At 70.9% G+C, this 57,088-nt stretch carries 46 protein-coding genes, 1 tRNA gene and 1 riboswitch (1 of these 48 cut by a window edge); of the genes, 30 read left to right on the top strand and 17 right to left on the bottom strand.

Annotation, left to right across the window (positions count from 1 at the left end):
• From glpX to ACJ8AN_RS26740, 3 genes are all read left to right on the top strand, one after another.
• Positions 1 to 129 carry the final stretch of a class II fructose-bisphosphatase gene (gene glpX / locus ACJ8AN_RS26750; protein WP_407758308.1) on the top strand. 837 nt of this gene lie to the left of the window's left edge, so only the last 129 of its 966 coding nucleotides appear in the window; its start codon lies beyond the left edge, outside the window; the stop codon is at positions 127 to 129.
• Positions 130 to 174: 45 nt separating this feature from the next.
• Positions 175 to 606, top strand: coding sequence for a type II toxin-antitoxin system RatA family toxin (locus tag ACJ8AN_RS26745; protein ID WP_407758307.1), 432 nt, complete (start codon positions 175 to 177; stop codon positions 604 to 606).
• A gap of 400 nt (positions 607 to 1,006) precedes the next feature.
• Positions 1,007 to 1,186, top strand: a complete 180-nt coding sequence (locus tag ACJ8AN_RS26740; protein WP_407758306.1) for a hypothetical protein — start codon at positions 1,007 to 1,009, stop codon at positions 1,184 to 1,186.
• Positions 1,187 to 1,282: 96 nt separating this feature from the next.
• On the opposite strand, the gene ACJ8AN_RS26735 is transcribed toward ACJ8AN_RS26740, so the two are convergent.
• The gene (locus ACJ8AN_RS26735) at positions 1,283 to 2,347 is read right to left on the bottom strand and encodes an ADP-ribosylglycohydrolase family protein (protein WP_407758305.1); all 1,065 of its coding nucleotides are present in this window, start codon (positions 2,345 to 2,347) and stop codon (positions 1,283 to 1,285) included.
• Positions 2,348 to 2,443: 96 nt separating this feature from the next.
• On the opposite strand from ACJ8AN_RS26735, the gene eno reads away from it, so the two are divergent.
• From eno to ACJ8AN_RS26710, 5 genes are all read left to right on the top strand, one after another.
• Positions 2,444 to 3,739, top strand: coding sequence for a phosphopyruvate hydratase (eno, locus tag ACJ8AN_RS26730; protein WP_407758304.1), 1,296 nt, complete (start codon positions 2,444 to 2,446; stop codon positions 3,737 to 3,739).
• A gap of 15 nt (positions 3,740 to 3,754) precedes the next feature.
• Positions 3,755 to 4,549 (top strand): 5'/3'-nucleotidase SurE, encoded by a 795-nt coding sequence (gene surE, locus ACJ8AN_RS26725; protein WP_407758303.1) that lies wholly within the window; start codon positions 3,755 to 3,757, stop codon positions 4,547 to 4,549.
• Between the two features lie 2 nt (positions 4,550 to 4,551).
• A complete protein-coding gene (locus ACJ8AN_RS26720; protein ID WP_407758302.1) occupies positions 4,552 to 5,445 on the top strand; it encodes a peptidoglycan DD-metalloendopeptidase family protein in 894 nt (297 codons plus the stop codon).
• Positions 5,446 to 5,555: 110 nt separating this feature from the next.
• Positions 5,556 to 6,599 carry a hypothetical protein gene (locus ACJ8AN_RS26715; RefSeq protein WP_407758301.1) on the top strand — a complete coding sequence of 348 codons (1,044 nt, stop codon included), beginning with the start codon at positions 5,556 to 5,558 and terminating at the stop codon, positions 6,597 to 6,599.
• Between the two features lie 18 nt (positions 6,600 to 6,617).
• Positions 6,618 to 7,754: a tetratricopeptide repeat protein gene (locus ACJ8AN_RS26710; RefSeq protein ID WP_407758300.1), complete on the top strand. Its 1,137-nt coding sequence runs from the start codon at positions 6,618 to 6,620 to the stop codon at positions 7,752 to 7,754.
• 208 nt (positions 7,755 to 7,962) lie between these two features.
• Here the strand turns inward: ACJ8AN_RS26710 and lexA are convergent, their stop codons facing one another.
• Positions 7,963 to 8,625 (bottom strand): transcriptional repressor LexA, encoded by a 663-nt coding sequence (lexA, locus tag ACJ8AN_RS26705; RefSeq protein ID WP_407758299.1) that lies wholly within the window; start codon positions 8,623 to 8,625, stop codon positions 7,963 to 7,965.
• A gap of 182 nt (positions 8,626 to 8,807) precedes the next feature.
• Here lexA and ACJ8AN_RS26700 point away from each other — a divergent pair, with 182 nt between their 5' ends.
• The 7 genes from ACJ8AN_RS26700 (at position 8,808) to ACJ8AN_RS26670 (ending at position 25,749) form a co-directional block, all read left to right on the top strand.
• Positions 8,808 to 12,146, top strand: coding sequence for a response regulator (locus tag ACJ8AN_RS26700; RefSeq protein ID WP_407758298.1), 3,339 nt, complete (start codon positions 8,808 to 8,810; stop codon positions 12,144 to 12,146).
• Positions 12,143 to 13,981 (top strand): ATP-binding protein, encoded by a 1,839-nt coding sequence (locus tag ACJ8AN_RS26695; protein WP_407758297.1) that lies wholly within the window; start codon positions 12,143 to 12,145, stop codon positions 13,979 to 13,981. The genes ACJ8AN_RS26700 and ACJ8AN_RS26695 overlap by 4 nt, the downstream gene beginning before the upstream one ends.
• 34 nt (positions 13,982 to 14,015) lie before the next feature.
• The gene (locus ACJ8AN_RS26690) at positions 14,016 to 14,978 is read left to right on the top strand and encodes a hypothetical protein (protein WP_407758296.1); all 963 of its coding nucleotides are present in this window, start codon (positions 14,016 to 14,018) and stop codon (positions 14,976 to 14,978) included.
• 80 nt (positions 14,979 to 15,058) lie between these two features.
• Positions 15,059 to 15,139, top strand: a riboswitch (cyclic di-GMP riboswitch).
• A 99-nt stretch (positions 15,140 to 15,238) separates the two neighbouring features.
• Positions 15,239 to 17,011 (top strand): TolB family protein, encoded by a 1,773-nt coding sequence (locus ACJ8AN_RS26685; protein WP_407758295.1) that lies wholly within the window; start codon positions 15,239 to 15,241, stop codon positions 17,009 to 17,011.
• A gap of 80 nt (positions 17,012 to 17,091) precedes the next feature.
• On the top strand, positions 17,092 to 18,978 hold the full coding sequence (locus ACJ8AN_RS26680; protein ID WP_407758294.1) for a hypothetical protein: 1,887 nt from the start codon (positions 17,092 to 17,094) through the stop codon (positions 18,976 to 18,978).
• The gene (locus tag ACJ8AN_RS26675) at positions 18,975 to 22,565 is read left to right on the top strand and encodes a flagellar motor protein (RefSeq protein WP_407758293.1); all 3,591 of its coding nucleotides are present in this window, start codon (positions 18,975 to 18,977) and stop codon (positions 22,563 to 22,565) included. The genes ACJ8AN_RS26680 and ACJ8AN_RS26675 overlap by 4 nt, the downstream gene beginning before the upstream one ends.
• Entirely contained in the window at positions 22,522 to 25,749 is a 3,228-nt protein-coding gene (locus ACJ8AN_RS26670; protein WP_407758292.1) for an MYXO-CTERM sorting domain-containing protein, read from the top strand. The genes ACJ8AN_RS26675 and ACJ8AN_RS26670 overlap by 44 nt, the downstream gene beginning before the upstream one ends.
• A gap of 24 nt (positions 25,750 to 25,773) precedes the next feature.
• On the opposite strand, the gene ACJ8AN_RS26665 is transcribed toward ACJ8AN_RS26670, so the two are convergent.
• The gene (locus ACJ8AN_RS26665; protein ID WP_407758291.1) at positions 25,774 to 27,630 is read right to left on the bottom strand and encodes a DUF4388 domain-containing protein; all 1,857 of its coding nucleotides are present in this window, start codon (positions 27,628 to 27,630) and stop codon (positions 25,774 to 25,776) included.
• A 28-nt stretch (positions 27,631 to 27,658) separates the two neighbouring features.
• Here ACJ8AN_RS26665 and ACJ8AN_RS26660 point away from each other — a divergent pair, with 28 nt between their 5' ends.
• From ACJ8AN_RS26660 to ACJ8AN_RS26630, 7 genes are all read left to right on the top strand, one after another.
• On the top strand, positions 27,659 to 28,045 hold the full coding sequence (locus tag ACJ8AN_RS26660; RefSeq protein WP_407758290.1) for a VOC family protein: 387 nt from the start codon (positions 27,659 to 27,661) through the stop codon (positions 28,043 to 28,045).
• 65 nt (positions 28,046 to 28,110) lie between these two features.
• On the top strand, positions 28,111 to 29,427 hold the full coding sequence (locus ACJ8AN_RS26655) for a hypothetical protein (RefSeq protein ID WP_407758289.1): 1,317 nt from the start codon (positions 28,111 to 28,113) through the stop codon (positions 29,425 to 29,427).
• A 195-nt stretch (positions 29,428 to 29,622) separates the two neighbouring features.
• Entirely contained in the window at positions 29,623 to 30,516 is an 894-nt protein-coding gene (locus ACJ8AN_RS26650) for a hypothetical protein (RefSeq protein WP_407758288.1), read from the top strand.
• Positions 30,517 to 30,603: 87 nt separating this feature from the next.
• Positions 30,604 to 30,819 carry a hypothetical protein gene (locus ACJ8AN_RS26645; protein WP_407758287.1) on the top strand — a complete coding sequence of 72 codons (216 nt, stop codon included), beginning with the start codon at positions 30,604 to 30,606 and terminating at the stop codon, positions 30,817 to 30,819.
• Complete coding sequence (locus ACJ8AN_RS26640; protein WP_407758286.1) at positions 30,819 to 31,043, top strand: YtxH domain-containing protein; 225 nt, start codon at positions 30,819 to 30,821, stop codon at positions 31,041 to 31,043. The genes ACJ8AN_RS26645 and ACJ8AN_RS26640 overlap by 1 nt, the downstream gene beginning before the upstream one ends.
• Positions 31,044 to 31,359: 316 nt before the next feature.
• Positions 31,360 to 33,189: a family 43 glycosylhydrolase gene (locus tag ACJ8AN_RS26635; RefSeq protein WP_407758285.1), complete on the top strand. Its 1,830-nt coding sequence runs from the start codon at positions 31,360 to 31,362 to the stop codon at positions 33,187 to 33,189.
• A 411-nt stretch (positions 33,190 to 33,600) separates the two neighbouring features.
• Positions 33,601 to 35,400, top strand: coding sequence for a protein kinase domain-containing protein (locus ACJ8AN_RS26630; RefSeq protein WP_407758284.1), 1,800 nt, complete (start codon positions 33,601 to 33,603; stop codon positions 35,398 to 35,400).
• 64 nt (positions 35,401 to 35,464) lie between these two features.
• On the opposite strand, the gene ACJ8AN_RS26625 is transcribed toward ACJ8AN_RS26630, so the two are convergent.
• The 4 genes from ACJ8AN_RS26625 to ACJ8AN_RS26610 form a co-directional block, all read right to left on the bottom strand.
• A complete protein-coding gene (locus ACJ8AN_RS26625; RefSeq protein WP_407758283.1) occupies positions 35,465 to 35,941 on the bottom strand; it encodes an SMI1/KNR4 family protein in 477 nt (158 codons plus the stop codon).
• A 110-nt stretch (positions 35,942 to 36,051) separates the two neighbouring features.
• Positions 36,052 to 36,921 carry a hypothetical protein gene (locus ACJ8AN_RS26620; RefSeq protein WP_407758282.1) on the bottom strand — a complete coding sequence of 290 codons (870 nt, stop codon included), beginning with the start codon at positions 36,919 to 36,921 and terminating at the stop codon, positions 36,052 to 36,054.
• Positions 36,922 to 36,977: 56 nt separating this feature from the next.
• A complete protein-coding gene (locus ACJ8AN_RS26615) occupies positions 36,978 to 39,164 on the bottom strand; it encodes a protein kinase domain-containing protein (RefSeq protein ID WP_407758281.1) in 2,187 nt (728 codons plus the stop codon).
• A 50-nt stretch (positions 39,165 to 39,214) separates the two neighbouring features.
• Positions 39,215 to 40,534, bottom strand: coding sequence for a trypsin-like peptidase domain-containing protein (locus ACJ8AN_RS26610; RefSeq protein WP_407758280.1), 1,320 nt, complete (start codon positions 40,532 to 40,534; stop codon positions 39,215 to 39,217).
• Positions 40,535 to 40,658: 124 nt separating this feature from the next.
• On the opposite strand from ACJ8AN_RS26610, the gene ACJ8AN_RS26605 reads away from it, so the two are divergent.
• Positions 40,659 to 41,666, top strand: a complete 1,008-nt coding sequence (locus ACJ8AN_RS26605; protein WP_407758279.1) for an ATP-binding protein — start codon at positions 40,659 to 40,661, stop codon at positions 41,664 to 41,666.
• A gap of 7 nt (positions 41,667 to 41,673) precedes the next feature.
• Here ACJ8AN_RS26605 and ACJ8AN_RS26600 read toward each other — a convergent pair whose 3' ends face one another.
• On the bottom strand, positions 41,674 to 42,714 hold the full coding sequence (locus tag ACJ8AN_RS26600; RefSeq protein ID WP_407758278.1) for an agmatinase family protein: 1,041 nt from the start codon (positions 42,712 to 42,714) through the stop codon (positions 41,674 to 41,676).
• Positions 42,715 to 42,945: 231 nt separating this feature from the next.
• Between ACJ8AN_RS26600 and dusA the strand changes: the two genes are divergently transcribed.
• Positions 42,946 to 44,001, top strand: coding sequence for a tRNA dihydrouridine(20/20a) synthase DusA (gene dusA, locus ACJ8AN_RS26595; protein WP_407758277.1), 1,056 nt, complete (start codon positions 42,946 to 42,948; stop codon positions 43,999 to 44,001).
• 15 nt (positions 44,002 to 44,016) lie between these two features.
• On the opposite strand, the gene ACJ8AN_RS26590 is transcribed toward dusA, so the two are convergent.
• Positions 44,017 to 45,006 (bottom strand): NAD(P)H-quinone oxidoreductase, encoded by a 990-nt coding sequence (locus tag ACJ8AN_RS26590; RefSeq protein WP_407758276.1) that lies wholly within the window; start codon positions 45,004 to 45,006, stop codon positions 44,017 to 44,019.
• Positions 45,007 to 45,095: 89 nt separating this feature from the next.
• On the opposite strand from ACJ8AN_RS26590, the gene ACJ8AN_RS26585 reads away from it, so the two are divergent.
• Positions 45,096 to 45,956, top strand: coding sequence for a hypothetical protein (locus tag ACJ8AN_RS26585; RefSeq protein ID WP_407758275.1), 861 nt, complete (start codon positions 45,096 to 45,098; stop codon positions 45,954 to 45,956).
• A 26-nt stretch (positions 45,957 to 45,982) separates the two neighbouring features.
• On the opposite strand, the gene ACJ8AN_RS26580 is transcribed toward ACJ8AN_RS26585, so the two are convergent.
• Positions 45,983 to 46,147, bottom strand: a complete 165-nt coding sequence (locus ACJ8AN_RS26580; protein ID WP_407758274.1) for a hypothetical protein — start codon at positions 46,145 to 46,147, stop codon at positions 45,983 to 45,985.
• 159 nt (positions 46,148 to 46,306) lie between these two features.
• The gene (locus ACJ8AN_RS26575) at positions 46,307 to 47,266 is read right to left on the bottom strand and encodes a magnesium transporter (protein ID WP_407758273.1); all 960 of its coding nucleotides are present in this window, start codon (positions 47,264 to 47,266) and stop codon (positions 46,307 to 46,309) included.
• Positions 47,267 to 47,347: 81 nt separating this feature from the next.
• Here ACJ8AN_RS26575 and ACJ8AN_RS26570 point away from each other — a divergent pair, with 81 nt between their 5' ends.
• The 3 genes from ACJ8AN_RS26570 to ACJ8AN_RS26560 are packed head-to-tail and all read left to right on the top strand — an operon-like array spanning position 47,348 to position 49,338.
• Complete coding sequence (locus tag ACJ8AN_RS26570) at positions 47,348 to 47,560, top strand: DNA gyrase inhibitor YacG (protein ID WP_407758272.1); 213 nt, start codon at positions 47,348 to 47,350, stop codon at positions 47,558 to 47,560.
• Complete coding sequence (locus tag ACJ8AN_RS26565) at positions 47,557 to 48,291, top strand: tyrosine-protein phosphatase (protein ID WP_407758271.1); 735 nt, start codon at positions 47,557 to 47,559, stop codon at positions 48,289 to 48,291. Before ACJ8AN_RS26570 ends, ACJ8AN_RS26565 begins: the two co-directional genes overlap by 4 nt.
• Positions 48,292 to 48,309: 18 nt before the next feature.
• The gene (locus ACJ8AN_RS26560; RefSeq protein ID WP_407758270.1) at positions 48,310 to 49,338 is read left to right on the top strand and encodes a lysylphosphatidylglycerol synthase transmembrane domain-containing protein; all 1,029 of its coding nucleotides are present in this window, start codon (positions 48,310 to 48,312) and stop codon (positions 49,336 to 49,338) included.
• 15 nt (positions 49,339 to 49,353) lie between these two features.
• Here the strand turns inward: ACJ8AN_RS26560 and ACJ8AN_RS26555 are convergent, their stop codons facing one another.
• The 4 genes from ACJ8AN_RS26555 to ACJ8AN_RS26540 all read right to left on the bottom strand — a co-directional run bounded on the left by ACJ8AN_RS26555 (position 49,354) and on the right by ACJ8AN_RS26540 (position 52,885).
• The gene (locus ACJ8AN_RS26555; protein ID WP_407758269.1) at positions 49,354 to 49,503 is read right to left on the bottom strand and encodes a hypothetical protein; all 150 of its coding nucleotides are present in this window, start codon (positions 49,501 to 49,503) and stop codon (positions 49,354 to 49,356) included.
• Positions 49,504 to 49,511: 8 nt separating this feature from the next.
• Entirely contained in the window at positions 49,512 to 49,751 is a 240-nt protein-coding gene (locus ACJ8AN_RS26550) for a ribbon-helix-helix domain-containing protein (RefSeq protein ID WP_407758268.1), read from the bottom strand.
• 75 nt (positions 49,752 to 49,826) lie between these two features.
• The gene (locus ACJ8AN_RS26545; protein ID WP_407758267.1) at positions 49,827 to 52,616 is read right to left on the bottom strand and encodes a PAS domain-containing protein; all 2,790 of its coding nucleotides are present in this window, start codon (positions 52,614 to 52,616) and stop codon (positions 49,827 to 49,829) included.
• Between the two features lie 195 nt (positions 52,617 to 52,811).
• A tRNA-Ile gene (locus ACJ8AN_RS26540) sits at positions 52,812 to 52,885 on the bottom strand.
• A gap of 474 nt (positions 52,886 to 53,359) precedes the next feature.
• Between ACJ8AN_RS26540 and ACJ8AN_RS26535 the strand changes: the two genes are divergently transcribed.
• Both ACJ8AN_RS26535 and ACJ8AN_RS26530 read left to right on the top strand, forming a co-directional pair.
• The gene (locus ACJ8AN_RS26535) at positions 53,360 to 54,676 is read left to right on the top strand and encodes a hypothetical protein (protein WP_407758266.1); all 1,317 of its coding nucleotides are present in this window, start codon (positions 53,360 to 53,362) and stop codon (positions 54,674 to 54,676) included.
• On the top strand, positions 54,676 to 54,900 hold the full coding sequence (locus ACJ8AN_RS26530) for a DUF2283 domain-containing protein (protein WP_407758265.1): 225 nt from the start codon (positions 54,676 to 54,678) through the stop codon (positions 54,898 to 54,900). Before ACJ8AN_RS26535 ends, ACJ8AN_RS26530 begins: the two co-directional genes overlap by 1 nt.
• Positions 54,901 to 55,087: 187 nt before the next feature.
• On the opposite strand, the gene cysQ is transcribed toward ACJ8AN_RS26530, so the two are convergent.
• On the bottom strand, positions 55,088 to 55,885 hold the full coding sequence (gene cysQ, locus ACJ8AN_RS26525) for a 3'(2'),5'-bisphosphate nucleotidase CysQ (protein ID WP_407758264.1): 798 nt from the start codon (positions 55,883 to 55,885) through the stop codon (positions 55,088 to 55,090).
• Between the two features lie 13 nt (positions 55,886 to 55,898).
• The coding region (locus ACJ8AN_RS26520) for an alpha/beta fold hydrolase (RefSeq protein WP_407758263.1) at positions 55,899 to 57,088 on the bottom strand (1,190 nt) is incomplete at its 5' end.

Here is a 57,088-nt window from a genome sequence, read left to right as displayed (position 1 = left end):
CTGCGCGGCGTGCGCTTCTTCGGCAGCGGCTGCGAGACGCACTCGGTGGTCATGCGCAGCAAGACCGGCACGGTGCGTTTCATCCAGTCTCGCCACCGCTTCGACACGAAGCCGGGTTACAAGTTCTAGCCAACCCCTTCTGGGCAACCCCCCCATCGCGGAGACACGCACACCATGCCTGGCGCCAGTCGCTCCATCGTCGTCAACGCTCCCCCGGAGAAGGTCTTCGACACCATCATCACCTACGACCGCTACCCGGAGTGGCTCCCCGAGGTGAAGAAGATCCGCACCTCGGATCGCAAGGGTAACGAGGTGAAGGTCCACTACGAGGTGGACTTCAAGATCAAGACCATCCGCTACACCATCCTCGTCCGCGAGGAGCGGCCGCAGCGGATGACCTGGTCCTTCGTGGAGGGCGAGGTGATGAAGGACAACAAGGGCAGCTGGGTGCTGGAGCCCGCGGGCGAGGGGCGCACCAAGGTCACCTACAGCGTGGAGGTGGCCGTGGGCCCCCTGGTCCCCAAGTCCATCCTCACCACCCTGGTGGACCAGTCGCTGCCCAACCTCCTGGAGAACTTCAAGCGCCGGGTGGAAACGGCGGCCTGAGGCCCAGGGGCTCCGGCCTCGACGCCGTGCGGCATTCCCCCGGGACGACCGGGGGGCAGGCAGGAGGCCGGGCCAGTCCCGGACAGAACCGTCACTCCGGATGTCCTGGGTCCTCAGACGAGTAGGAGCGCTTGCGGGGATCGCTGGCTCGATTACAATCCAGTCAACGTTCTCGGCGTCCGGTGGTTCGGGTCCGCATCGATTTCTGGACAATTTCCGCCGCGTCCGGTTGTCGGGAGGTAGACGGGCGAGCATGCGAGGTCGCAGGCACGTCCCCAGAAAGGAACCAGGGCCCTTACTTTGCATCTGAAGAACTCAGAAGCCGATAGGGTGGCGGGAAACCAGGAGCGGGACGGCGGGCGTACATCAGGGTACGTAGGCTGAGGGAGAAATCGAACCCATGCTCGACGCCTTCATCATCGAAGAGATCAAGCGCCGGGAGAGGAACCGGGAGGAGCGGGAGCGTCCCGCGCTCGAGATTCCGCTGCCCGTGCCCGAGGAGCGCCCCCGGCGCCGCTCGGAGGCCGAGGACGACGACAAGCCCCAGCGCGGCGTCATCATCATCGACATGCTCGGCTGAACGCCCCTCCGCACCGCTTCCCGAGGCCCGCGGTGGACGTCCCTTCCCGGACGGCTCCACGCGGGCCTCGTGCTTTTGGCGGCCGCCCTCGGCCTTTCAGTCCGGAGCCAGGAGCAGCAGGTGGCGGGGGTGGTAGTGGCTCCAGAGGAGCCCCGCGCTCGGGCCCGGTGACTCCAGCACGCCCTGGCGCCACTCGGACGGAATGGCGTCCTCGCCGTGGAAGGCGCCCAGGAGCGCTCCGGCCACGGCCCCGTTCGCGTCCGCGTCCCCGCCCCGGTTGATGACGTCCACCAGCCCGGCCTCGAGGTCGGGGGCGTGCATCAACTCCCAGAAGGCCAGCCGGAAGGCCACCCGCACATGGTCCTGCTTCCGGTGCATGTGCATGTCCGGCCAGTAGAGCATCGGGTCGCTCTGCCGCGCCGCCGCCAGGTCCTCCTTGAGGAAGGTGGTGGCGATGGAGACCTCCTGGACGTAGTCGCCCGCCGAGCGGCCCAGGAAGGCGCTGGCCAGGGACAGGGCACTCAGGGCGGCGGTGAAGAGGTCCTCCTTCTGCAGCTGCTCGCCGGCGTTGAGGGCGTGCGCGAGGGCGCCGTTCAGGGCGGCGCACGCCAGCTGGCAGCGCGGATCGAAGTGGGTGAGGGCGCAGTCCGCGAGCGAGGCCTGCAGCCGCACCTGGGGGTTGTCGTGGAAGAAGACGCCAATGGGCGCGGTGCGCGCGAGGCTGCCGTTGCCGGCCGCGCGCCGGAGGCTTCGCAGCCAGACGCGCCGCCCGGCTGTCGCCTTGGGCAGGCCGGACTCGAGCACTTCGGTGAGCACCTCCTGGGTGAACTCGCTCACGCCTTCGCCGTGCCCCTGCCAGGCGAGGTAGCGGCGCAGCATGTGGTCCGCGTCGTAGGTGCCCTGCTCGCGCAGCCCCACGCCCAGGCAGCTCGCCATCTGTCCGCTCTCGCCCACCTGGCCCTTGCGCAGCTCGAAGGGGCCGCCGCCCTTGAGCTTGCGGTGGGGGCCGTCCGCGAGCTGGGGGAAGGGGGGCGCGATCAGCGGCCGTGTTTTCAAGGGGACACCCAGCGCGTCGCCCACGGCCAGCCCCAGCAGCGCGCCCCGGCCGCGCAGGCGGGGGTAGAAGTCATCAGCGGGGGCGGAAGGTCGACGCGGCGGCATGGCGGAGGGTGGAGGCTTCGGCGGGTTGACAGTGTAGCAGGAGCACCGTCGAGCAGGCTTGCGAGGGCCAGGAGCGTCCTTTAGAACCGCGCGCCTATGACCGAGATTGCTCAAATCGTGGCGCGTGAAGTGCTCGACTCTCGCGGCAACCCCACCGTGGAGGCCGAGGTGTTCCTGGCAGGCGGGGCCAAGGGCCGTGCGGCGGTGCCGTCCGGGGCCTCCACCGGCGAGCACGAGGCGCTCGAGCTGCGGGACGGCGAGAAGAACCGCTACCTGGGCAAGGGCGTGCGCAAGGCCGTCACGAACATCATGGACACCATCGCCCCCGAGCTGGTGGGCATGGACGCGGCGGACCAGTACGCGGTGGACATGCAGATGCTGGAGATGGACGGCACGCCCACCAAGAGCAAGCTGGGCGCCAACGCCATCCTCGCGGTGTCCATGGCCACGGCGCGCGCGGCGGCGGATGCCTTCGGCCTGCCCTTCTACCGCTACATCGGCGGCGCCCAGGCGCGCACCCTGCCGGTGCCGCAGATGAACATCCTCAACGGCGGCGCCCACGCCGATACCCGCGTGGACGTGCAGGAGTTCATGGTGGTGCCCGCGGGCGCTCCCTCGTTCTCCGAGGGCCTGCGCTGGGGTGCGGAGATCTTCCACGCGCTGAAGAAGATCCTGAAGGGCCGCAAGCTGGCCACCGGCGTGGGCGACGAGGGCGGCTACGCCCCGGACCTGCCGGCCAACGAGGAGGCCCTCAAGCTCATCATGGAGGCCATCTCCGCGGCGGGCTTCAAGGCCGGCGAGCAGATCTTCCTCGCGATGGACGTGGCCGCCAGCGAGTTCTTCGACAAGGGCTCCAAGAAGTACCGCCTCAAGGGCGAGGGCAAGGAGTTCGATGCTGGCGGCATGCTCGACTACTACCAGCAGCTCGTGTCGCGCTACCCCATCGTCTCCATCGAGGACGGCATGGCCGAGGACGATTGGGACGGCTGGAAGCGCCTCACCGACGCGCTGGGGAACAAGCTCCAGCTGGTGGGCGATGATCTCTTCGTCACCAACGTGGAGCGCCTGGGCCGCGGGATTGAAGGCGGCGTGGCCAATTCCATCCTGGTGAAGGTGAATCAGATCGGCAGCCTCACGGAGACGTTCGAGGCGGTGCGCATGGCGCACAAGGCCGGGTACACCTCGGTGATGAGCCACCGCTCGGGCGAGACGGAGGACACCACCATCGCGGACCTGGCCGTGGCGCTCGACTGCGGGCAGATCAAGACGGGCTCGGCGTCGCGCTCGGACCGCATCGCCAAGTACAACCAGCTGCTGCGCATCGAGCAGGAGCTGGGCAGCGGCGCGCGCTACGGTGGCAAGAAGGCAATCAAGGGCCTGCAGGCGAAGTAGGGAAACGAGCGAGACGTGGCCGACAAGAAACCCCGCATCCTGGTCTCCAACGACGACGGCTACTTCTCCGAGGGCCTGCGTGCCCTGGTGGACGCGGTGAGCCCGCTGGGGGAGGTATGGGTGGTGGCGCCGGACCGCGAGCAGAGCGCCACCTCGCACTCCATCTCCCTCAACCGCCCCCTGCGCATCACCGAGGTGCGTGAGCACTGGTACGCCGTGGATGGCACCCCGGCGGACAGCGCTTATCTGGCGATCCACCACCTCATGAAGGATGATCGCCCGCGCATCATGGTGTCCGGGATCAACCACGGGGCCAACCTGGCCGACGACGTCAACTACTCGGGAACGGTGGCGGCCGCCCGCGAGGCGGCGTTCCTGGGCATTCCCTCCATCGCCTTCAGCCTGGTGTCCCGGGCGCCGTTCGACTTCCAGCACGCGGCGCGCTTCGCCCGCTCGCTGGTGGCGGCGGCGCTCGCCCAGCCCCAGCTGCCGGCGCGGATGCTGCTGAGCGTCAACGTTCCCCGGGGCGAGCCCACCGGCTACGCCATCACCCGCCTGGGCCGGCACTCGTACGGCTATGACGTGGTGGAGAAGGAGGATCCGCGCGGTCGCAAGTACTACTGGATCGGCGGCAGCTCCTACGAGCACGAGGACATCCCCGGCAGCGACTGCAACGCCGTGCATCTGGATCGCCGCATCTCGCTGACGCCGCTCCACTTCGAGCTCACCGACGCGCCGGCCATGAAGATGCTGGCGGGTTGGAACCTCGAGGGCTTCCCACGCAGCGACGTGGGCAGCGGGGGAGACTGACGTTGGCGGTGGCGGCACCCAGCCAGGCGCGGCCAGCGTTGCTCGTGCTGCTCGCGCTCCTCGGCACCACCGGCTGCGCGCTGGTGGAGAAGTCCGCCACCCGTCCCATCGCGGCTCCCGTCTCCGGGCCATCCCCCGTGGCGCTCGGAGAGCTGCGCGAGCCCCACCCGGAGCCGGAGCTCGTCTCCGTCCAGCACAAGGTGGCCCCGGGCGAGACGGTGTACCGGATCGCCAAGACCTACGGCATCACCGTGGAGGAACTGTCCGAGGCCAACGGCATCGATGATCCGCGCAGCCTCACCGTGGGGCAGGTGCTCATCATCCCCGGCTTCGAGCAGCCGGTGCCGGTGGCCACCGAGTCGTCTCCTACTCCGGAGCCGGAGGAGGAGCGGCCAGGGCCGGGGACGAAACCTCCCACCCGGACCCCGGCCAAAGCTCCGGCGGTCGTCTCGGCTCCGTCTCGTCCGGCGTCCCGGCCTGGCTCCCCGCCCGCGCGGCCGGTGCCGGAGACGAAGGGGATGCTGGATTGGCCCCTGCGGGGCGTGCTGTACGCGCGCTTCGGAAAGAAGGGGCGCGAGCCCCATGATGGCATCGACCTCGCCGTGCCGGTGGGGACGCCGGTGAAAACAGCCCAGGAAGGGGACGTGCTGTACGCGGGCGAGCAGCGCGGCTACGGGCTCATCGTCATCGTCCAGCACTCGGAGCGGCTCATCACGCTCTACGCCCACAACCGCGACTTGCGCGTGCGCACGGGGCAGAAGGTGCGGCGCGGCCAGGTCATCGCCACCGTGGGCGAGTCCGGCAAGACGAGTGGCCCGCAGCTGCACTTCGAGGTGCGTGTCGACGGCAAGCCCATGGATCCGATCGACTACCTGGGCCCGCTGCCGGCGTCGTGAAGCTCGGACTCCCATGGGGTGCCCGGTGGCAGCCCGAGCGGGCAGGTATGCGTCTCGTGACCGCGCTCTCCGCCCCACGGCCGACCGTCTGGTACTAGAGTGCCGGACCCGTGAGCCGTCGCCTGCCGCTACTCCTCGCCCTTCTGCTCGTCCCGGTTGCCCGGGGGCAGTCGTCCTCCGCGGCCCCGGAGGCCCCAAAGCCCTCGGGCGAGGCGCCTGCCCCGGTTGTCGTCGTCACCCTGCTTCCCCTGGAGGCCAATGAGGAGGCCCGGGAACAGGCCTCGGGCATGACGGCGCTCCTCGTGAGCCGGCTCGCCGAGTCTCCCCGCCTCGCGGTGTCCACCACGTCGGACCAGGACGCCGTGCACGTCGCTGGCGCCTGCGCGGAGGGCCCCTGCAAGGACGCCACGCCGGGCTCCCCCGGCTCCGCCAGGGCCCGCTACGTCATCACCGGCCGGCTCGATGGTTTCGGCTCGCGCTACGTCCTCACCACCAACCTCGTGGACGCGGAGGGCGGACGCGCCTTGAGCCGGCCCCGTCTCGAGGTGTCCGCCCGGGAGGCCCTGCCTCGCGCCGCCGTGGCCATCGCGGATCAGCTCCTCGCCGCTCTCATCCCGGAGCCCTTGGAGCGCGCGCTCCCAGCGGCGCCCGCTGTCGCGACGCGAGCGCCCGGGACGGGTTCGTTCCTCGTGGGCCTGCGGTTCAACAACAGCCTCATCTCCAGCCTCTCCTCGTTCAACCCCGGTGGCGACGTGGAGATCGGCTTCCAGTTCCATCCCGAATGGGTCGTCTTCGGGCAGGTGGGCTTCACCTACGTCACGTCCCAGGAAGAGGGGCGCAAGGGCGGCCTCAGCGTCCTGCCCAGCGTGCTCGGGCTGCGCCACTACCACAACGCCGAGCGCTCCTTCCGTCCCTACTGGGGGCTCGGCCTGGGCGTGCAGCTGTCCTTCGGCGAGTTCGGCATCTTCCAGCAGACCGGCCCGCTTCCCACCGTCATCGGCTTCGTCGGCTGCGAGTACCTCATCGCCGGCCACCTCGGGCTCCAGCTCGAGGCCTCCACCAACCTCGCCCAGGCCACGCTCGGTCTCTCCGACGGCGGCCTCGGCAGTGGTCTCAACCTCGACCTCAACGCCGGCATCGCCTGGCATTTCTGAGCCCGGAGCTCCCCGCACATGCACTCGCGCTGGCGTGTCCTGCCGCTGCTCGTCCTCCTCGCCGCGGGTTGCGAGGAGCGTCCCTCTCCGCCGTCCCCCAAGGAGCAGGCCGAGGGCTACTACCTCAAGGGCAACACCGAGTACCTCCAGGGCAAGTTCGAGGACGCCCTGGCCTCCTTCAACACCATGAAGGAGCTCTCCCCGGAGGATCCCCGCCTGCCCGCGGCCATGGGCGAGGTCTACCTCTCCATGGGCCGTCTCAACGAGGCGTCGGCCCAGTTCGAGCTCGCCCTCAAGCGCGACGCCAAGCGCTCCACCAATTGGAGCCGGCTCGGCTTCATCCATGCCCAGCTCGGCCGGCTCGATGAAGCGCAGAGTGCCTTGAACAAGGCCCTCGCCCTGCATTCCAAGGACTTCAACGCCCTCGAGCAGTTGGGGGAAATCGACGTCAAACGGGGGGAGAAGGACGCCGCGGTGAAGCACTTCGTCCTCGCCGCCGAGGCCAGTCCCGATGCCAGCAAGACACCGCTGCTGCTGCGTGCCGTCGACGTGCTCGCGGGGGACGAGCGCCACGCCGAGGCCCTGCTGCTCCTGAGCGACCAGGCGGGGAAGGGCGTGCGGACGCCCGAGCTGCTCACCGCGCTGGGGGACGAGCAGGTACGGGCCGGCCAGCTCCTCCCCGCCGCAGAGTCCTACCGCGAGGCCGCCAGCCGCTCGCCGAAGGACCCCACGCTGTGGGAGCTCGTCGGGGAGATCTACACCCGGCTGGGGAAACCGGCGGACGCGCTCGCGGCCTACCGCGAGTCGCTGAAGGTGAAGGACCGCGCCGTCGTCCACGTGGCCATGGCGCGGCTCCACCTGGCGAACAACGAGCGTCCGGCCGCCGAGGAGCAGCTGGGGCACGCGCTCGAGACCGTCTCCGGCTCCGACGTACACGAGCTCACCGAGCTGGCCGACCTGCTCTCCACGTTCGGGCGCAAGCCGGATGCCCTGCGCATCCTCTCCAACCTCAGCGCCGAGCCCGACCACGTGAAGGACCTGGACCTACAGTTGCGCACGGCGGCCCTCGCCGCGGAGCTGAAGGACGAGGCGACGGTGACCACGGTGTGCAACCGGATCGCCAGCAGCGGGGTGCAGCTCAAGAAGTGCCCCTGAACCGCGCCCGGTCCAATCCACTGCGCATCGATGCGCAGTGAAAAGGGCAAATCCACTGCGCATCGATGCGCAGTGAAAAGGGCAAATCCACTGCGCATCGATGCGCAGTGAAACGGGGAAAACGCGATGGAGGCAATTCACTCCTCATCGATGAGGAGCGGATCAGACCCAATCCAGTCCTCATCGATGAGGAGTGAAACGGGAAAGACTAGCTCTTCCCGCCCGGCAGCTTGCGGTACACGCCGACCACCTGGCCCAGAATCATCGTCGAGCGGAACTCCGCCTTGCTCACGTAGATGGGCTGCATGGTGGCGTTGGCCGGCTGGAAGCGGATGCGGTCCCCTTCGGGGTAGTACCGCTTCACCGTGGCCTCGTCCTCGATGAGGGCCACGACGATGTCCCCGGTCTGGGCCTGCGGCGTCTTGCGCACGAAGAGGTAGTCCCCGTCGAAGATGCCGTCGTCGATCATCGAGTTGCCCTTCACCCGGAGTGCGAAGACCTCGCGCCCCTGACCGCCCAGCAGGAAGCTGTCGATCCGGACCGAGTCCTCCACGTTCTCCTGGGCGAGCAGGGGAGCGCCCGCCGCCACCTTGCCCAGCAGGGGGATTTCAATCAGCCCCGACTCCTTCTTCACCCCCAGGCCCAGCAGCATCCGGGCCCGCTTGGTGGGAACCAGCGACCGGCTCTGCTGCTCGCCCCGGTTGAGGTACCCCTTGCGCTCCAGTGCCTTGAGGTGATCGTTCACCCCGTTGGTCGAGCGGATATCCATCTCCTCGCCAATCTCGCGGATGGTCGGCGGGAAGCCCCGCGACTCCGTCTCCTTGACGATGAAGGCCAGGATTTCGCGCTGGCGTTCGGTCAGCTCTTCCATGCCTCGCTCCCTCGCCTGGTGGGCTGCCTAACGGCGCAACAGGCTTTCAGTATCCTCATGCTCCCTGAACATACGTATAGAGTCAATTCGTTCTGAGATGAGCACGTACAATCCGTGTGGGTCCTCGAGTTCCGAACGGGTACTGGGGTCGTCCCCCTTCTGCGCGTAGACTTCCGAACACCTTGTCCGAGCCCCGACATACCCTCTTGTTGGTCGACGACGAGCCCGACGTCATCGACCTGCTCGTGCGCATGTTCCACAAGCGCTACCACGTGCTGTCGGCCCACTCGGGGCCCGAGGCACTGGGGCTGCTGCGGCAGCATCGCGTGGACGTGCTCATCACGGATCAGCGCATGCCGGAGATGACGGGCATCGAGCTCGTGGCCGCCGCGCGCTCGGAAGGCATCGACATCACCGCGCTGCTCCTCACCGGCTACACGGATCCCGAGGACATCATCGCGGCCATCAACCAGGGCCAGGTGTACCGCTACATCACCAAGCCCTGGGATTTGAACGATCTGCTCATCACCGTGAAGAACGCGGTGGAGTACACCGTGCTGCGGCGGGACAAGGAGCGGCTGCTGCGCCAGCTCCACCAGCGGGTGGAAGCGCTCGGCGTGCTCTACGAGGTGAGCCGCGCCAGCGCCGGCGAGCCGCTCGGCTACGACGCCATCATCGACCGCGTCCTCACCGCGGTGTCGCGCGTGCTGCCCTATGACTGTGGCGCGGCGCTCATCGCGCTCGGGTGGGACCGCACCGCCACCCTGCGCCTGCGCTGCCAGGGCACCGTCGTGGGCGAGCAGTCGCTGCTGGGCGTCAAGGAGTCCATGCTGACCGCGTGGGGCCAGCGCTCGGGGCTGGTGCTGCCCGAGGACCGCGTCATCACCCACGTCACCGGCACCACGTCCCAGGATGCCGCCGCCCCGGCCTCGTGGGCCAGCCAGCTCACCGTCGCGCTCACCGCCGGGGGCCGCCCGGTGGGCCTGTTGTCGCTCTTCTCCCAGCGCTCCCACGTCTACTCCGACGAGGACGGCGCGCTGCTGGACACGCTCGCCAACCAGACGGCGGACGCCATCCAGTCCCTGCGCGCCTCCGAGGAGGCCTCGCGCCAGCGCATCGACCGCATGGTCGAGTCCATGGCCGACGGCGTCATCCTCACCGACGAGAAGAACGAAATCGTCGTGCTCAACCCCGCCGCGCGCCGTCTGCTGACGCTGGGCGAGGGCCCCACCACCGCGCCGGACGCCAGCAAGCGGCTGCGCGAGAAGCTCGGGTTCGATCCCTTCGAGCTGGTGCGCGGCTGGGAGTACGGCGGCGCCCAGGTGCTGCGCGAGGAGCTGAAGCTCGACGAGCGCACCATCCACACCACCGTCACCCCGGTGAACGACTCGCGCGGGGTGCTGCGCGGGGTGTGCGTGGTGCTGCGCGATGTCACCGAGCAGAAGCAGTTGGAGGAGCGCAAGGACGAGTTCGTCCACATGGTGAGCCACGAGCTGCGCACGCCCCTCACCTCCATCTCCGGCTCGTTGGACCTGGTGCTCAACTTCCTGTCCAACGACATGAACGACAAGCAGCGCCGCTACCTCATGCTGGCGCGCGACTCGACGGAGAAGCTCAACGCCATCGTGGATGACCTGCTGGACCTGGCCAAGTTCGCCAAGGGCCGGCTGCGGATGAACTTCGAGTGGGCCTACGTGGACGAGCTGGTGCGCCGCGCGGTGGAGAAGTACGGCCCGGCCTTCATGGAGCGGCGGATAAAGGTGTCCGCCGGCCTGCCCCAGCACGGGCTGCGCGCGCTGGCCGACCCCAACCGCCTCACCCAGGTGCTCAACAACCTGCTCACCAACGCCGCCAAGTTCACTCCCGAGGGCGGCGAGGTGCGGCTGGAGCTCAAGGCCACCTCGGCGGTGCCCGGCTACGTGGCGCTCACGTGCTGGAACAGCGGCGAGCCCATCGCCGAGGAGAACCTCGAGCGCATCTTCGACCGCTTCGAACAGGCGCGCACCAAGGCGAACCGCACCGTGCGCGGCACCGGGCTGGGCCTGGCCATCTGCCGAAACATCGTGGAAGCCCACGCTGGCTACATCTGGTGCGAGCCCTGCCACGACGGCGTGCGCTTCGTCGTGGTGCTCCCCGTGGAGCCCCCCGCCGAGTACCTGCGGCCGGACGGCCTGGACTTCACCCAGAAGCACAGCCCCGAGCGGCGCGGCGGGCTGGTGCTCGTCGAGGCCGAGTCGGACATCGGCTACATCACCAAGGCCCTGCTGCGCTCGCGCGGCTACGAGGTGCGCCTGGCCCCCAGCGCCGAGGAGGGCCTCACCCAGGCGCGGGCCTTCCACCCGGATGCGCTGCTGGTGGACGCCCGGTTGCCCGTCATCGACGGCCTGCGGCTGGCGGAGATCTTCCGGCATGATCCGGAGACGCGTCAGGCCCCGCTGCTCATCTTCTCCGCCTTCGACGAGCGCCCGCGTGCCTTCCGGGCCGGGGCGGATGCCTTCCTCTCCATGCCGCTGCAGTCCGACCGGCTGCTGGCCACCGTGGACTCGCTGGTGCGCGGGCGCACCGGCCAGCACCACGGGCGCGTGTTGGTGGTGGACGATGACGAGAAGGTCGGTGTCATCTGCCGCGAGGTGCTGGTGAGCCACGGCTACGAGGTGCTGGTGGCCTCCACGCTGGAGGAGGCGCACCGCTCCCTGCGCGAGCGCCGCCCGGACGTGCTGCTGCTGGATGTGCAGCTGCCCGACGGAGACGGCTACCACTTCCTCGAGGAGCTCAAGGCCGAGCGCGCCAGCGGCTACATCTCCGTCATCTTCATCTCCGCCCACTCCGAGACGAGCGCCAAGGTGCGCGCCCTCAAGCTCGGCGCCGACGACTACCTCACCAAGCCCTTCGACGCGCTGGAGCTGGGCGCGCGCGTGGAGACGGTGCTGCGCCGCAAGGAGCAGGAGCTGGGCGCCTCGCCCACCACGCAGCTGCCCGGCTCGGGCGCCATCGAGCGCGAGGTGCAGCGCCGGCTCGCCGAGCGCAAGCCCTTCGCCTTCTGCTACCTCGACCTGGACAACCTCAAGGCCTACAACGACTACTACGGCTTCGCGAAGGCCGATGGCGTCATCCGCCAGACGGGCGACTTGCTGCGCGAGGTGTTCGGCCAGGACGGCCTGCCCGGGGACTTCCTCGGGCACGTGGCGGGGGATGACTTCGTCTTCATCACCGCCCCGGAGAGCGTGGACCGCATCTGCCAGCACGCCATCGAGGCCTTTGATCGCATCATCCCGCTCTACTACGACAAGCAGGACCGGGAGCGCGGCCACATCGAGGCGGACGATCGCTACGGGGAGAAGCGCAAGTTCCCCATCATGAGCGTGTCCGTGGTGGCGGTGATGAGCGATGGCATGTCCAACGACCATGCCGAGCTGGCGCGGCGGGCCGCGGACATGAAGAAGCGCGCCAAGGCCATCCACGGCTCCGTCTACCTGCGCAGTGACAAGGAGCTCGCGGTCATCCGGACGGCCACGGGATGAAGCTCTACCAGCAGCTCGTCCTCTTCATGCTCGCCGCCACGGTGCTCCCCCTGGCCGCGGTGGGTTTCCTGCTGCTGTCGCGGGCCGAGACCGAGCTCACCGGGCGCATCGTCTCCGAGCAGCGCATCCTCGCGGAGTCCACCGCCGAGAGCGTGTCCGGCGAGCTGATGAAGACGGTGGACGCGCTGGCGCGCTCGGCGGAGCTCTTCGACTGGGAGCGCATCACCCCCGAGGAGTTCCAGGGCGCGCTGCAGCTGCTCTACGGGCAGTCCCCCTCGGTCAGCGCGGTGCTGCACCTGGACTCGCGGGGCCTGCCGCGCGGCTCGCCCGTCTTCCAGGCGTCCGGGGAGAGCGAGCACCCGGGGTTCGATCCCTCCACGACGCAGGCGCTCGCCCAGGCCGTGCCGGTGCAGGCGCTGCGCCGCGGCTACAAGGGACAGGCCGCGCTGGGCCGTGTCTACGCGCATGCCCTCAGTGGCCGGGCGGCGGTGGCCGTGGCGGTGAAGCTGGCGGACGGGGAGGACGCGCCCTTCGCGCTCGCCGAGGTCGTCTTCTCCGACCTGGAGGTGCTGCTGGAGCGGCGCGCCGGGGGCAGCCCGGGGCGGATTGATCTGGTGGATGCCTCGGCCGGCCGCGTCCTGGCCAGCTCGCTGCCCGAGCGCCGGTTGCGGCCGTTGGAGTCCGCGGTGGCCACCTGGCTCACCTCGGACGAAGCGCAGGTGCGCAGCTTCCGGGTGGATGCGCCCGCCATGCGGATGAGCGCCGCGCGCGTTCCCAAGGTGCCCGGCTTCGAGGTGGTGGTGGGCGTGGACGAGGCGGTCGCGCTGGCCCCGGTGCGTGCCATGCGCCAGACGGTGCTGCTGTCCATCGGCGCCGCCTTCGCGGTGCTGCTCGCCCTGGGCGCGCTCTACACCGGCCGGCTCAACCGCCGTCTGTCCGCCGTGGTGGCCGGTGCCGAGGCCTTCGGCCGGGGCGAGCTGGAGCGGCGGGTCGAGGTCCAGGGCAACGACGAGCTCAGCGACCTGGCCTCCACCTTCAACCGCATGGGCTCCGAGCTGGAGGCCGCCCGCGCCCGGATGCTGCGCTGGAACGATGACCTCAAGGCCCGGGTGGACGAGGCCACCGCCGAGCTCAAGGCCGCCCAGGCCCAGCTGCTCGAGGCCCAGAAGCTCGCGGCCGTGGGGCAGCTGGGCGCCGGTGTGGCGCATGAAATCAACAACCCCCTGGCCGGCATCCTCGGCAATACGCAGCTGATGATGCTCGAGCGCGACGAGAAGGATCCCGACTTCGACACGCTGCGGAAGATCGAGCTGAGCGCCAAGCGCTGCAAGGAGATCACCCAGAACCTGCTGCGCTTCTCCCAGCAGCGCGCCCAGCCCGAGCTGCGGCCGGTGGACTTCAACCTCGTGCTGCGCGACGCGCTGTCGCTCTCGGAGAATCAAATCCGGGGGGAGGGGATCTCCCTCGCCACCGAGCTGGCCTCCGCGCCGGTCCGCGTGAGGGCGGATCCGGGGCACCTGTCGCAGGTGGTGCTGGCCCTGCTGTCCAACGCGCGCACCGCGATGCTGAAGTCGCGGACGAAGCACCTCCTCCTGCGCACCGGCGAGCGTGACGGGCGCGGCTTCCTCGAGGTGGAGGACACCGGCAAGGGCATCGCTCCCGAGCACCGCCCGCGCGTCTTCGAGCCCTTCTTCACCACCAAGGACGTCTGGTCCAACGTGGGCCTGGGCCTGTCGGTCGCCTGGCGTGTGGTCAGCGAGGCGGGCGGTACCATCGACGTGCGCACGGAAGTGGGGCAGGGCACCTGTTTCACCGTGTGGCTGCCGAAGGCGTGAGGTGCGCGGCCCGCTGAGGTAGTTTGGGGGGCCCATGGACGCCCCCCGCTCCTCCCGGCGCAGTGCGCCCTTCCTGCTCGGCCTCGTCGCCATCCTGGCGGCGTTGCCGTTGGGCTATTTCCTCTTCCTCCACCAGCCCCCGGCTCCTCCGCCTCCGCCTCCCCGCGTGGTGGAGGCCCCTCATCCCGTGGCTCCCCCCAAAAAGGGCCCGGTGAGCCTGAAGCTGGAGACGGTGCGCGGCACGGTGGAGGTGCGCCGCGGCGAGCAGTGGCGCGCCGCCAGTGCCGGCGAGGCCCTGCGTCCCTCGGACACGGTGCGCACCCAGGAGGGCTCCTACGCGGTGCTCATCGGCGGCGAGGCCGTGGAGGTCCGCATGGAGCCCGGCACCGAGGTGTCGGTGGAGGCGCTCACCGACTCGCTCTCCCGCTTCCTGGTCGGCAACGGTGTGACGACGGTGCGCCTCAAGCCCAACTCCGGGCAGGCCCTCGAGGTGAGGGCCGCCGGCAGCGACGCCGTGGCCCGCACCGAGGGCGGTACCTTCACCTTGAGCAACAACGGCGCCGGCACCGTCGCCCTGGCCACCTTCGCGGGCGAGGCCACCTTCAGCGGCCAGCGCAAGGTCGTCATCGTCCGCGCCGGCCAGCAGTCCGTCGTCCGCCCGGGCCATGGGCCCTCGGAGCCCGCCGCCATCCCCACCAGCCTCCTGCTGAAGGTGAACTGGCCCGCCAGGCCCCGCCGCCAGGTCGCCGTCTCCGGGCAGACGGAGCCCGGCGCCCGGGTGGACGTGGGGGGTCGAATCATCCCCACCGACGAAGAAGGTCGTTTCTCACAAGTCCTGTCTCTCAAGGAAGGCACGAACGCCGTCCAGGTTCGCGCCTTGTCTGTCGGGGGTTTACGTCAGGAGGACTCGCGCGAGCTGACCGTGGACACCACCCCTCCCAAGCAGGTCACCGTGGACCCAGGGCTTTGGGATGACCCACCCCCCAAGGGCCATTGATGACGGCCTGACAGACGAGCGGCGGGATACTCGCCCGCCTGGTCCCGGGTTTGCAGTGCCTCAAAGGCCGAGAAGACGTCCCTGTACAAGGGCAATCCCGGGCGAAAGCCCAGGTGCGCAAAGCCGTGGGGCCTGAAGTGCGGCCGGCCGTGGTTGCCGTGGGTTCTGGCGCTGGAAGGCGCTGAGGGTGCTCGCCCGCGTATCGCCTTGGGTCACAGGGGTGGATGTAGCACCCAACGTGCCACCGGAGGTCAGTCACGATGCTGCGGACGCTCACCACCCTCGCCTGTGTTGTGCCGGCGCTGGCCCTGGGCCAGAACATGGGGGGTCCCCTGCGAGGCCAATCCCTCGTCGTCAACGACGGGCCGGGGGATCAGACGGATCCTCACGTGAGCGGCTCGCTGGTGGCCTACACCCAGCAACTGAGCCTGAGCAGCAGCGAAATCCGCTACCACGACCTGGAGTCGGGTGTGGATCAGGCCATCCCCACCGAGGGCGGGTATGACGCGCTCGCCGACATCAGCGGCGAGCAGCTCGTCTTCACCCGCACCACCAGCACCACCCGCGTGATGCGCTTCGACGTGCACCAGGGCGGGGCCGTGGAGGAGCTCGCTCCCCGTGCCGGCGCGAACCGGCGCGCGGCCGCGGTGGGGGGCCAGACGGTGGCCTGGCAGGAGCTGGGCTCCACCGCCGACGCCGTGCAGCCGGAGGTCTTCGCCTACCGCATGGACACGCTCGCGCTCACCCGGCTGACCGAGGACTCGCGTGTGGACCGTTCTCCCTCGGTCAGCGCGGATGGCCGGACGGTGGTGTGGACGAAGTGCGCCACCAGCATCGACGGGTGCGACGTCTGGTCGGCCCGCGCCGTCGACGGGGGCTACCAGGTCTCCCAACTCACCGGGTTGGAGGGCGAGGAGTCCCTGCCGGATACCAATGGCGACGTGGTGGTGTACGTGACCCGGAGCGTCGTGGAGGGCGTCTCGGAGTCGGACATCACCTGGCAGCCGGTGGGTGGCGGGGAAGCGCACCGCCTGTCGCTGCCGGGCACGGACACGAACCCCAACGTCAGTGGCCCGCTCATCGCCTTCGAGCGGTGGGATGCGTCCAGCGCGACGCCCAACTTCGATCTCATGCTGTATGACTTGCGCACGCAGACGTACTACCGGCTCACGGACACGCCGGGCAGCGAGTCGCTCAGCGACCTCAGCGTGGATTCCACCACGGGCCTGGCGCGGGTGGTGTGGACGGCGCGGCAGAACGGCAATCTCAACGTGTACGCCTTCGTCTTCTCCCTGCCGGGCGTGTGCACGCCGCCGCCGCCGCGGACGGCCGACGAGGTGTGCGCCTCGCCCGGAGCGCGGCCGCTGCTGGGCTCGCTCCTGGTGAGCCGCTCCACCGGGGAGTCGGACGTGGTCTCCACCTCCTTCGAGGGCAAGGGCTCCGGCGTGCTGTGCGTGGACAATGGCTTGGAGGGGAAGCCCGCCACCGCGGGGTGGGTGTGGCTCGGCGCGGGCCTGCAGGTGGGGCCCGATGAATTCGGGCAGGACGTCACGAGCGTGGCCCGGAAGGTGCCGCTCCAGGGCCAGGGCCTGCTGTCCGCCCTGGTGGAGGGCGCGCCCGGCAGCGCCTTCCGGGTGCGTCTCTACGGCGAGGTGACGTGCGAGGCCGGCCCGGCGGTGGGCCCGGAGGTCCACGAGGGCCAGTACCTGCCCGCCGAGCGCATGGGGACGGGTTTCGACTCGGACGGCCTGGCGCACTACTTCGTGCCGAGCGGGTACGAGGGGCAGCTCGCGGCGGGCAGTGGCCCGGAGACGGGCGGGCCGGGGCAGGTGGAGCCGCCAGCGGAGGGCTCCAGCGCGGACCCGGACGGGGTGGCCGGCGCGCTGCCCGAGGCCGGTCCGGAGCTGGCGCGCGCGGGTTGCAGCGCGGGGAGCGGCCCGGTGTCCTTCCTGGGCGTGTGGATGCTCGTCGCCTCGTTGCTGTTGCGCGACAGGGCTGTGCGGGCGCGGGGCCGTGCCGCTTCGCGGCATTAGGATTTCGAGCACGGGATGGACGCTGGTAAATTACCGGCACTCTGAACCGTCTCCTGCCAGTCCTGCTGCTCGCCGCCTCGGTGGCCTCGGCGGACACGCTCGACATCCTGGGGCCGTCCGCGGCCGTCCCTCCCGAGGGGTTCGCCATCGCCCTGCTGCGGCGGGACGTGACGGGTGCGCCCGTGACGGCGGAGGGGCTGTCCGTGTCGGCGAGCGGGGCGCGCCTGGTGCCAGGGCCCGAGCAGCCTCCGCTGCGCACGTTCCTCGTGGTGCCGGAGCCCGGAGCGCGGGAGGTGAGGGTGGTGGCCGAGGGGGCGGGCGCGCGGGCCGAGTCCCGGTACGTGCTGGGTCCGCCCGCCACGCAGGTGTCGCTCACGGTGGAGCCGCCCGCGCCCGTGAAGGGGCGGGACAAGGAGGCGCGGCTCACGGTGCGGATGCTGCGGCCGGACGGCACGCCGGATGACACCGGGGCGCCGCCCGTGCTGCGGGCCAACGTGGGGCGGGTGGAGTCGCTCGAGCGCACCGGCCCCGGCACCTGGCGGGCGCGCTACGTGCTGCCGGACACGCGCTACCCGGAGGTGGCTATTCTGGTGGCCCTCTCGGCGTGGCCCCATCCCCAGTCGATTCACGGCGCCTACGGCGAGGTGCGGGTGCCGCTCGCCGCCTCGGTGGAGCTGCCGGGCCGCACCGAGCCCAACGCGCAGCTCACCGTCACCATCGCCGGGACGAGCTTCGGGCCGGTGAAGGCGGCTCCGGACGGGCGCTTCCGGCTGCCCGTCATCGTCCCTCCCGGCCACGGCGTCGGGCAGGCGCGCGCGGTGGACGCGGCGGGCAACGTGCGGCGCTCGCGGATGGACCTGGCGCTGCCGCCCACGGACGGGCTGGCGTGTGTCCTCCACCCGCAGCGGCTCCCGGCGGACGGTGTCTCGCAGGCGCGCGTGCTGTGCGCCACGAGCGACCCTTTTGGCCTGCCGGTGCGCGACGCGCGGGTGACGGCCTCGGTCCGCCGCGGCACCCTGCGCGGCCCGACGCGCGCCGGGGGCGGCCTGCTGGAGTGGCTGTACACCGCGCCGCGCTCCCTGCCCGCGGAGCCGGAGCACCTGGTGGCCACCTGGCCGGAGCGGGGGACGAGCTCGCGCGAGGAGCTGCCGTTGCAGCTGGTGCAGGGGCCGGTGGCGCGCGCCGCCCTGTCGCTGGCCGAGCCGGTGGTGCACCTCGGCTCGACGGTGGGCGTCACCGCCCGCGTATGGGATGCCTTCGGACGGCCGAGGCCGGGAGCCCGGGTGGAGCCGGGCTCGCCGCTGGGCGCGTTCAGCCCGCCGCGCGAGGAGTCCCCGGGCGTGTTCACCCTCGCCTGGACGCTGCCGCCCAAGGGCCCGGTGGGGGCGTCGGAGGTGAAGGTGCTCGCCCTTGGCCCGGCCGGCACGGAGCCCGCGCGCCTGCGCGTCTGGGCGGAGGGCGGTGTGCTGTCCGCGGGCGTGACGGACCTGGCCGGCCTGCCGGTGCCGGCGCAGCCGCTGCGCGTGGGCGACGAGGAGCGGGTGACGGGCGAGGACGGCACGGTGGTGCTCGGCCCCGTGCGCCCGGGCCGGTGGGAGGTGGTGCACGGCCAGTGGCCGGGGCTGCGGCAGACGGTTTTCGTGGTGGCCGAGGGCGGGCCGGTGTTTCCCCTGGAGGCGCCCGTGGGCGCGGCCTCGGCGCAGCAGCCGGTGCGGGTGGCGCCCGCCGTGCCGGTGAACGTGCGGTTGAAGGTGGAGGGCCCGCGCGTCACGTTCTGGATGGAGGACGCCTCGGGCCGGGTGCTGGAGGGCCGCGAGGCTCACGTGTCGCTGTCCGCCGGCGAGCGGACGCCCGTGGAGGTGAAGGACGGACGCGGCAGCTTCCGGGTGCTGCATGAGGGGCCCGTGAGCGTGTCGGTGGCGGACGTGGCCACCGGCGTCACGGCGCTCGCCGAGGTGCGGCCTTGAGGTGCGCCGCCTGGGTGCTCCTCGGCCTGTGCCTGCTGCCGGGCGCCGTGCGGGCGCAGCTGGCGAGGACGGAGGCCCCGGAGCTGGCGGCGGCCATCGCCGGGCGCGTGTGCCGGGACGTGGACGGAGACGGGCGGTGCGCGCCCGGGGAGCCGGGCCTCGCCGACATCCGCCTGGTGCTGGCCACCGGCCGCGAGGTGCGCACGGACGCCTCGGGCCGCTACCACTTCGCCGAGGTGGACGCGCGCTCTCCGGACACCACGGGCGGGGTGCACCTGCGGCCCGGCCGGCAACGGCTGCGCGTGGACGTGCGCACGCTGCCGCCCGACAGCGAGGCCAGCCCCGGGGCCGTCACGCTGGAGGTGCCGTGGGCCGCCGTGGTGCTCCAGGACTTCGCGGTGCGCACGCGGCCCGAGTCCCTGCCGTCCCTGTCGCTGGGCTATGACACGTCGCCCCCCGTGGCCGCGGCGGTGCCGGGCGGGGTGGAGTTCCTCGTGGCCGGGCACGCCTCGCCGGGGGACGAGGTGACGGTGGGCACCACCCCGGCCGAGGTGGACGCGCGCGGCGGCTGGCGCGCCCGGGTCCGGCTCGTGCCCGGGGAGAACGTGCTGTCCATCAGCGACTTCGGCGCCCAGGGCACCCTGCGCCTCTTCCACCAGCGCATCGACGTGGTGTCGCGTGACGGCGGCCTGCTCGTCATTCCCCGGGAGCCCGAGCCCACCGGCGCGCTGCGGCTGCCGGGCAGCAGGGAGGAGCCTCCGGCCAGTGGCGTCTCCTCGCTGAGCGCCGAGTTCCCCCCGGGCACGCGCGTGCGCTCGCCGCGCGGCGAGGTGACGGTGGGGCCCGAGGGCTCGGTGCTGGTGCCGCTGGTGCTCGAGCCGGGAAGCAACCGGATCGCGCTGGAGGTGCAGCCCCCGGGTGAGCCCGTCCGCACGGTGACGGTGCAGCTGGTGGCGGTGCCCCGCGCCTTCGGGGTGGGGTTGTTGGAGGTGGAGGCCACGCTCTCGCCGTCCACGCGCGACTTCCGGCTCCGGGGGCGTGGCGCGGCCCATGGCGAGGCGCGCCTGGGGGAGTTCTCCCTCACCGGCGAGCTGGACTTGCGCGACACCGACGTGGACAACCTGCGCGGGCGCCCGGTGGCGGACTGGCTGCGGCCGCGCCTTCCCCGGTTGGAGCGGGCGCCGGATCCGGACCTCGCCATCTCCGAGTGGGGAGATGAGTCCGTGGGCCTCACGTCCAACGCCACCGAGAGCCGTCTGCGGTTGGAGGTGCGTCATGATCGCTTCGGGCGGGTGGGCCTGGGGACGTACCGGGCGCTGCAAGCGGAGGGGGAGGTGGGCCGCTACCACCGGCCGCTGTTCGGCCCCTTCGCGGAGCTGGCGGCGGAGCTGGGACGGCTGCGCGCGGGCGTGAGCGCCTTCGCCGGAGGGCTGGCGGATCCCACGCGCTCGCTCTCCGCGCTGCCCGCGTACGAGGAGCTGCGCGCCACCGGGGGAAGCCTCTACTACCTGGGCTCGGCGCCGGTGGCGGAGGGCTCGGAGCTGGTGCGCGTGGAGGTGCGAGATGGCGTCACCGGACTGCCGCTCGCCGAGCGCCACCTCATCCGGGGCCGGGACTATGAAATCGACTACGCGGCGGGCCGGGTGCTGCTCGCGCGGCCGCTGTCCTTCCTCGCCGGTGCGCCGCTGCTGCGCACGGAGCCGCTGACGGCCGCGCCCGAGCCCGTGCTCACCGTGCAGTACGCCGTGCTGCAATCCGCCTCGCCGATGGACTCCGCGGGAGGCGAGGCGTGGGCGGAGTGGAAGGGCGGACGGGTGTCCGTGTCCGCCGTGCGCGAGCAGCGCGATGGGGCGCCCTACCAGCTGCTCTCCGCGCATGCGCGCGCCACCCTGGGGGGCTACACGCTCCTGGCCGAGGTGGCCCGGAGCCAGGGCTCGGCGGTGCTGCCGGAGCTGTTCGGCGTCTCGGATGATGGGGGCCTGTCCTTCCTCCGGCCGGACGAGACGCGGGTGGCCGGAGGTGGAGACGCGCTCGGGTTGCGCCTGAGGGGGCCGGGACTCTTCGGCCAGGGCTCGGTGGACGCGGCCTTCCGCCGGCGCACGGCGGGTTTCTCGGATGGCACCCACGCGGACTCGCGGTTCTTCCGCCAGGCGTCCCTGCGCGCCGTGCAGCCCCTGGGGCCCTGGCGTCTCACGCTGCTGGGCGACGAGCGGCTCTCGGCGGATCCGCGTGTGCCCTTCGCGGACGCGCCGCTGGAGGCGCGCACGCTGGGCCTGGGCTTTGGCTACGAGCAGGAGCGGTGGGGCGTGGGCGTGGAGGTGCGCGACGCCCGCCTGCGCGCCAGCGAAGTGCCCGGGGAGGGTGCGCTGCTCGAGGGCGGGCGCACGTCCGCGGGGCTGCACGGCCACTACGTGGTGAACGACTGGCTGCGGCTGTCGGCGGGGCACCGGCAGGCGCTGGTGCTGCGTGGCGACGGGCCGGGCCGGGTGGACGACACGTTCTCCTCGGCGGGAGTGGACGTGAAGATCGGCGACGAGGCCCTGGTGGGCGTGCGCGGTGGCTGGGGCCCGGAGCTGGGGCCGCTGGCGTGGCTGAGCGGCACGTGGCAGCGGGGCCAGGACGTGTACTACGGCGGCTACTCGGTGGATGTGGACGGGCCGGACTTCGGCGCGAGCCGCGCGGTGAGTGGCGCGAGCACGCAGCTGGCGGACGGGACGAGCCTCTTCGTGGAGGACGTGGCCTCGCATGACGGCAACGCGGTGCGCCTGGCGCGCGCGGTGGGCTTCCAGCAGACCGTCTTCGGCGCCCTCAACGTGGGCGCGCGCTACGAGCGCGGCGTGCGCGGTGTGCTCGACGTGCCGTCCACGCTGCGGCGCGACGTGGCGAGCCTCTCCGGGCAGCTCGTCCTGGAGCGCTTCCGCGCGGATGGCCGCATGGAGTTGCTCTTCACGCGTGGCACGCCGGATCGCGGCCCGGCGGAGCCGGTGGAGCGCCTCCAGGCGGTGATGGCGCTCGCGGCGGAGGCGGTGCTGCGCGAGGACCTGTCGCTCTCGGGGCGGGTGAACTACGGCCGCACCTCTCGCCGGGAGAGTGGGGAGACGGAGGCCCGGCTGCTCGAGGGCTTTGCCGCGCTCGCCTGGAGGCCGGGGCCCTTCCTGCTCGTGGCGCGCTACGGCCTCTCGCGTGAGCTGCTGCCGGGCGAGCGCGCTGTCTTCGGAGAACGTGGTCAGCAGATATTTTCACTGCTGCCGGCGGTGCGCGTGGGGGACCGTTTCGCACTCGCCGCGGGACTCCATGTAGGCCGCAGCACCCGGGGCGATGTTGCGATATGGGTTCTCACCGGCTCGTTGCGCCCGTCGGTGAGGGTGGTGGGTGGCCTGGAGGTCGCGGTGGAGGCGGCGGGGCGGTCGGTGGCACCCGAGGACGAATCGTTGGGTTCGATTCGAGGTGAGGTGGCGTACCGGGTGGACGACAGGCTGCGTGTGGCCGCGGGCTATACACTGCTGGGGTTCACCGGGACGGGCTTGCCGGAGGAGACACAGAATGGTTCCGACAGGCTCTATCTTCGAGCGGAGCTCGCGTACTAGGCGGCGCGCGCGCGCGCGGCTGCTCGCGCTGGGGACGGTGGCGGGCCTGGTGCTGCTGGCCTCCGCCCGGGCGCACGCCGACTGGCCCACGCGGGCGTCCGTGACGGGCACGCCCAGTGAGGTCCTGGACGTCTGGGCTCCCGGCCACTTCGCGGTGGGGTTCGAGCAGGGCGCGTACCTGTTCCTCGATGGCGGCCTGGTCCTCCCCCAGACGATCGCCGGCCCCAACAGCCAGTCGGCCGGCACGTACTACAAACTGCCCGAGGCCTGTTTCGTCTCGGTCCGGCAGGACTTCACCGGGGGGCGCGACGCGCTCAACGCGGCCGGCATCACGTGTGGCTCCAACCTCGGAGATCCCATCGCCGGCAGCAACATGGACATCCTGCGGGTGAAGCACGCGGTCGGCGGCGGCGCCGCGGCCATCGCCCACGCCCCCGACAACGAGTACGCGGTCTACACGTCGGGGACCAGCATCTACGACCACGCCACCTTCAAGCCCACGACCCTGAATGACCCCGCGATCAACGGCACGCTCGGCGTGGTGCGGATTGGCGACACGCTCTACGCGCTCATCGGGAGCGCCAGGAATCCCACCACCGTGCACAGGGTCGAACGCGCGCTGGACGGCACCACCAACAGCCTTGAGCTGTTCCCGTCGAGCGACACCCCCATGGGCGCCGTGCAGGCCATCGACTTGTTCGCGGCCGGCAGCCCGGCGATTCCCTATGCCGTGGTGGGCACGCAACATGGGTTCCTCCAGGGCTCGATCGTGGCGTCGTCCACCCCGCTCCGGGAGGCCCAGGCGCTCGATGGCGGGCTGGGCGTGAAGAGCCTGTCCATGAACGTGGGGTTCGGCGGGGATGACGGCACCGGGTTCGGTATGGCCATCGTGGCGCAGCCGGACGGCACGGGGCTCAAGGTGATGGGCGCGGTGCCCATGCTCTCGGACACGGAGGCGGGGACCGTCTGGCGGGACAGGGATTTTCTGGATGGCGGGACGGCTCCGCTGAAGCAGGTCGCCTGCGTGGGCGCCAGCTCCTGTGTCTTCACCGCCGACCGGGCCGGCACGGACAACGTCTTCATCTACACCAACGCCGCGGGCCCGACGCTTTCCGTGGCGGCGCAGGCGGATGCTGGGGTGGACACGTCGGATGCCTCGGTGGTGATCGACGAGGGCACGGCCTTCACGCTGTCCCTCGAGGCGAGCGACCCGGATGGAGACCCGGTGCTGGTGACGGCCACGCCCTGGAGCGAGAGCTCGGCGCCGTTTTCGGTGGTGGTGCCCTCGGCCGCGGCCAGTCCGGGAGAGTCCATCCAGGTGTCGGGTGCCACCGGCAAGATCTGCAAGCCGCAGCGCGTGGGCACGCTCGTCGTCAATGCCTCGGATGGCCTGGCGGCCCATGAGGCCCACGAGAGCTTCCCGGTGTACGTGAAGCACACGGTGCCGCCGGCGAGGCCCTCGGTGGTGTTCTCCGACGGAGGCGTGCTCGCGGACGGTGCGGCCGTCGGGTTGAGCGCGGGGGGAGCACCCCTGACGCTGCGGACGAGCGTGGCGGACACGGGCTGCGCGCTCGTCGAGAACCAATGGACGCCCATCTCCCTGGGAGCGGGGGCGCCGTCGCTGGATCAGCGGGAGGACGCGGGCACCAACCTGGCGGTGTTCACGCCTCCGCCCTTCCTGTGTCAGGCGGGGGGAGGGGACTCCTACTACCGGTACCAGGTGACGGACGAGGGCGGCCTGTCCCGCTCCCAGGTGCTCCAGGTGCACGTGGCCCCTTGGGGTTCGCCCAACCCGCTGCTCAGCCCGGAGACGGGCGTCGAGCACCTGAACGCCGGGGACTCGCTGACCCTCACGCCCGCGTCGAGCCGCCACGCGTGCGAGGGCAGTGCCTCCTTCCCAGGAGTGACGACCGAGTGGTGGGTGGCGCTGGCCGACGGGGGAGTGCCCGGGAAGGGCCTCACGTACCGGGAGGAGCCCGCCACGCACGGGCTCGTGCTGGACACGGAGCACTGCCCCCCGGCGTCCTCCGAGCTGCTCATCACCGGCATCAACCGCCTGGTGGGCGCACCCGTTGGGACCTCCGAGTCGATCTCGACGCGTCAGGTGACGGTTCAAACGGACCGGGAGCCGTTCGATCCGGGAGCGTTCGAGCTCGGCGCGGACGTGCTGCCCTCGGATGAGCTGCTCGTGAGCGTGGTCTCGCCACTCAACTGCAAGGCGGAGCGGAACCTGCGCGCCGACCTCCAGTTCCAGTCCTCGAGCGGAGGCGGGGCGCCGCTGACGACGACGCTGGCCGTCCCGGGCGAGTGGCGGCTTCCGCTGGGCATGGGCTGCCAGGGCGGGCACATCCAGGTGAAGGCCTCGATGGTGGAGGACACCGGCCAGCGCACCGCCGAGACGACGTGGGACCGGGAGCTGCCCCGGCTGGAGGCGAAGCTGGAGTCGCTGCCGGCGGAGTCGGTGCTGGTGGCCCGCTGTGGCGAGGGCGCGCGCGCGACGCTGACGCAGACGTTCCCTGCGGGCGCCTGTCCGTCGTCGGCCGTGAGCTGGTCGCAGGTGGACGGTCCGCCGCTGGAGCAGACGGCGCTGTCCGGGAACACGGTGTCGCTGACCACTCGGGACACCGGGCTGGACGCGCTGGTGGGCCGCTCCGTGGTGGTGCAGGTGACGGCGAAGGCGGGCTCGAGCGAGGCCACGATCGAGCACACGCTGCCCATCACCGTGGCGCCCTTCGTGAAGGTGCGCCGCCGCACCGAGGTGCCCGCCGCTTCCGAGACGGGGCTCGTCGGTGTCTCCGTGGAGCTGCTCAACACCACCGCGTGCGGGGTGTCGGACGTGAGCTACGTGGAGCACCTGAAGGGCCTGACGTACGTGGAGGGCAGCGCGAAGTTCGACGGCCAGCCCGTGGAGGCCTCCTGGGAGGAGGGCGCCCTCACCGTGAAGGGCCTGGCCCTGGCGGGCGAGGGCACCGGGACGCTCACCTACGTGGCGCGCCCGCACCTGGTGGGCGAGCGCCGCATGGATGGCGAGGCCCTGCTGCGCGACGTGCCCATCTCCCTGAGCGAGGCCCCCGGGGTGCAGGTGCCGGACTCCGGCTGTGGCTGCACCAGCTCGGGGCCGGGCCCGCTGGTGTTCGCGCTCGGGGTGCTGGGGGCGGCCGTGCGCCGCCGCCGCCGGCAGTAGGGCGCGGAGGGCGTCCGCGCCCGGTTACAGGCCGAAGCTGATGCGGCGGCGGTTGGTCGGCTCGTCGCGCCGCTCCTCCAGCACGCCGATCAGCTCCAGGCCCCGCAGCGTGGCCAGGACGCCGCGCTCGGGCAGCTCCGTGAGCGTGAGCAGATCCGCCACCGTCTTGCTGCCGTCCGTGTAGGCCAGCAGCAGCGCCTGGGGCCCCTTGAGCTTCAGCTCGTGCAGGGCGTACGGCGGCGCCGCGGTGGGGAAGAGCCGGCGCGAGCGCGGCATGTGCTCGCGCAGGGACTCCAGGGGCTCGGAGCGCAGAATCCCCTCGAGGATGAGATCCCCGGGGAACACCGACAGCTTCACCAGGCCCGTGCCCGGTGGGCGCTTGGGGCTGAAGCCGTAGGCGCCCTCCTTCCACGAGAAGGTGGACCAGAGCAGCTCCTTCACCTGCTCCTCGACGAGCCGCGGGTAGCGCTTCGCGTCCAGCAGGCCCAGGCGCATCATCGCCTCGCTGGTGCGCAGGTTCTGCTCGCGCGCGAGCGTGAGCACCTCCTGCTGCTTCGCCTCCGGCAGCACGCCGCGGCGCACACAGAAGCGGGCGAAGCGCTCGTGGGCGAGGTTGGAGGCGGCGTACACCGGGCGGCCGGCCTCGAAGTAGACGACCTTGAGCACCGAGCCCTGCCGCAGCTTGAGCTCTCCGCTGTGGCGCGCCTCGTAGTAGGCGTTGAGCAGCCGGGGCACGCTGGTGTTCTTCAGGTCTCCCGAGAGCGACCAGTCGGGCGGCGGACGGCGGCTGGGGTCCGCGCCGGCCGGCTTGTTCCACACCTTCTCGCGCTCGCCGAAGGGCAGGGCGAGGCCGGGCTCGGGCTCCGGCGTCTCGGAGGCGCTCGGGGCGGCGGCGGCCGGCGCGGAGGTCTCCTCGGCCGGACCGAGGGCCTCCAGGGCCTGGTTCTCCTCGGCCGATTCGTTCGCGCTGCGCGCCACGTACTCCTCGGTATAGGCGGGGGCCGCCGGGGCCGTCTGCTCCTCGGCCGGAGCGAGCGCCTCCAGGGCCTTGTCCTCCTCCTCGGCCGGAGCGGCCGGAGTGAGCGCCTCCAGCGCCCGGTGCTCCTGCGCCTCGGCGGGGGCCTCCGGGGCGGGCGTCTGCTCCTCCTCCTCGAGCGCCTCCAGCGCCCCGAGCTCCTCCAGGTCCTCCGTCCGGATGACGGGGGTCACGCTCAGGTCGAGGGACTCCATCGCGGGCGGCTCGATCTCCCGCGTCACGGGGGGGGCCTCCGGGGTGGGAGGGGGCGCCAGGGGCTCGTCCCCGAGCGGATCTCCCGCCTCCTCGACGACCGCGAGCCCCTCTACGACGGGCTCATGCTCCTCGGGCGGCGTGCCGAAGACGGGCTCGTCCTCCACGGAGGCGTAGCCGGGCTCGTCCTCGGAGGGGGCGAAGACGGGCTCGTCCTCCATGTCCAGGAGCGAGGCGTCCTCGAAGACGAGCACCTCCTCGTCCTCGTCGGCGGGAGGCGGGGGCAGGGGCCGGGTCAGGCCGCACAGCTGCTCGACGGAGTCCAGCAGTTGCAGCAGCTCGAAGGGCTTCTCGAAGAAGGCGCGGGCGCCGTGGACCTCGATGGCCTCGCGGGCGAAGCGGTCTCCCTTGAAGACACCGCTGACGGCCACCGCGGGGATGGCGTTGTCTCGGAGCGCGGTGAGCACGGCGCTGCCCCGCATGTCGGGCAGCAGCAGGTCCACCACCGCCGCGTGGAAGGCCGCGGGGCGCAAGAGGGCGAGCGCGGCCTCGCCGGTGTGGACGGCCGTGGCCTCATGACCGCGGCTTTCGGCCGCGGCGACCATGAGGGAGGCGAGTTCGGGGTGATCCTCGACGATCAGCAGTCGCGCCATGGGGGGCGGGCACCATACCATTCAGGCCATGGACGTTCAGGGCTTCCACCACTTGGCCATCCAGGTTCGGGATGTAGAGAAGGTCACCGCTTTCTACCGGGAGGTGCTGGGCTTGTCCGAGCTCAAAAGGCACCATCGGCCCGACGGCTCGCTCCGCAGCGTGTGGGTGGGGGTGCCGGGCGGGGGGTTTCTCGCCCTGGAGGAGGTGTCTGGCGAGCCCGAGCCCGGTCCCTTCCGTAACGAGCGGCCGGGCCTCTTCCTGCTGGCCCTGCGGATTCCGAAGGCCGAGCGGACCCGGGCGGTGGAGGCCCTGGGGCGTGCGGGGGTGGCGGTGGAGCACGAGACGAAGTGGACGGTGTACGTCCGGGATCCCGAGGGAAACCGGGTGGCGCTCAGCCATCACCCGGAGGACTGAGGGACAGGGGAGGGCCCGCGCGCCTTGCGGAAGGCGGCGGGGGGCGGCTACAAGCCGGAGCCGACATGCGCCTGGGCGAACTGCTCCTTCAGGAAAATCTCGTCACCCCGCAGGCCCTGGAGGAGGCGCTCGAGTCGCAAGTCGTCCATGGCGGGCGGCTCGGGACGAACCTCGTCGAGTTGGGGATGCTGTCGGAGCAGGACCTGGCGCGGGTGCTGGGCAAGCAGCACAACGTGGCGTCCGCCTCGGGCGAGATGATTCCGGACGCGCGCGCGCTGGAACTGGTGGACCTCAACGAGGCGGACGAGAAGGACTTCCTGCCCATGCGGGTGGACGCCACGCGGATGAGCGTGGCCGTCATCAACCCCGAGGACATCGCGACGCTGGACGCGCTGGCCTTCAAGACGGGCAAGCGGGTGGTGCCGGTGGTCATCCCCGAGTTCCGGATGAACCAGCTGCAGCGGCGCTACTGCAAGGCGTTCCGGGCGATGCGGGCCATCGACATGAACGCGGTGCGGCCCACGCGCGCCCAGCAGGAGGCCCGGAAGGAGGCGGCGAAGGGCGAGGACCTGATGAGCGAGGAGGAGTTCCAATCGCTCTACGCCCAGGCCCTCACCGGTGGCGGCAAGGCCGTGGGCGAGGAGCCGGTGTTGGACCTGGTGGAGGCGGTGGAGGAGGAGCTGCCCGCCCCCATCGTCCAGGGCTACGCCGAGGTGCCGGTGCCCCCGGTGGCGCCTCCGCCGCTGGAGACCCTGCCGGAGCTGGTGGTGCCCGAGGCGCCGCTGTTGGAGGAGGGGCCCGGGGTGGCTCCGCCTCCGGTGCCCGGGGTGCCCCCGGTGGCGCCCGCGCGGCCGCGCACGAGGCCGGTGGCCCCGCCGCCGGAGCTTCCGCCCACGCCGCTCACCTTCGCCGAGGCGCAGGCGGAGCTGTCGCGCAGCTCGGATCGCGAGCAGGTGGCGGCGACGGTGCTGCGCTTCGCGCTGGGCAAGTGGAAGCGCTGCCTGCTGCTGAGCGTGCAGGGCAGCCTGGTGACGGGTTGGCGCGGCATGGGGCAGGGGGTGCGCGAGGCCGCGGTGAAGCGCATGGGCATCAGCCTGCAGGCGCCGAGCACCTTCCGGCTGGTGCGCGACACGTGCTCGCACTACGTGGGGCCGGTGCGCCGGGACGCGGCCTCGGGCCTCTTCTACAAGCTGCTGAGCGGGGACTACCCGACGACGGCCGTCATCCTCCCGCTGCTGGTGCGCGGCAAGCTGGTGCACATGCTGTACGTGGACAACGGTCCCGGCCAGCTCACCCCGCCCGACGTGGGCGAGCTGCTCATCCTCTCGCAGGGCGTGGGCCGCTCGTACGAGGCGATGATCCGCCGCCGCAAGAGCGCCTGAGCCCCGCCTCGCGCCCACACCTTTCCGGGGCGTGGGCGGGCTCCGGTGCTTTCGTCCTCGGCCCGACGGTTTTCCCTGACGGGCTGTCCGTCACTTCACGCGGCGGTGGCCCCAGGACAGGGGTGCCAGGGAATGATTGCCCTTGCGTGCTAGGGTCAGGGAATCAGTGAATTGTCAGGAAGCCGGGGACCCGAGATGAAAGCCATTGGATTGCTCGGAGTGATGATGTTGGCACTCGCTGGCGGCTGTGGCTCGGTGGACGAGTCCGAGGCCCCCTCTGGAGAGCCCGGCCGCACGGCGGAGCAGGCGCTCGAGGAGGACAATGGCCTGACGGCGAATGGGCTGGCGTTCAACGGGCTCGCCTTCAATGGGCTGGCCTTCAACGGTCTGGCTTTCAATGGCCTGTCCAGCGGCGCGTTCTCCACCTGGTTCCAGCAGAACCCGCAGCAATCCGAGCTCTTCATGAAGTACCTCGTCCGGTGCGCCGTCCCGGCGGGGCAGAGCCGGACGTATGTGAATGGCTCGACCACCTATGTCTGGCCCGGAGGTCTGGGATTGGCACCGGCCTGGTCCAGCGGCTCGCCGGCCACCGTGGAGGAGCAGCAGACCGTGTCCGCGTGCCTGGGGGCGCTCGTCAACAAGTACGGCCGCTCCGTGCTGCTCTCCATGCTGGGCACCAACGCGCAGGGGCAGCTCATCCCCACCACGGCCGCGGAGCTGTCGAGCTACACGCTGCGCGAAGGGTGCTTCTTCGGCAACCTCTTCAATGGGGAGGGGCTCTTCGTCGGAAACGATCAGGGGCTGCTGCCCATCTCGCAGAGCAGCCTCCGGGCCTGCGCGCTCTCGGGCAACAACGCGTGCCCGCCGCTCGCCTATATCGGGAGCTGCCACGCGTTTTGCCAGCATGACGGCACGGGCTCGTACTTCACGCGGTGCACCCGCAACGGTGTCTCCTACCACGCCCTCACCACCCGGCTCAGTCCCCAGGACATCTATACGTGCGGCGACGGCATCTGTCAGCCCACGGAGTCCTGTGGTGTGGGCAACGTCGCCTACAGCTGCAGGCGGGACTGCGGCTCCTGCAAGTGACGCTCCCGGGCGTCCGCCGGTGAACACCGCGGGGCCCCGCTTCACGTCCACGGCTTCGTTCCTAGGTTATCCGGACGGAGGTCGTGGATGGGAAAGGACACAGGGCAGCCCTCGGGGGTGGTGGGAGGGACGTTGGATGTCTCGGGCTCGACGGAGCCGGAGGCGGCCTCGCCCACGGACGCGGGAGCGGTGCTCGCGCACCGGAGGCTCGCGGCGACCCGGGCGAAGAAGGCAGCCGAGCGGGCGAAGAAGCCCGTGGCACGCCGCACCGCGAAGGCAACCACGAAGGTGAGGAGGGGATGATGACGAGGAAGGTGTTGTGGGCCGTGGCGCTGGGGACGTTGCTCGCGGGAGCGGGCTGCCACCGCAATACGCGCGAGCGCGCCGAGGACTCGGTGGAGAAGGCCGGAGACAAGGCCGAGGACACGGCGGAGAAGGCCAAGGAGAAGGCCGGGGACGCCGCCGAGACCGCGGGGGACAAGGCGGAAAAGGCCGGGGACAAGATCGAGGACGCCACCGACCACTGAGCTTCACCGGAGGCGGAGGACAGGAGGCCGCTGGGCACAGGTGCTGCCCCGCGGCCCTTTGCCCCTCGTCCTCCGGGAGAGGGTATCGGATGAACCCGGGTTGAACCTCGTGGGTCAGTCCAGGCCGCCGGCCTCTCCGATGGTTGGTGCCCTTGACACACTGTCTCCGCCTGTATGAGAAAACCGTCCTCCTGCGGGTGCCCGAAGGGGCAGCTCGGGAATCACAAACGGTTTCATCAGCCCGGAAGAGGAATTGAACATGCGCGGAGGGCCGTCTTCATCTCGAGGTTGGAGCCGAAGGGGAGCAGTGCTCCTGGTGCTCGCAGTGCTGAATGCCACGGCCTGTTCGGACAAGGTGAAGCCGCCGGAGACGCCGACGGAGAACCCGACACCGACCGAGCCCCCTCCCGTCACGAAGAACTTCACCAACCCGCTGCAGATCCTGATCCCCGGTGGCGGGCGCGTCGAGAACTGCCCCGATCCCACGGCCATCCGCGGCCAGCGGGAGGGAGACACGGCCTGGTACATGTACTGCACGGCCGATTCCCTCAACGATCAGGACAAGGACCCGGTGACGGGCAAATACAGACGGCACCTGATCCCCATCCTCAAGTCCAATGATCTGGTGAATTGGACCTACGCCGGAGATGCGCTCTCCGCGCCGCCGGCCTGGGCAAAGCCTGACACGGCTCTCTGGGCACCGGAGATCGCCTTCTTCGGCGATAAGTACCATCTGTATTACACGGTGGTGGACACGGTGGCCGGTGGCAGCGCCATCGGCGTGGCCACCAGCACCAGCCCCCTGGGCCCTTGGACCCAGGCCGACAAGCCCGCCGTCGAGCCCCACGAGGCACCCTGCTGCGCCGGGTCCCGCCGGTGGGTGTTCGATCCCGAGGTGCTCATCACCGACGATGGGAGCAAGTATCTCTATTACGGGAGCTACTTCGGCGGCATCTCCGTGCGCAGGCTCTCGGAGGATGGAATGACCTCCGATGCGTCCTCGCAGGTGGAGGTCACCATTGCCAACCGCTACGAGGCCGCCAGCCTCATCAAGCACGGTGACTACTATTACCTGCTCGGCTCGGCCACCAACTGCTGCAACGGTCCGATCAGCGGCTACAGCGTGTTCGCCGGGCGCTCCAAGGATCCGCGGGGGCCCTTCGTGGATCGCGAGGGTGTCCCGCTCACCGCCAGCCGCGTGGGTGGCACTCCGGTGCTCGGCCTGAATGGCAACCGCTGGGTGGGCACGGGCCACGACACGATCCTCACGGACCTGGGCGGCCAGGACTGGATGCTCTACCACGCCGTTGACAGGGCGAACCCCTACCTGGCCCCGACCGACACCGGCGAGCTGCCCCCCAAGCGCCAGGCGTTGATGGATGCGCTGGACTGGGTGGAGGAGTGGCCGGTGGTGCGCGGCGGCCAGGGCGCCTCGGACACCGAGCAGCCCGTGCCGGCGGGCAATGCGGAGAACACCCCGAGCCTCTACACGAGGGTGCTGGCGAAGCAGGACGAGCCCGGGGCGCCCATCGCCGCGGCCTCGGACGAGTTCGACGGCACGGAGCTCGGCGCTCAGTGGAGCTGGGTGCGCCCGCCGCCTTCGACCGGCTTCGGGCTGGAGAATGGCTCCTTCCTCTTCAACACCCAGGATGCCGACCTCTTCGAGGACGTCGACAACGCCTCCATCCTCTGGGAGCAGGCCCCCACCGGCGATTACCTGGTGGAGACGAAGCTCACGCTGAACCTGCCTGCGGAGGGCTGCTGCCAGAACTACGTCCAGGCGGGCCTCGTCCTCCACGGCGATGAGGACAACTATGTGAAGCTCGTCCACTCCTCGGTCTGGGAGACGCGCCAGGTCGTCTTCGCCAAGGAAGTGGGCCCCGGCGTGCCCGCGCACTACCCGCGTTACGGTGAGACCGTGGGAGGCCCCGCCGCGGACACCCTGTGGCTGCGGGTCGCCAAGCGCACCGTGGGGCAGGAGGAGCACTTCACCGCGTACTCCAGCCGGGATGGCAGCTCCTGGAGCCGGGCGGGGACGTGGACGCACAAGCTGGGAACGGGAGCGCGCATTGGCCTGGTGTCCCAGTCCGGACCGAGCTTCACCGCCACCTTCGACTATGTCCGCGTCTCCGAGTTGAAGAACTGACCCACTGGTGGGCCGGGGAGACAGGAGTCGAACCTGTCTCCCCGAAGCCAGACACGGCAGCCGTCGGCGCTCCCTGCTCGCGGAAGCCGCCCAGGGCAGAAGCCTGTACTTCTTTCAAAAGACCCACCCACTTTTTTACAGTCTCTCCGACCATAGGACACTTGCGCGGTCCGCATTGATGGTCACCGAACATCGAGAACGCGAAGGAGATCAGCCCTTTGCACTCCGTGCTCGGAGTGCAAGGGTGAGGACGTGGCCGTGGCACGGCACTGGCACACAAGGAGCCCATTGTCGGTGGATGGACCGGCGGACTCTTGTGCTACAGGTGTGTTCCTCGCGATGAAATCCTCTGTTGCCTTTGCTTGCCCCTGTCATCCGCCACATCTCGAGCCGGGGGAGTGCCCCACCCTGGTGCGGGGTACGGCGAGCGGGACGCAGCCCCAGGCCTGGGCCTCCGCGCGCGAGGACGGCCTCCTCGGCCAGCGGCTCGGCAGCTTCCGGGTGGTGCGCCAGCTCGGCCGGGGCGGGATGGGGAGCGTCTATCTCGCCGAGCATGGCCTCATCCAGAAGCGGGTGGCCGTGAAGGTGCTGCATGCCCATCTCGCGCAGGACGAGAAGCTGGTGGCGCGCTTCCTCGCCGAGGCCCGCGCGGCCAGCCGCATCCAGCACGAGAACGTGGTGCTCGTCTTCGATCTCGATACCCATGAGGGCCGGCCGTACCTCGTCATGGAGTATCTGGAGGGCGCGACCCTGGCCTCCTTCGCCCGCGAGCGGCTGGAGCCCGAGGTGGCGGTGGAGCTGCTCGCGCAGGTGTGTGACGCGCTCGGTGCCGCGCATGCGCAGGGCGTCATCCACCGGGATCTCAAGCCGGCCAACATCTTCGTCCTTCCGCGCGAGGACGGCGGCCACCGGGTGAAGCTGCTGGACTTCGGCATCGCCAAGCACCTCTACGCCGCGGGGGACGAGACGCCCACCCAGGCCGGCGTGCTGCTGGGGACTCCCGAGTACATGGCCCCCGAGCAGTGCGGAGAGGGCGCGGTGGGCCCGCACACGGACCTCTACGCCGCCGGAGTGCTCGGCTACCACCTGCTCACCGGACAGCTTCCCTTCAGCGGGCGCACCACGGCGGAGATCCTCCTCGCCCACCTGTGCGTCACGCCCCGGCCGGCGCACGAGCTGGCCCCCCGGGTGCCCCCGGCCCTCTCGCGGGTGCTGCAACGCGCGATGGCCCGGCAGCCCGCGGAGCGCTACTCCAGCGCCGCCGAGCTCAAGGCCGCGCTCCTCACGGCGGTGAGCCCGGGCAGGAGCGCCGCCCCGCCCTCCTTCCAGGCCCGGGTCTTCGTGAAGGACGGCGAGGCCCCCCGGCGGCTCGGCTGTGAGCAGGTGGGCCGCAGCGGGCTCTTCCTGCGCACCGACGCCCCCCCGCCGCTGCTCAGCCGGGTGCGGCTGCTCCTGGAACTGCCCGGCGGAGAGCTGCCCTGCACCGGCCAGGTGGTACGGCATGTGACCCAGGCCCAGGCCGAGGCCTGGGGCATGGTGCCCGGCTTCGGGGTGGAGCTGCAGCACGTCACCGCCGACTTCCACGAGACCCTCACCCGCCTGTTCTCCGGGGAGCGGACGCCGGCCCCCGCCGTCCGAGGCAACCCCGAGGCGGAGAACGTCCTTCGCGACTTCCGCAACCGGCCCCAGGGCGATCATTACGCCCTGCTCGGTCTGGCGCTCGAGGCGCCCCGGGAGCGGGTGCGCGAAGCGGCCCGGCTCGCGCGGCAGACCCTCGAGTCGCTGCTCTCCGGTGCGCTGTCCGCGGACCAGCGCGTCCAGGTGGAGCGGCAGCTCGAGCGGGTCTCCCAGGCCCTGCTCGTCCTGGGAAACCTGGAGCGGCGCGTGGAGTATGACGGCTCCCGGCGCAACGCGGCCGGCATCATCCGCTGTCTCGCCGAGGGGCTCACCGTCTCCCAATTGGAGGAGGCCCGGCAGCGCTTCCTCGCCCGGGAGCGCGGGGCGGATGGGCGCTCGCTGGTGCAGCTGCTGTCGGCCCGCCTGCTGGAGAAGTCGGGCCAGACCGCCAAGGCGCTCGCCGCCTACGAGCAGGCCGTGCAGGCGGATCCGCTCCACCTCGAGGCCCTCAACGGCTACCGCACCCTTCAGCTCAAGCTGCGCGGGGGCGAGACGCGCAGGCCCTCGGGCTCCTGGCCCACGAGACCCCTCTGAGGGGTGCACCCGCTACGCCGCCCAGTAGGCTGCGGACACGTGCTTCTTCACCTTACGGCGCGGATCACTTCTTCCCCAGCCAATACGAGCGTCCCTTGCTGCGCAGCACCTCCTCCAGGAACTCGGAGAAGGAACTGGCGATCTGCTCACAGTAGGCCGGGTCTGGCCATGTCTCGTGGTCTCCGTCGAAGAGGGAGTAACGATCGTCCTGTTGCCGGGCCACGTCCATCACCACGTAGTTGCCGTCCTGCACGTCGCAGAGGGCGTACATCGAGGCTGGGCCCCACTGGTCGTCATCCTCTCGACGAATGGCTACCCTCGCCCGCACGATCTCGGACAGGGGAAGCATTTGGTAGGGGGCATCCGGCAGTCGCTTGAACAGCTCCGCTCCGTTGCAATGCAGGTAGAAGGCCCGCAGGTCCGGGTCCAGCTTCCAACCCACCCGCTGCTCGAATGCTTCGATCTGCTCGGGCGTGGCGGGCGGATGGGGGAAGTGCTCGCGGGATACCTCTTCGAGCAAGCGGCTCATGGGCGTGGCCATCGTCAGTTGCCCGTATAAGGCAGGTTGGGTCCCACTGTATTCCAGGGGTCCTGACCGGCGTAGCAGGCCGGGGAGACAGGATTTGAACCTGTCTCCTCAAAGCCAGACACTCAGAGGCGGAGGCCGGCGAAGAATTGCACGTTGAAGCCGCTCAGGCTCCAGGTGGACTGGGTGTCCGAGAGGCTCACGTTGCCCACCCGGGCGGTGTACGTGTACTCGCCGGACGAGTAGCGCAGGCGGCCCTCGGCGCCGACGAAGAGGTTGTCCTGGACGAAGTACTTGCCGCCGATGCCCAGGCCCACCGAGGGGGCCACGTCGCTGCCCAGATACTCGAAGTCCGTGCTGTCGCCGGTGCCGGTGTTGGCCACACGCGTGGTGGTGAGGGTAACGCCCGCGAGCGCCAGGCCATACAGGTCCACCTTCTCCATGCCATGCGAGTTGCCTGGCATCAGGTGGTAGGTGACGCGGGCGTGGGGCGAGTAGAAGAGGTGGCTGAAGGTCCACCCGGTGGCCAGGTTGAGCACGGCACACACGGAGACACAGGCACCGGCCTCGAATTCACCGCCGAGGGTGAGCACGCCGGGCCCGAGCGGCAGCACGCCCACGTCGGCGCCCACGCCCAGGTTGACGAAGGCCAGGAGGATGTCCGCGTTGAGCATCACGCGCGCATCGATGTCGCCCACGCCCTGCATGCGGTTGAGCCGGGGCGCGGTGGGCGCCTCCGAGGTCCGCGTCACCGGCGCCGGCTGGGTCGCCTGCGCCTGCGTCACGGGGGCCTGCGTCACGGGCGTGTCCTGGGCCGGCGTCACGGGCGTCTGCTGGGACTCCGGAGCCTGCGTCGTCGCGGGCGCCTTCTGGGCCTGCGTGGCGGACGCCTTCTTCCGGGTCTGCGTCGTGGGCGTCTTCTGGGCCGTCTGGGCCCGCGCGGACGTCGCCGCCAGCAGCGCGCTCAGGCACAGCATCGCGATTCTTCCCTGCATCTTCTCCCCCTGAAGGGCCGCCGGGCGCGAGCCGCGCTCCGGTCCGGCCGGTGGTGTCACGGCTTCTCGTGCTTCACGTCGAAGGCGACGCGTTGGCGGGCCTCGAGCCGGAAGGACTTCTCCCAGCGGGCTTTGCCCGTGGTGACGACGAGCTGGTGCTCGCCCTCGTAGAGCGAGAGCTTCGGTCCCGCCTTGCGGCCGTTGAGGAAGATGCGCGAGCCGGCCGGGGCGCGCACCAGCACGGTGCCCTTGCCCACGAGGAAGCGCTGCACGGTCGTGCCCTGGGGGCGGACGGTGATGGCGCGGGTCGTCTTGTTGATGCCCTTGGCCGGATTGCTCAGCTCGAAGGTGTACGTGCCGGGTGCGAGCGGCATCGTGAGGGGCGTCTTGCCGAGCCGTTTGCCGTCGAGCGACACCTCCACTGGAGGCAGCACGAAGAGCTGGAGCCGGGTGGTGATGGCGGTCTGGGGGGCCTCGGGCGTCGCCGTGCTCGCGGCGGCGGGAGGCGTGGAGGGAGCGGTCCCCGAGGCGGGCACCACGGAGCCTCCCGGCGTGGCGGGGGCAGTCCCTCCCGCGAGGACCACGGCGGGAGCCGCGCCCTGGGCGGCGGGCGTGCCGGCGTCCTCCGTGAGCGCGGTGGCCACGGCCGTGCCCGCATCCGTTGGCGCGAGCTGCGCGGTGGCGGGGGGCGTCCCGGTATTTTCCGGGGCGGCCGGCGTGGGCTCCGCGGCCTTCGCCGGGGCTGGGGCCGCGACGGCGGCCACCTGCGTCTCCGCGAGCTGCTGCTGGGCCCGCTGGTGCTGGGTCCACAGGACGAAGCCACCGGCGGCGGCGGCCATGGCGGTCAGGGCCCCGACGAGGAGCGGAACGCGCGAGCGCCGCTTCCGGGGCGGGGCCTCCTCCTCCACCTCGACAGTCTGCCGGGCGGGCTTCTTGCGGCCGGGCGGCGGAGCGGGCTGCTCGGCGGCGGGCTCCTCGGCGGGGGCGGGAGGCGGCGCGGACTGCTCGGCCAGGGGCGGTGTGCGGGGCTCCTCACCCAGGGACGGCGCCGGGCGGGGCTCCTCGCGCGCGGGGAGGGGCTGGGCCACGCCAGGGAGGGTGTGGCGGCCGGTGAGCTCCATCACCGAGTCGACGGCGTCCGCGTCGTCGTCCTCGAAGGGGACGAGGTCGGCGAGCTCCGCGGCGTCGATCTCCGCCAGGGGCGTGAGGGGGCGGGCCATGCTGCCCGAGGGGCGCGTGGGCGCGGAGGCGGGCGTGCTGCCCGAGGGCCGGAGCGCGGGCTGCACGGACGGCGTGCCCGTGCCCGAGGTGCGGCGGGCCACGTCCGCCAGGCCGATCTCGAGCATCTGGCGCCGGGAGGCGCGCGCGTCCCGGTCGGGCGGGAAGAGCTGGGTGAGGAACTCGGAGAAGGTCTCCGCGGTGGGGATCCCCTCGATGGCGGCCACCACGGCCTCGCGGAACTCGAGCGCGGTTTCGTAGCGCTCGTTGGCGCGCTTGGCGGTGGCGGTGCGCACCACCTCGGCGAGGGGGCGCGGAATGTCCGAGGGCAGGGGCGGGAGCTGCCGGTTGAGGACGGCCTGGTCGGCGTCCGGCGCGTCCTGGAAGGGCATGCGCCCCGAGAGGCACTCGTGCAGCAGCAGGCCCAGGAGGAACACGTCGGTGCGGGCGGTGACGGCCTCGCGTCCGCCCATGAGCTGCTCGGGGGCGGTGTAGTTGCGGCGGTTGCGCACGCGGCGGCCATTGCGCTCGCGCGGGGCGAGGTTGAGGGCCCCATAGCCCGTCACCTTGCACACGCCACTGAAGGAGACCATGACGGTCTCCGGGCGCAGGTCTCCGTGCACCAGCGGGGTGCCGTCGTCGTTGCCGGCCAGGTGCGCGTAGTGCAGGCCCATGGCCACGTCCGAGACGATCAGCGCGGCGAAGGCGGGGGGCATGCGCGGGCGCACTTCCAGCACGCGGCGCAGCGACTCGCCGTCGGCGAACTCGGTGACGCGGGCGAGCCCGGCCTCCAGGTTCACCATGCCGTGGACGCGCAGGATGTTGGGGTGCTCGAGCACCGAGGCGCGTTGCGTCTCGCGCTCCAACTGGGCGCACAGCTCCGTGTCCCGGGCGACCTCGGGGGGCGCCCACACCAACACCACCGGACGGGCGGGGGCCCCGGTCTCGAGCGACAGCCCGAGGAAGGCGCGAGAGCCCTCGCCCGCCAGCAGGGGCCCGAGCGGATGATAACGAACCTGACTCATTGGGGCCCCATGCTACGGGCCCCGGCCCGGGGATCGCTAGAGCCCCCTCCCTAGAAGGGCAGGGTGACGTGGTAGCCGTAGCGCCCGCGCCGCACGAGCAGCAGGACGCTGCGTGTACCCCGGGCGGACAGGAGGGCCTCCTGGAAGGCGGCGGGCTCGGCCACGGGCTGGTTGTTGAGGCGCACCACCAGGTCCCCGGGCTCCAGGCCCACCTCGTCCGCCGCCGAGCCGGGGCGCACCGCCTGCACGGCCATGGCGCCGCGCGTGGGCTTCACCCTCAGTCCCAACCGGTTCCACACCAGGGCCTCCACCAGCTGGGGCGGGAACTCGACGGGCGTCACCTGGAGGGCGCGCTGTCCGCCCTCGCGGAAGACGGCGAGCGGGAAGGCGGCGCGGGCCGGGTAGCCCTGGGCGCGGGTGACGTAGTCCTCGGCGTCGGAGATGCGCGAGCCGCCCATCTCGGCCAGCACGTCGCCGCGGCGGATGCCCGCCTGCTCGGCCGGGCTGCCCGGCTCCACCTCGCTGACGACGACGCCGTAGGTGCGGTCCCACCCCAGCTGCCGGGCGAGCCTCGGCGAGAGGTTCTGCACCTCGAGGCCCACCCAGGCCGGGCGCACCTTTCCGAAGCGGGTGAGCTCCTCCATGATGCGGCGCACCTTGTCCGCGGGGATGGCGAAGCCGATGCCCTGGGCGCTGGCGAAGATGGCGGTGTTGATGCCGATGACGTCGCCGTCCACGTTGAGCAGCGGCCCCCCCGAGTTGCCCGGGTTGATGGCCGCGTCCGTCTGGATGAAGTCGTTGTAGGTGCGCCCGTCCGCCTTGAACGTCCGGCCCGTGGCGCTCACCACGCCCGAGGTCACCGTCTTGCTCAGCCCGAAGGGGCTGCCGATGGCCACCACCGTCTCGCCAATCATCAGGTCCGAGCTGGTGCCCAGCTTCGCCGCGGGCAGCGGCTGCTTGGAGCTCACCTTGAGCACGGCCACGTCGTTGTTGGCGTCGCTGCCGATGACCTCCGCCTCCAGCTCGCGCCCGTCGGCCAGAATCACGTGGATGGCCGAGGCGCCGCGGATGACGTGGTCATTGGTGATGATGGTGCCGTTGGGGTCCACGAGGACGCCGCTGCCCAGGCTCTGCTGCGTGCGCTGCTGCTGCGGGGGCGCCCCGAAGAACTCCTCGATGGGGGAGCGGCGGCGGAAGGGCGACTCCACCTCCTGCTCGGTGCCGATGAAGACGACGGCGGGGGAGACCTTCTGGACCACTTCTACGACTTCGTTGCGCCGCCGGGCCTGATCGGCGTGGGCAGGGGGACCGCCGGCGAGTGCCAGCAGGAGCGCGAGCGACAGGCTCCAACGGGTCAATGGGGTCTTCACGTCATGTCCTCCGGTTGCGGTGTCGGGTGGGTGACGCCCTGAAATGTCGAGAACTCCGCAGGTTTCGCGGCATTCCCGCGCATTGCACTGGCGTTCAGATGCCGGGTCGAAGACTAATGCAGCCATGAGTCTCGTCCTTGTAGCGGACGATGAGCCCGCGGTGCTCGAGGTGCTGAGTCAGGTCGTCGAGGACCTGGGGCACGATGTCCTTCAGGCGCGTGATGGCGAGGAGGCCTGGAGCCTCGCGAGGGCGCGTCGTCCCAATCTGGTCGTCACCGACCACATGATGCCCCGCCTGAGCGGGTTGGACCTGTGCCGCAGGCTGCGCGGCGACGAGGTCCTCGGCCGCGTTCCCATCATCCTGTTGAGTGCGGTGCTCCCACATGGTGCGCCCGAGGCCTACGCCTTCCTGCACAAGCCCTTCGAGATTACCGACTTCGAGGGGTTGATCCGCAAGGCGTTGGCGGAGGCGCCCAGGAGCAAGCCGCTGGAGGGCTCGTCGGCGGTGGAGGCGCTGGGGGACTGGGTGGCCAAGGGCTTCCAGGGGCCGCTGTCGGCGGCGCTCACCGAGGTGGAGCGGCTGCGGGTGGAGGGGACGGCGGGGGGTGGGTCGCTGGAGGCGCTCGGCGCGCAGTTGAAGACGCTGGAGGCCCTGACGCGCGACTTCCGGGAGGCCGCGCAACTGGCGGCGCGCTCGGTGACGTTGCGGCCGGTGGTGGCGGACCTGGGGACGCACGTGCGCCAGCGTCTGGACACGTGGAAGCAGCGGCTGCCCGCGGTGGAGTGGATGCAGGAGCTGCCGGCCGGGCCGGTGGAGCTGCGGTTCGATCCGGAGCGGATGCAGCGGGTGATGGACACGCTGCTGGAGCACGCGGGCCGGTACGGGGGCGAGGTGAAGGTGGCGCTGGAGTCCACGCCCTCGCTGGTGACGGTGCGCGTGAAGGACAGCGGGCCGGACCTCTCGGACGAGGCGGTGCGCGAGCTCTTCGAGCCCTTCCGGCCCGGTGGGGCGGGAGGCGCGCTGGGGCTCTACATCGCCTCGGAGCTGTCGCGGCTGCATGGCGGCGGGCTCTCGGTGGAGTCGAAGAAGGGGCAGGGCACGACGTACAGCGTGGTCCTGCCCCGGGGCTGACGGGCGGTTACTTGCGCTGCTCGGACTTCAGCATCCAGCCGATCATCTTGTAGAGCAGCCGGGCGCCCACGTTGCCGTCCCACTCGCCGCCCTCGGGATCCGGGGCGACCTCGGTGAGATCGAAGCCGACGATGGTGCGCCCGGAGCGGACCACTCCGGAGATCAGCGCGATCGTCTCCGGGAAGGACAGGCCGCCGGGCACGGGCGTGCCGGTGTGCGGGCAGAGCACGGGGTCCAACCCGTCGATGTCGAAGGACAGGTAGACGTGCTGGGGCAGGCCCTGGAGCATCTCGTCCACCTGGCGATTCCAGGGGATGCCGTCGAAGCGCTTGTGGTTGATGTCGGCGTCGAAGAAGGCGCGGACACGGCCCTTGGAGGCCTCGATGTAGCGGTGCTCGTCCTCGCTCATGTCGCGGATGGCGACCTGGACGAGCGACTTCACGCCCGGGATGCGCTCGGCCACGTTGTGCATGATGGAGGCGTGGGACCAGGTGAAGCCCTCGTAGGCGTCGCGCAGGTCCGCGTGGGCATCCAGGTGGAGCACGCCGAGGCCGGGGTACTTCTCGGCGTGGGCGCGGATGATGCCGAAGGAGATGGAGTGGTCCCCGCCGATGGCGCCCACGCGCTTGCCCTTGTCGAGCCACTCCTTGGCGGTGCGGTAGACGGCGTCGTGGAGCTGCTCGCACAGCTGGTTGACCTCGGAGGAGGCGGCGCGGAGCTCGGGGTTGGAGTGGTCGATGCCGCCGGCCTCGATGATGGGGGCGGCGCGCTCCTTGGCGCGGGAGTTCCAGGAGCGCCACTGCTCGGGCTCGGGGAGGAGGGAGATGCCGCGCTCGTAGGGGCGGCCGGTCTCGACGTCGAAGAGGTCGACCTGGCGGCTGGCCTCGAGGATGGCGGAGGGGCCGTCGGAGGTGCCACCGCCGTAGCTGGTGGTGGCCTCGAAGGGGACGGGGATGAGGACGACGTGGGCCTCATCGGGGGAGTGGGGGAGGCCGAAGATGCCGGAGCCGGGGGCCGCGGCGGCGCTGGGGTCGAAGGCAGCAGACATGGTGGCGGCGGAGGATAAGGGGGCGTTCGTGCGAAGCAACGTTCGTCTTCACCGGGACCCTTCCATCAGCGGCGGCCCGGGGGCTCGTTCGAGGGGTCGCCGGGCCGGCCGGTGAGGGGGCTCTCTGGATGGGGGTGGAGCCCCCAGGCGTTCCACCGGGGATGCCCTGGGGGAGGGACGGCCCCGTGCGTCCTTGCACGGACGCCCGATCCCCGGCATGGATTGCCTCAGATGATTGCCCGCCTGCCTACCGCCACCGCGCCCGCCGTGCCGAGCCACCGCCTCTCCGTCGCGCCCATGATGGACTGGACGGACCGGCACGACCGCTACTTCCTGCGCCTCATCTCCAAGCGCACGCGGCTGTACACGGAGATGGTGACCATTGGCGCCATCCTGCACGGGGACAAGGCACGGCACCTGGACTTCTCCAAGGAGGAGCACCCGCTCGCGCTGCAGCTCGGGGGGAGCGATCCGGAGCAGCTCGCCGAGTGCGCCCGCATCGCGGAGCAGTGGGGCTACGACGAGGTGAACCTGAACGTCGGCTGTCCCTCGGACCGGGTGCAGAACGGCATGTTCGGCGCGTGCCTGATGGCGAAGCCGGACCTGGTGGCCCGCTGTGTCGAGGCGATGCGCGGCGCCACCCGCCTGCCCGTCACGGTGAAGCACCGCATTGGCATTGACGACCTGGACTCGTACGAGCTGCTGACGCACTTCGTGCGGACGATCCACGGGGCGGGCTGTGACACGTTCATCGTGCACGCGCGCAAGGCGTTCCTGCAGGGGCTGAGCCCGAAGGAGAACCGCGAGATTCCGCCGCTGCGTTACGAGGTGGTGCGGCAGCTGAAGACGGACTTCCCGCACCTGACCCTTGTCCTCAACGGGGGAGTGAAGTCGCTGGCGGAGACGCGGGCGCACCTGGAGTGGGCCGACGGCGTGATGATTGGCCGCGAGGCGTACCAGAACCCGTACATGCTGGCGCTGGCGGACCAGCAGGTGTTCGGCGAGGAGGGCCCGGCGCCCACGCGGCGCCAGGTGGTGGAGGGGCTGATGCCGTACGTGGAGGAGCTGCTCGCGCGAGACGGGCACCTCTCGCGCGTGACGCGGCACATCCTGGGGCTCTTCGCGGGGCTGCCGGGCGCGCGAGGGTGGAGGCGGGTGTTGAGCGAGCGGGCCTGCCGGGCCGGAGCGGGGATGGAGGTGCTCCGGGATGCGCTCGCGCAGGTGCCGGATCGCGTGCTGGACGAGCCGGCGGCGCCTCCGTCCGCGCCCGAAGCCATCGCGGTGTAGGGCCGCGCCGGGGGCTCACTCCCAACGGAGGACGAGCTTGCCCACGGTCTCGTTGCGAGCCAGCCGCGCGAGCGCCTCGCGGGCCTCGCGCATGGGGTAGACGGCATCGACGATGGGCGTGAGCGTTCCGGAGCGCAGCAGGGGCAGGAGGCTTCGCTCCGCGGCCTGGGTGAGGGCCATCTTCTCCTCGGGAGGGCGGCTGCGGAGCACGGTGCCGGTGATGCGCAGGCGCCGGGTGAGGATGACGTCCAGCTCCGCGGAGGCCGTCCGGCCGGCCACGAGCCCCACGAGCAGCACGCGACCCTGAGGCGCCATGGCCCGGAGCGTCTCGGGCAGGTAGTCCCCGCCGACGAGATCCAACGCGAGCTCCACGCCACGTCCCCCGGTGGCCTCGCGGACGGCCTCCACGAAGCGCGGGGGCGAGGAGTCACACAGCACCGTCTTCTCCACGCCCCAGGCCGAGGCGCGCGAGAGCTTCTCCGTGTTGCGCCCCGTGCCGATGACCCGGGCGCCCATGGCGTGGCACAGCTGTGTGGCGGCGGAGCCCACCCCGCTGGCCACGGCGTGGATGAGCACGGACTCGCCCATGCGCAGCCCGCCTTGGAGCACGAGTGCGTCGAAGGCGGTGAGATACGCCTCGGGAATGGCGGCGGCCTGGGTGGGCTCGAGGTTCTCCGGCAGAGGGAGGGCCTCGCGCTCATGGGTGATGAGCTGTTCGGCGAAGGCTCCTCCGCCCACGAGCCCCATCACCCGGTCGCCGACCTTGAAGCGGCGCACGAGCGGGCCGATGGCCAGCACCTCGCCGGCGTACTCGAGGCCGGGGACATCGGCGGGGACACCCACGGGAGCGGGGTAGCCGCCGCGCAGCTGGAGGAGGTCGGCGCGGTTGAGGGCGGTGGCGAGCACGCGCACGAGCAGGTCCGACGGGCCGGGAATGGGAGCGGGCCGTTCCTCGAAGTCGAGCACCTCGGGGCCGCCAGGGCGGGTGATGCGGAGGACCTGCATGGGAGGGCACCTCGGGGGGCTGTTGAACCGGGGCAGTCAAGCACGGATGCTCCCAGCCCCATACCCGCCACAACACCGAGGTGTTCAACATGTCCGCGTGGAAATCCGCCGTCGCCCTCCTGGCCGTCTCCCTTTGTTGGGGACTCGGGTGCGCCCCGCCTCCTCGAGTCTGCCGCGAGGGTCAGGTGGCGGCCCCTGTCGCCGCCCAGCGCGACCCGGTGGCCGGTCAGCACCTCCATGGGCATGCCCACAATGACTACGAGCACGAGCACCCGCTCTTCGATGCGCTCGGCCACCGCTTCTACAGCGTCGAGGCGGACATCTACCTGAACGGGGGGAGGCTCGAGGTCGCGCACCTCAATCTCCCGTGGGAGTCCAAGCGGCCGCTCGAGGAGCTCTACCTGAAGCCGCTCCAGGAGCGGGTGGACACCATGGGCTCGGTGCAGGGAGATGGCGTGCCCTTCACCCTGTGGATCGACCTCAAGGAGGGAGGACGCGAGCTGGTCGACACCCTTCACGCCGTGCTCGAGAAGTACCCGATGCTCACGCGCATCGACGGGAACGAGGTGATTCCGGGCCCGGTCACGGTGGTGCTGACGGGGGATGACAAGGGCAAGCGGGACTTCGTCGCGCGGTTCCCCCAGCGCCGGGCGATGCGGGACAGCAACGACTACTCCCCGGAGGATCCGGCGGCGGACAGCGCGTGGGGCTACTACGCCCTCGCGTGGGGTGACTACCTGGACAGCTCGAGCACCGGGAAGCTCGACGAGGAGCAGCGCGCGCGCCTGGCCTGCATCATCGAGAACGCGCACGCCCAGGGGCGCAAGGTGCGTTTCTTCGGTGTTCCGAACCACCCGGACGCCTGGCGGGAGCAGCTCGCGGCCGGGGTGGACTTCCTGAGCACGGACGATCTCTCCGGTCAGGATGCGTTCCTGGAGAGCGCACCCTAGGGCCGCTCAGGGTCCGGAGGAACCGCTCAGGTGTCTGCCTTGGGTCCCTGGGCGTCCCCGGCCTCCCGCGTCTTCTCCGCTGGCTTCTCCTTGAGCGTCCCCAGGCTCGTGCTCCACCACTCCGGGCACAACACGAGGAAGAGGCCGCCAAACAGCACCATGCCCACCAACGAGATCAGAATCACTTCCATGGGTTTCTCTCAGTCCTTCTCGACATCCCGCTGGCGGCGGCCTGCCAGCCGAGGAGAAGCGCGAGCGTGAAGATGCGAAGGGCCAGCGACACGGTGCCCTCCCTATACGTGGGCCGGGTACGGGTCGCAACCGTGTGTGCTCGCCGCTCCCCAGGGTGCTCAGGTGACGAGGTGGGTGACGAGGGTGAAGTAGGTGAAGAGGGTGACGTTGTCGGAGATGGCGAGCACCAGCGGCGCCGACGCCATGTGCGGGTCCACGCGGAAGCGGTGGAACAGGAAGGGCAGCACGGCGCCGAGGCTCGCGGCGAGCGAGGTGGACAGGGTGATGGCGATGAAGAGGACGAAGGGGAAGGCGAGGTTGTGGGCGTAGAGGCTGCCCAGCAGCGCCACCACCACCGCGGCCATCATCCCGGCGATGCTCGTGCCCAACACCTCGCGGCGCACCTGGGGCGCGTCCACGCGCTGCTCGGCGAGCATGGACGCGGACACGGCGGTGGTCTGCACCCCGAGGCTCTCGGAGAGCACCAGCACCATGGGGATGAAGGCGGCCACCACGACGAGCCGCTCCACCGTCTGCTCGAAGAGGCGCGACACGGTGGCCGCGAGGAAGCCTCCGCCGATGTTGACGAGCAGCCAGGGGAAGCGCCGCAGCGCCATGTGCAGCGGGCGCGTCTCCTTCATCTCGTTCCCGGGCAGGCCCACGAAGCGGAACACCTCGTCGCGCACGCGGCCCTCCACCTCGTCGAAGAGCGTGTCCGAGAAGGTGTCCACGAAGTTGCCCACCTCCACCACGCCGACAATGCGGCCGTCGGCGTCCACCACGGGGAAGGCGAGGAAGCGGTAGGTGACGAAGAAGTCCTCCACCAGCGAGTCCGGCGCGTCCGCGGGCAGCTTCACCACCCGGGTGAACATCAGCGAGGAGATGCGCTCCTCGGGGGCGGTGCGGATGAGCTTGCGGATGGGCACCACGCCCACCAGGCGGCCCTCCGGGTCGCACGCGTAGCAGTAGAAGACCTCATTGCTGCCAGGGGCGGAGCGGATCTTCTCCAGGGCCTGGGCGACGGTGTCCTCGGCGCCCACGGCGACGAAATCGCGCGAGAGCCGGTCACTGCGCAGCAACGAATGTTCATCGTCCGGAGGGGCCACGTGGGGACTGTAAACGCGCTGGCCCGAGCCGGGCGCAAGGCTTATGAGTACGGCGTGTCCACGACTGTCCGAGAGTGTTCCATCTGCCGCAAGCCGGTCGCCCCGCGTGCCGAGAACCCGGCGTTTCCGTTCTGCTCCAAGCGCTGCCGCATGGTGGACCTGGGGCGCTGGTTGGGAGAGGAGTACCGGATGCCCGACAGGCAGTCCGACGAGCAGGAGGACGAGCTGCCGGCGGACCAGCACCCCGAGCGCGGCGGCGACGCGTGAGCGGCCTGTGCGACCTGCACTGCCACCTGGTGCCCGGGGTGGATGACGGGGCGCGCACGCTGGAGGACGCGCTGGAGATGGCGCGGGCGCTGGTGGACCTGGGCTTCACCACGGTGGCGCCGAGTCCCCATGCGCGGCCCGAGTACCCCTCGCACTCGCGCGAGACGGTGGAGGCCGCACTGGCGCGGCTGCGCGAGGCCCTGCACACCGAGGGCGTGGCGCTGGCCCTGGGGACGAACGCGGAGAACTACCTCGACGAGGCCTTCGTGCGCGGGCTCGGCACCCCCGAGGCGCGGCTGTTGGGCGCGGGGAAGTACGTCCTCGTGGAGCTGCCCCACACCTCGCCGGTGCCGGTGCTTCCGGAGCTCCTCTTCCGCATCCGCCTCAAGGGGGTGACGCCGGTACTGGCGCACCCGGAGCGCTGCTTGGAGTTCGAACGTCCGGGCCGGGCCGCCGAGGCGGTGCGCGCCGGGGCCCTCCTGCAGCTGGACGTGGGGGCGCTGACGGGGCGCTACGGCGGGACGGCGAAGAAGCTGGCGAGGGCCTTCCTGGATGAGGGGTTGTACGCCCTCGGAGCCACGGACCTGCACGGGCCCGTGGGGGCGCGCGAGTGGGTGGGCAAGGCGCTGGCGGAGCTGCGGGGCAGGGTCGGTGAGCGGGCCTTCATCCGGCTGATGGCGGGCTCGCCCGCCCGCTTGCTGGCCGGGGAACCCCTGGAGTCCGGGGGTTAGGGAGGGTATACGGGCCCGGTGAATCGCGCCGTCAAGCTCATTGCCAGTCTGCTCGTCACCCTCGTCTTCTCCTGGTGGGCCTTCCGCAACGCGGACTGGGCCTCCCAGGTGGCCAGCCTGAAGTCGGCCAACTACCTGTGGGTGGTGCCGTACTTCGTCGTGCTGACGCTCATCCACGTGGCGCGCACGCTGCGTTGGGGCTGCCTGTTGTCGGGCATGGAGCGCGTGCCGTTCCGCAAGCTGAACGAGGCCTCGGGCATCGGCTTCATGATGCTGCTGGTGCTGCCCTTCCGGCTCGGCGAGTTCGCCCGGCCCTTCCTCATCGCCCAGCGCAGCTCCATCCGCCGCAGCGCGGCGATGACCTCGGTGGTGCTCGAGCGCATTACCGACGGCATGTTGGTGGCGGTGCTGATGCGCGTGCTGCTCTTCTTCGCCCCCTCCGAGGTGCCCGAGCTGCGCTACGTGACGCTGGGCGCCAACCTCATGTTCGCCGTGTTCGCCAGCGGCCTGACCTTCCTGCTCTTCGCGCTGTGGCACCAGGCGCGCGCGGTGCACCTGGTGCGCATCACGGTGGGCCGGGTGGCGCCGGGCGTGGCGGACAAGATGGCGGACGTGGTGGACACCTTCGTGGGCGCCATGCGGCAGCTGCCGGATCGCCGCCAGCTGGTGGGCTTCTTCCTCTACACGGTGGTGTACTGGGGGCTCAACGGCGCGGGCATGGCGCTGCTCTCGCGCGCGTTCGGCCTGAACATGACGCTCTTCCAGGCCTACGTGGTGATGTCGACGCTGGTGGTGGGCGTGATGATTCCCGCGGCCCCGGGCATGCTGGGCACCTTCCAGGCGGCGGTGAAGGTGGGGCTGTCGCTCTTCGTCCCGGCCAGCGTCGCCAACGGCAGCGGGCTGGCGTACGCGAACGTGCTGTGGCTGTGCCAGACGGTGCAGCAGATCGGCTTCGGCGTGGTGCTGATGTCCCTGGGCCACCTGTCCTTCAAGGACATCGCCGGCAAGCTGGGCAAGGAGCAGCAGGCGTCGCTGCCCTCGGCTTGAGGCGCACAGCTCCGGCTACAGCTCTTCGTTGAGCCAGCGGATGATGGTCTCGCGGATGGAGGGCGGACGCTCGGCCACACCGCGCGTGCCGAAGCTCCGGCCCCCGTCCATCAGCGGAGGCGCCTTCTCGCGCGCCAGCGCCGGATTGCGTCCCTGGGCGGGCATGGCCGTCCTCACTGGCCGTCCCCGTTGGCCGGGCGGACGTACTTGGCGAGCAGGTCCTCCACCGCTTCGCGCAGGTACTCGCTCTGGTGGATGCGGGTGCGGCGGGCGAGCTCGCGCAGCTTGTGGACCTGTTCGATCGGAACGAGCACGTGGGTGGAGACCACGGACTCGGAGGCGTCGGGGCCGTTCGAATCAGCCGAGGCCGGGGTGACCTCGGAGCTCATCGGGCTGGCGCTGGCATCCTGCATCGGAACTACCTCCTCGGGGCTGCTACAGGCCACTACTGGCCTGTGGAGGCATTAGGGGGGCAGGCGAGCGGGCCGTCAAAAAAACCGCACCGTGAAGGTGGTGCCCTCGGCCTCGGTGGAGCTCACGGAGATGGAGCCGCCGTGGGCCAGGACGATCTGCTCCACGATGTAGAGGCCCAGGCCCAGGCCCTGGCGCGAGCTGTCCTCGGCGCGGCGGAAGGGATCGAAGATGTGGGGCAGCAGCTCCTCGGGGATGGGCGGGCCCTGGTTCTTCACCGACAGGACGAGCTGCGTGCCCTCCCGGTCCAGGCGCACCTCCACCGGGGCGTGCGGGTCCCCGTGTTTCAGCGCATTGCCCACCAGGTTGGAGACGACCTGGGCGAGCCGGTCGAAATCCCACTGCCCGGTGTACGGGCCCCGCCCCGAGGAGAACACGACGCGGCCCGGGTGCGTCACCTCGAACTCCTCGAGCGTGGCGCGCACCAGCTCCGCCAGCTCGCCGGGCCGCCGCTGCACGGGGATGCCACCGCCCATGCGCGCGCGGGTGAAGTCGAGCAGGTCGGTGATCATCCGCGCCATGCGCTCGGCGCTCCGGGCGATGCGCCGCACTCCGCCGAGCAGGGACTCGGGGACGTCGTCGCGGCGCAGGAGCAGCTCGGTGGCGAGCGAGATGCTCTGCAGCGGGCTGCGCAGGTCGTGGCTGACGATGCCCACCAGCCGCTCGCGGAACTGCTCGGCGAGCTTGTGCTCGGTGATGTCGCGGAAGAAGACGGCCAGCCCTCCCTCGGTGGTGGGGAAGGCGCTCACGCCCGCCCAGAGCTCCAGCGGGGCGAAGTACGCCTCGAACTGCACCGGCACCTTCTGCTCCACCACGCGGTGGTACTCGCGCCAGTACGGGGAGTCGGGCGTGGCGGTGGTGGGAAACACCTCCCAGAAGACGCGGCCGAGCGTGTCCTCGCGCCGCGTGCGCGACAGGCGCTCCTGGTTCTCGTTGACGAGGACGAAGCGGAAGTCCTTGTCGAGCAGGAAGAAAGCCTCGCCGTGCTCGAGCACCTCCAGCGTGCGCTGCTGCTCACGCACCGCCTTCTCGGCCAGCTCGCGCAGGCGCGTCTGCTCGAGCAACAGCCGCTCCCGCTCGGCCTCGCGGCATTTGCGCTCGCTGATGTCCCGGAAGTAGACGGCGATGCCTTCCTCGGTGGGGTAGGCGTGGATGTCGAACCAGCGCTCGCTCCTGGGATCGTAGTCCTCGAAGGAGAGGGGGATGCGCTCGGTGGCCACGCGCCGGAACTCGCGCTCCAGCCGGGTGCCCACGGTGGCGGGAAACAACTCCCACTGACCGCGGCCCAGCAGCGCCTCGCGTGGCTGCCCCAGGATGCGCTCGGCCTCGCGGTTGACGTAGGTGAAGCGCCAGTCCCGGTCGAAGGCCTCGAAGGCCTCGGAGATGTTCTCCAGGATGGCGGTGGCGCGGTTCTTCTCGCGCTCGGTGGCGGCGCGCTCGCGCACCCGCTCGGTGATGTCGAGCACCGAGCCGATGAGGCGCAGCGCCCGGCCCTTCGCATCGAAGAACGCGCGGCCCGTGGCGGCCACCCACGCCTCGCTCCCATCCCGCGCCCTGAGCACGCGGTACTCATCCCGGAAGGTGCCGCTGCCGGAGGGCTCCAGGGCCCGCCGCACCAGCCCGCGCACGCGCTCGCGATCCCCGGGGTGCACCAGGGTGAGGAAGGTGGCGTAGTCCACGGGCGCCTCCGGGGGCAAGCCGAAGAGGGCCTTGCAGCGCTCGTCCCAGTGCAGCGCGCCCGTCGTGGGCTCCATGTCCCACGAGCCCAGGCCGGTGGCCTCGACGGCCAGCAGCAGGCGCTCCTCGCTCAGCCGGGCCGCGACGCCAGGAGACAGGGGGCGGAGCGCCTCGGACGCGAGCAGGCGGGCGTCGCGGGCCTGCTGGAGCAGGTGGACGCGGTCGATGAGGCCGGCGAGGTGCTCCACCAGGGTTGCGAGGAGGCGGCGCGCGCGGGGCTCGAAGGGGCGGGCGTCGGTGGTGCCGAGGTACACCACGCCGAGCAACTGGCCTCGCGTCCACAGGCGCAGCCCGAGCAGCGAGTGGACGCCGCTGGAGCGCACGCCCTCGCCGAGCGCCAGGGGGGTGGTGGTGGCCTCCGGGAGGTGGAGGACCTCGGTGGAGGAGGCCACCTCGGCCACGAAGGAGGGCGGGAGCAGGGGGACGGGAGCGCGGTCGGGCGGGGTGGCCCAGAGGCCGCAGGAGGCGGTGGGGCGGAGCCACTGGCCCTCGGGCTCCACGAGCAGCACGGTGGCGGCGTCGGTGCGGAGGGCCTCCTGGAGGACGGCGAGCAGGGCCCCGAGCCGCTCGTCGAGGAGGACGGGGGGCTCGGTGGGCTGGAGGAGGTCGGCGGCGAGCGCGTCCATGCGGCGCAGGGCATGTTTCTCGCGCTGGCGGTCCTCGAGGGAGTAGCCGGTGAAGACGGAGACGGCGTGCTCCATGGCGGCCTGGAGCTCGTCGAAGAGGCGCTGGATGTCCTCGGGGGTGGGCTGCTCGGCGGGGGGGAGGGACTCCCAGAGGCGCGAGAGGAGCCGGCCGAGGAGGACGAACTCGGCCGTCACGTCCTCCAGGGTGTAGCCCAGGCGCAGGCGCAGGCCGATATGGGTTTCCTCCAGACGGCGCTTGAGATGGCCGGGGTCGCCGGGCTGGCCGCGGGAGAGGGCGAGCAGGGCGTCGAGGAACTCGGGGAAGTTGTCGAGGACGTCCTGGGGACGCACGTCCCGGGCGGAGGGAAGCCGGCGGACCTCCTCGAGGTAGCGCTGGAGGAGTGCCTCACGGTGCTGCGCGATGAGCTCGGCAATCGACGGCATGGGCGAGGAGAGACCTCACGCAAACAGCAGAGTTCACCGCGCCCGGATGCTTTGGGGCCGGAACCTTCCAGCCGGGTCACGCGCCGGACAGAAACATGGGGAGCTCCTCCTCGCGAGGCCCCCTCAACAGCCCCTCCCGCCACTCCCAGGCAAAAGAAAACCCCGGAATCACTCGTGAAAGTGACTCCGGGGCCTTGGCCAGGGTCGGACTTGAACCGACTACCTGCGGATTATGAGACCGCCGCTCTAACCAGGTGAGCTACCTGGCCAAAAAGTGCGACCTCTCATAGCGGGACCCGCGCCCCACTGCAAGAGGATAGGTGAGCCGAGGCGAGAGCCCCGCTCTCCAGAGGGCAGCCAGTCGGCCCTGTCCTCGGGCTCGAAGCCGGCCTCCCGCGCTCCTCGGGAGTGGAACACCCGCCCGCTCCGTCTCAGTCCCGGAAGATTCCGGCCGGTGGGCATAAGCCGGCCTTCTGTCGGCGTCACGGTGATTCCGAGCGCTACTTCCAGGCGGCCACGTGGTGCAGGAGCGAGTCCTCCCCGTGCCGCTGGGCCGCCTTCTTCAAGACCTGCGGGCGGGACGTGCTGCTGCTCCATGCCAGGTGCAGGATGCACGGGTGCTTTTGATGCTCCCCACGGATGACGCCGCCGAGAACGGCGAGGATCGGACGCTGTCGGATCAATAGGGTGGCCAGTCTGAATGGCTACCCGTCAGGGAGTGGCCATCATCAGGGGGAATTCCCATGAAGCTGTGTTGGACGGCGGCGCTGCTGGTGCTCCTCACTGGGTGTGCTACCGCTTCTCGGGTCGTGCGCCTGGACACGGGCCGGGCTGACACTCTCGTTTTCACCCCACGCTCCGGTGCCGAGCCGGTGAACTTGAAGGGCGACGAGTTCAGGAAGGCCGTGGCGAAGCGTGCCTGGGAGGTTCGGCCCTCCACTCGGCCCCAGGAAGCCGCCCGGAAGTTGTTCGAGGTCGAGGCGCGGAGTGGCTCGTACACGTACGAGGCACGTAACCGCCTCGTCACTCCGCTCGGGCCGGACGAACACCTGGAGGGGGCACCGCCGGTGGCGGAGGTGGAGTTGACTCGCGCCTACCTTCGCTGGTGCGAGCGCACCGGCAGGCCCGGAGACTGTCTGCGCCTGCTGACGGAGAGCCCCATCGTCAACGGGGATGGCCGTTTCGCTCTGGCCCTGGCCCTCGCCAAGGGCGCGGTGCTCGACGAGATGCTGGAGGCGTTCAAAGACATGGCCGATCCACACGCCATGGTGGCGGCGGTTCTCTGGACCTGGACGACGTACATGGTCCTCATCTCGATTCCCGACGTAACGGTCTCGAAGGGCCTCGCGGCGGTGATGACCGCCACACTCATCTCCTACGTGGGCGTCGACACCTTCTGGGGCCTCGTCGTGGGCTTCAAGCGATTGATGGACGAGGCGGCTCGGGCCGTCACGTTCAACGAGCTGCGCGAGGCCGGGGAGCGGTACGGCAAGGTCATGGGCCGCAACGCGGCGCGTGCGTTCGCCATGCTGGCCACGGTGGCTCTTGGCAACACGGCGCCGGGGTTGGCGGCGAAGGTGTCGACGCTGCCCGGCGCGATGCAGGCGGCGGCGCAGGCGGAGACGCAGGTGGGCCTCCGCCTCGCGGCAGTGGGGGAGGTAGAGACGGTTGCCGTGAGTGTCGATGCCGTTACCATCACCCTCGCCCCCCATGCGGTTGCGATGTCGGTCGCAGATGACCGAGGCAACGGGCATGTCACGGGCGAGCTGACAGGAGGCGCGTCGGATATCCACGTTGACAAGGTGGTCAACAGCAACATGCCGCACGCGGCGGAACGTGCGGTTGAACGGGCTGGTTTCTCGAGCGTGCAGGATGCTCGCGCAGCCTTGCAGGAGTTCGGCCGGCAGATCGAGAAGTCGGGACTTCCGCCCGGAACCATTCGGGACACGGCCCACGCGGACCGCGTCATCGTTCCTGGCTTTGGCCGAGGTGGTGCGGTCGTTTATCAGCTCAGGGATGGTGTATTGAAGCTGAAGACCGTTTTGCAGTGGAGGCCGTAATGGGGCAGACGGATTCCAAGAAGAAGCTCGGGCGCTTCGAGCTGCGAGTCTCCGAAGACGATCAGGACGTGGCCTATTTGCGCCTCCCGACTCACCCCGGTGAGACCTGCAAGATGTCGAAGTCGATCAGGCTGGCCGAACTCATGGGCTCCTACACGGGCCCCGATGTGGTGCTCGACTTCGACCAGGATGGAGTCCTGGTCGGAATCGAGCTCCTGGCGTGATGCCCTGCCGATGATGACGCGCATGGCCCCGCTTTGAGCTGAGCACCCGGTGGTGGGCTCTACTGGCCGGGGGAATGAATCTCCCCAGCCCTACTTCAGCACCGGGTGCTCACCGGCCCCGGCCGGAGGGCTGGTGCCGTCGCCTCGGGAGCTTGGGCACCCGGGCCTGCCTGGAACGCGCCGGGGCCTAACCCAGTAGCGCGCGCCAGTCCTGGCGGGGGTCGCCGAAGGCGAGGAAGGACGGGTTGGTGAGCTCCGCCTTGTTGTAGGTGAGCCGCCGGCCCTCGGTGTCCGTCACTCCGCCACCGGCGGCCTCCAGGACGCACTGGGCCGCGCCGGTGTCCCACTCGCACGTGGGCGCGAGCCGCGGGTAGAAGTCCGCCTTGCCCTCGGCCACGAGGCAGAACTTGAGCGAGCTGCCCATGTTGGCGGTGCTCGCCGTGGTGAGCCGCTTCAGCAGCGCCTCCACCTGGGGGCCCGCGTGGTCCTTGCTCGCCACGATGACGAGCCGCTCCAGGGTCGCCGGCCGCGTGCGGATGGCCACCGGCGCCCCGTCCGCCCGGGCCACGAAGGCACCCGCCCCCTTGCGGCCCCAGTACGTGACGCCCGACACGGGCACGTGCACCACGCCCAGCACGGGCTCACCGCCGGAGACGAGCGCGATGTTCACGGTGAACTCGCCCGTGCCCTTGATGAACTCCTTGGTGCCGTCGAGCGGATCCACCAGCCAGAAGGTGTCCCACTTGCGCCGCTCGGCCACTTCCGTTGCGCTGGACTCCTCGGAGAGCACCGGGACGCCGGGCGTCAGCTTGCGCAGGGACTCGAGGATGAGGGTGTGCGCGGCCTTGTCCGCCGCCGTCAGCGGCGAGTCATCGCCCTTGCGCTCGACGGAGACGGGGCCTCCGTAGAACTGGAGCGTGGCACGCCCCGCCTCGCGAGCCACGTCGCATACCGCTGACACCAGCGCTTCGTCCATCTTGATCATGACGATTCCTCTCTCAGGCGGCTTCCCGCTCGGCCAACGCGCTCAGCAGGTGGGTGAGGCGCTCGGCCAGGGCGGCGGCGTGGGGGTGGGTCAGCAGGGTGTGATGCGTGCCAGGGACTTCCTGGACCTCGAGCGCACCCGTGAGCCACGCACTCCATCCGAGCCGGCCGTCCCTCGCGACTCCCTCGGGTTGTGTGCTCGCCTTGAATAGCACGGTGCGCCCCGCGAACGGGCGGGGGGTGTAGTGGCTCAGCGCTCGCACGTGGCGCAGGTACGCCTCGTAGAGGCGCCATGCCTCCTCCAGCTCGATGCCAGGCCCTCCCTCGGCGGCGGCCTCCGCCTGCTCCAGCACGTAGGCCAGCCGCTCCCGTCCACCTGGTTGCGTCATGCGCTCGGGATCCAGCGGCAGCTTCCACCACGACAGCCCCAGGCCCTGACAGAAGGCTCCCAGGAGCGTCAGCTCGTCGGGCTCGGCCCGCGTTTCTGGCGCATGCGTGTCGATCAGCGTCAGCAGGTCCACCGTCTCACCCGCGGCCTGGAACTGCTGCGCCATCTCGAGCGCCACCACTCCTCCGAACGACCAGCCACCCAGGGTGTAGGGGCCTTGGGGCTGGACCTCGCGAATGCTCGCGACGTAGTGGCGCGCCATCTCCTCGACGGAGGCGGGCAGGGGCTCGGCGCCATCGAGCGCGGGGTCCTTCAGCGCGTAGAGGGGCCGGGCCGTCTCGAGGTGGCTGGCCAGGGTCATGAACTTCATGACGTCACCGCCCGCGCCGTGGACGAGGAACAGGGGCCGCTGGCCGGGCTCTCCGGCCCGCAGCTTCACCCGCCCGCGTGCGCTCTGCGAGGTGTCCTGCCCCAGGCCCAGCGCTTCGGCGAGGCGCTCGACGGTCGGGTTCTGGAAGAGCGAGAGCACGCCCAGGTTCCGGCCCAGCGCCGCCTGGTTCAGACGCGAGATCAGCCGCGTGGCGAGCAGCGAGTGGCCGCCCAGCTCGAAGAAGTGGTCGCGGATGCCGACGCGAGGCACGGCGAGCACCTCGGCCCAGATGGTGGCGAGTTGCTCCTCGGTGGGCGTGCGCGGGGCGATGTAGCCGGTGCCGGAGTCAGCGGGAGCCTCCGGAGCGGGCAGGGCCTTGCGGTTGACCTTGCCGTTGGGAGTGAGCGGCAGTTGCTCGAGCAGTACGAAGGCGGAGGGCACCATGT

The organism is Archangium sp., assembly GCF_045802675.1.
Taxonomy (GTDB): domain Bacteria; phylum Myxococcota; class Myxococcia; order Myxococcales; family Myxococcaceae; genus Archangium.
Note: the sequence above shows the minus strand (reverse complement) of the source record. Positions and strands in the feature narration are given on the sequence as shown.

Bases quoted from the DNA above. Each gene is read 5' to 3' on its own strand.
- ACJ8AN_RS26625 (WP_407758283.1), bottom strand. From the start codon at position 35,941: ATGGCCACGCCCATGAGCCGCTTGCTCGAAGAGGTATCCCGCGAGCAC.
- ACJ8AN_RS26650 (WP_407758288.1), top strand. From the start codon at position 29,623: ATGAAAGCCATTGGATTGCTCGGAGTGATGATGTTGGCACTCGCTGGC.
- ACJ8AN_RS26745 (WP_407758307.1), top strand. From the start codon at position 175: ATGCCTGGCGCCAGTCGCTCCATCGTCGTCAACGCTCCCCCGGAGAAG.
- ACJ8AN_RS26620 (WP_407758282.1), bottom strand. From the start codon at position 36,921: ATGCAGGGAAGAATCGCGATGCTGTGCCTGAGCGCGCTGCTGGCGGCG.
- ACJ8AN_RS26600 (WP_407758278.1), bottom strand. From the start codon at position 42,714: ATGTCTGCTGCCTTCGACCCCAGCGCCGCCGCGGCCCCCGGCTCCGGC.
- ACJ8AN_RS26615 (WP_407758281.1), bottom strand. From the start codon at position 39,164: ATGAGTCAGGTTCGTTATCATCCGCTCGGGCCCCTGCTGGCGGGCGAG.
- ACJ8AN_RS26585 (WP_407758275.1), top strand. From the start codon at position 45,096: ATGTCCGCGTGGAAATCCGCCGTCGCCCTCCTGGCCGTCTCCCTTTGT.
- lexA (WP_407758299.1), bottom strand. From the start codon at position 8,625: ATGGAAGAGCTGACCGAACGCCAGCGCGAAATCCTGGCCTTCATCGTC.
- ACJ8AN_RS26655 (WP_407758289.1), top strand. From the start codon at position 28,111: ATGCGCCTGGGCGAACTGCTCCTTCAGGAAAATCTCGTCACCCCGCAG.
- ACJ8AN_RS26640 (WP_407758286.1), top strand. From the start codon at position 30,819: ATGACGAGGAAGGTGTTGTGGGCCGTGGCGCTGGGGACGTTGCTCGCG.
- ACJ8AN_RS26690 (WP_407758296.1), top strand. From the start codon at position 14,016: ATGGACGCCCCCCGCTCCTCCCGGCGCAGTGCGCCCTTCCTGCTCGGC.
- ACJ8AN_RS26590 (WP_407758276.1), bottom strand. From the start codon at position 45,006: ATGCAGGTCCTCCGCATCACCCGCCCTGGCGGCCCCGAGGTGCTCGAC.
- ACJ8AN_RS26740 (WP_407758306.1), top strand. From the start codon at position 1,007: ATGCTCGACGCCTTCATCATCGAAGAGATCAAGCGCCGGGAGAGGAAC.
- ACJ8AN_RS26735 (WP_407758305.1), bottom strand. From the start codon at position 2,347: ATGCCGCCGCGTCGACCTTCCGCCCCCGCTGATGACTTCTACCCCCGC.
- ACJ8AN_RS26530 (WP_407758265.1), top strand. From the start codon at position 54,676: ATGGGGCAGACGGATTCCAAGAAGAAGCTCGGGCGCTTCGAGCTGCGA.
- eno (WP_407758304.1), top strand. From the start codon at position 2,444: ATGACCGAGATTGCTCAAATCGTGGCGCGTGAAGTGCTCGACTCTCGC.
- ACJ8AN_RS26670 (WP_407758292.1), top strand. From the start codon at position 22,522: ATGGTTCCGACAGGCTCTATCTTCGAGCGGAGCTCGCGTACTAGGCGG.
- ACJ8AN_RS26660 (WP_407758290.1), top strand. From the start codon at position 27,659: ATGGACGTTCAGGGCTTCCACCACTTGGCCATCCAGGTTCGGGATGTA.
- ACJ8AN_RS26645 (WP_407758287.1), top strand. From the start codon at position 30,604: ATGGGAAAGGACACAGGGCAGCCCTCGGGGGTGGTGGGAGGGACGTTG.
- ACJ8AN_RS26605 (WP_407758279.1), top strand. From the start codon at position 40,659: ATGAGTCTCGTCCTTGTAGCGGACGATGAGCCCGCGGTGCTCGAGGTG.
- dusA (WP_407758277.1), top strand. From the start codon at position 42,946: ATGATTGCCCGCCTGCCTACCGCCACCGCGCCCGCCGTGCCGAGCCAC.
- ACJ8AN_RS26545 (WP_407758267.1), bottom strand. From the start codon at position 52,616: ATGCCGTCGATTGCCGAGCTCATCGCGCAGCACCGTGAGGCACTCCTC.
- ACJ8AN_RS26685 (WP_407758295.1), top strand. From the start codon at position 15,239: ATGCTGCGGACGCTCACCACCCTCGCCTGTGTTGTGCCGGCGCTGGCC.
- ACJ8AN_RS26710 (WP_407758300.1), top strand. From the start codon at position 6,618: ATGCACTCGCGCTGGCGTGTCCTGCCGCTGCTCGTCCTCCTCGCCGCG.
- ACJ8AN_RS26550 (WP_407758268.1), bottom strand. From the start codon at position 49,751: ATGCAGGATGCCAGCGCCAGCCCGATGAGCTCCGAGGTCACCCCGGCC.
- ACJ8AN_RS26580 (WP_407758274.1), bottom strand. From the start codon at position 46,147: ATGGAAGTGATTCTGATCTCGTTGGTGGGCATGGTGCTGTTTGGCGGC.
- cysQ (WP_407758264.1), bottom strand. From the start codon at position 55,885: ATGATCAAGATGGACGAAGCGCTGGTGTCAGCGGTATGCGACGTGGCT.
- ACJ8AN_RS26555 (WP_407758269.1), bottom strand. From the start codon at position 49,503: ATGCCCGCCCAGGGACGCAATCCGGCGCTGGCGCGCGAGAAGGCGCCT.
- ACJ8AN_RS26695 (WP_407758297.1), top strand. From the start codon at position 12,143: ATGAAGCTCTACCAGCAGCTCGTCCTCTTCATGCTCGCCGCCACGGTG.
- ACJ8AN_RS26665 (WP_407758291.1), bottom strand. From the start codon at position 27,630: ATGGCGCGACTGCTGATCGTCGAGGATCACCCCGAACTCGCCTCCCTC.
- ACJ8AN_RS26535 (WP_407758266.1), top strand. From the start codon at position 53,360: ATGAAGCTGTGTTGGACGGCGGCGCTGCTGGTGCTCCTCACTGGGTGT.